At 66.7% G+C, this 57,671-nt stretch carries 45 protein-coding genes and 1 pseudogene (2 of these 46 cut by a window edge); 18 read left to right on the forward strand and 28 right to left on the reverse strand.

The window, feature by feature from the left end; translation table 11 throughout:
• The 3 genes from OU994_RS09020 to cysM form a co-directional block, all read left to right on the forward strand.
• Positions 1–3,685 carry the 3' portion of a GH36-type glycosyl hydrolase domain-containing protein gene (locus OU994_RS09020; RefSeq protein ID WP_281610482.1) on the forward strand. The gene continues 101 nt to the left of window position 1, outside the view, so only the last 3,685 of its 3,786 coding nucleotides appear in the window; the start codon falls outside the window, past its left edge; its stop codon occupies positions 3,683–3,685.
• A gap of 84 nt (positions 3,686–3,769) precedes the next feature.
• Positions 3,770–4,837, forward strand: a complete 1,068-nt coding sequence (locus tag OU994_RS09025; RefSeq protein ID WP_281610483.1) for an ABC transporter ATP-binding protein — start codon at positions 3,770–3,772, stop codon at positions 4,835–4,837.
• A 108-nt stretch (positions 4,838–4,945) separates the two neighbouring features.
• Positions 4,946–5,848, forward strand: coding sequence for a cysteine synthase CysM (cysM, locus tag OU994_RS09030; protein ID WP_131147185.1), 903 nt, complete (start codon positions 4,946–4,948; stop codon positions 5,846–5,848).
• Between the two features lie 32 nt (positions 5,849–5,880).
• On the opposite strand, the gene OU994_RS09035 is transcribed toward cysM, so the two are convergent.
• From OU994_RS09035 to OU994_RS09055, 5 genes are all read right to left on the reverse strand, one after another.
• Complete coding sequence (locus OU994_RS09035) at positions 5,881–6,237, reverse strand: hypothetical protein (protein ID WP_131147184.1); 357 nt, start codon at positions 6,235–6,237, stop codon at positions 5,881–5,883.
• A 492-nt stretch (positions 6,238–6,729) separates the two neighbouring features.
• On the reverse strand, positions 6,730–7,893 hold the full coding sequence (mltB, locus tag OU994_RS09040; RefSeq protein ID WP_281610484.1) for a lytic murein transglycosylase B: 1,164 nt from the start codon (positions 7,891–7,893) through the stop codon (positions 6,730–6,732).
• Entirely contained in the window at positions 7,890–9,878 is a 1,989-nt protein-coding gene (locus OU994_RS09045) for a DUF3488 and transglutaminase-like domain-containing protein (protein WP_281610485.1), read from the reverse strand. Before OU994_RS09045 ends, mltB begins: the two co-directional genes overlap by 4 nt.
• Positions 9,875–10,852: a DUF58 domain-containing protein gene (locus OU994_RS09050; protein WP_281610486.1), complete on the reverse strand. Its 978-nt coding sequence runs from the start codon at positions 10,850–10,852 to the stop codon at positions 9,875–9,877. Before OU994_RS09050 ends, OU994_RS09045 begins: the two co-directional genes overlap by 4 nt.
• Before the next feature lie 2 nt (positions 10,853–10,854).
• Positions 10,855–11,775, reverse strand: coding sequence for a MoxR family ATPase (locus OU994_RS09055; RefSeq protein ID WP_131147180.1), 921 nt, complete (start codon positions 11,773–11,775; stop codon positions 10,855–10,857).
• A 134-nt stretch (positions 11,776–11,909) separates the two neighbouring features.
• Here OU994_RS09055 and OU994_RS09060 point away from each other — a divergent pair, with 134 nt between their 5' ends.
• Positions 11,910–12,836, forward strand: a complete 927-nt coding sequence (locus OU994_RS09060; RefSeq protein ID WP_281610487.1) for a histone deacetylase family protein — start codon at positions 11,910–11,912, stop codon at positions 12,834–12,836.
• Positions 12,837–12,873: 37 nt separating this feature from the next.
• Here OU994_RS09060 and OU994_RS09065 read toward each other — a convergent pair whose 3' ends face one another.
• Positions 12,874–13,560: a hypothetical protein gene (locus OU994_RS09065; RefSeq protein ID WP_131147178.1), complete on the reverse strand. Its 687-nt coding sequence runs from the start codon at positions 13,558–13,560 to the stop codon at positions 12,874–12,876.
• Between the two features lie 121 nt (positions 13,561–13,681).
• Here OU994_RS09065 and ylqF point away from each other — a divergent pair, with 121 nt between their 5' ends.
• Positions 13,682–14,602: a ribosome biogenesis GTPase YlqF gene (ylqF, locus tag OU994_RS09070; protein WP_373922612.1), complete on the forward strand. Its 921-nt coding sequence runs from the start codon at positions 13,682–13,684 to the stop codon at positions 14,600–14,602.
• 343 nt (positions 14,603–14,945) lie between these two features.
• Here ylqF and OU994_RS09075 read toward each other — a convergent pair whose 3' ends face one another.
• The 3 genes from OU994_RS09075 to OU994_RS09085 all read right to left on the reverse strand — a co-directional run bounded on the left by OU994_RS09075 (position 14,946) and on the right by OU994_RS09085 (position 18,874).
• A complete protein-coding gene (locus OU994_RS09075) occupies positions 14,946–15,740 on the reverse strand; it encodes a class III extradiol ring-cleavage dioxygenase (protein WP_281610489.1) in 795 nt (264 codons plus the stop codon).
• Between the two features lie 136 nt (positions 15,741–15,876).
• Positions 15,877–16,362, reverse strand: coding sequence for a hypothetical protein (locus OU994_RS09080; RefSeq protein WP_281610490.1), 486 nt, complete (start codon positions 16,360–16,362; stop codon positions 15,877–15,879).
• Positions 16,363–16,756: 394 nt separating this feature from the next.
• Entirely contained in the window at positions 16,757–18,874 is a 2,118-nt protein-coding gene (locus OU994_RS09085; RefSeq protein WP_281610491.1) for a M1 family metallopeptidase, read from the reverse strand.
• Between the two features lie 174 nt (positions 18,875–19,048).
• Here OU994_RS09085 and OU994_RS09090 point away from each other — a divergent pair, with 174 nt between their 5' ends.
• Both OU994_RS09090 and OU994_RS09095 read left to right on the forward strand, forming a co-directional pair.
• Complete coding sequence (locus tag OU994_RS09090; protein WP_229420492.1) at positions 19,049–19,708, forward strand: thiol:disulfide interchange protein DsbA/DsbL; 660 nt, start codon at positions 19,049–19,051, stop codon at positions 19,706–19,708.
• A 136-nt stretch (positions 19,709–19,844) separates the two neighbouring features.
• Positions 19,845–20,156 carry a hypothetical protein gene (locus OU994_RS09095; RefSeq protein ID WP_281610492.1) on the forward strand — a complete coding sequence of 104 codons (312 nt, stop codon included), beginning with the start codon at positions 19,845–19,847 and terminating at the stop codon, positions 20,154–20,156.
• Between the two features lie 407 nt (positions 20,157–20,563).
• Here the strand turns inward: OU994_RS09095 and OU994_RS09100 are convergent, their stop codons facing one another.
• The 9 genes and pseudogenes from OU994_RS09100 to OU994_RS09140 form a co-directional block, all read right to left on the reverse strand.
• On the reverse strand, positions 20,564–22,957 hold the full coding sequence (locus OU994_RS09100; RefSeq protein ID WP_281610493.1) for a glycoside hydrolase family 3 N-terminal domain-containing protein: 2,394 nt from the start codon (positions 22,955–22,957) through the stop codon (positions 20,564–20,566).
• Between the two features lie 164 nt (positions 22,958–23,121).
• A pseudogene (locus tag OU994_RS09105) lies at positions 23,122–24,265 on the reverse strand (sugar ABC transporter permease).
• Between the two features lie 22 nt (positions 24,266–24,287).
• Positions 24,288–25,817 (reverse strand): D-xylose ABC transporter ATP-binding protein, encoded by a 1,530-nt coding sequence (xylG, locus tag OU994_RS09110; protein WP_281610494.1) that lies wholly within the window; start codon positions 25,815–25,817, stop codon positions 24,288–24,290.
• Between the two features lie 27 nt (positions 25,818–25,844).
• The gene (gene xylF, locus OU994_RS09115; protein ID WP_281610495.1) at positions 25,845–26,843 is read right to left on the reverse strand and encodes a D-xylose ABC transporter substrate-binding protein; all 999 of its coding nucleotides are present in this window, start codon (positions 26,841–26,843) and stop codon (positions 25,845–25,847) included.
• A gap of 214 nt (positions 26,844–27,057) precedes the next feature.
• Positions 27,058–28,824: an IlvD/Edd family dehydratase gene (locus OU994_RS09120; RefSeq protein ID WP_281610496.1), complete on the reverse strand. Its 1,767-nt coding sequence runs from the start codon at positions 28,822–28,824 to the stop codon at positions 27,058–27,060.
• A complete protein-coding gene (locus OU994_RS09125) occupies positions 28,821–29,714 on the reverse strand; it encodes an SMP-30/gluconolactonase/LRE family protein (protein WP_281610497.1) in 894 nt (297 codons plus the stop codon). The genes OU994_RS09120 and OU994_RS09125 overlap by 4 nt, the downstream gene beginning before the upstream one ends.
• Positions 29,711–30,523, reverse strand: a complete 813-nt coding sequence (locus tag OU994_RS09130; RefSeq protein ID WP_281610498.1) for an SDR family NAD(P)-dependent oxidoreductase — start codon at positions 30,521–30,523, stop codon at positions 29,711–29,713. Before OU994_RS09130 ends, OU994_RS09125 begins: the two co-directional genes overlap by 4 nt.
• Positions 30,520–31,737, reverse strand: a complete 1,218-nt coding sequence (locus OU994_RS09135; protein ID WP_281610499.1) for a fumarylacetoacetate hydrolase family protein — start codon at positions 31,735–31,737, stop codon at positions 30,520–30,522. The genes OU994_RS09130 and OU994_RS09135 overlap by 4 nt, the downstream gene beginning before the upstream one ends.
• Before the next feature lie 60 nt (positions 31,738–31,797).
• On the reverse strand, positions 31,798–33,222 hold the full coding sequence (locus tag OU994_RS09140; RefSeq protein ID WP_281610500.1) for an enolase C-terminal domain-like protein: 1,425 nt from the start codon (positions 33,220–33,222) through the stop codon (positions 31,798–31,800).
• Between the two features lie 198 nt (positions 33,223–33,420).
• Between OU994_RS09140 and OU994_RS09145 the strand changes: the two genes are divergently transcribed.
• The 5 genes from OU994_RS09145 to OU994_RS09165 are packed head-to-tail and all read left to right on the forward strand — an operon-like array spanning position 33,421 to position 39,872.
• Positions 33,421–34,671: an SGNH/GDSL hydrolase family protein gene (locus OU994_RS09145; RefSeq protein ID WP_281610501.1), complete on the forward strand. Its 1,251-nt coding sequence runs from the start codon at positions 33,421–33,423 to the stop codon at positions 34,669–34,671.
• The gene (locus OU994_RS09150) at positions 34,668–36,257 is read left to right on the forward strand and encodes a glycoside hydrolase family 43 protein (RefSeq protein ID WP_281610502.1); all 1,590 of its coding nucleotides are present in this window, start codon (positions 34,668–34,670) and stop codon (positions 36,255–36,257) included. Before OU994_RS09145 ends, OU994_RS09150 begins: the two co-directional genes overlap by 4 nt.
• Positions 36,258–36,272: 15 nt before the next feature.
• Complete coding sequence (locus OU994_RS09155; protein ID WP_281610503.1) at positions 36,273–39,140, forward strand: glycosyl hydrolase 115 family protein; 2,868 nt, start codon at positions 36,273–36,275, stop codon at positions 39,138–39,140.
• 31 nt (positions 39,141–39,171) lie between these two features.
• Positions 39,172–39,561, forward strand: coding sequence for a hypothetical protein (locus OU994_RS09160; protein ID WP_281610504.1), 390 nt, complete (start codon positions 39,172–39,174; stop codon positions 39,559–39,561).
• A 23-nt stretch (positions 39,562–39,584) separates the two neighbouring features.
• A complete protein-coding gene (locus OU994_RS09165) occupies positions 39,585–39,872 on the forward strand; it encodes a barstar family protein (RefSeq protein ID WP_281610505.1) in 288 nt (95 codons plus the stop codon).
• 66 nt (positions 39,873–39,938) lie between these two features.
• Here the strand turns inward: OU994_RS09165 and OU994_RS09170 are convergent, their stop codons facing one another.
• Positions 39,939–41,057: an endo-1,4-beta-xylanase gene (locus OU994_RS09170; protein WP_281610506.1), complete on the reverse strand. Its 1,119-nt coding sequence runs from the start codon at positions 41,055–41,057 to the stop codon at positions 39,939–39,941.
• 128 nt (positions 41,058–41,185) lie between these two features.
• On the opposite strand from OU994_RS09170, the gene OU994_RS09175 reads away from it, so the two are divergent.
• Together OU994_RS09175 and OU994_RS09180 are read left to right on the forward strand one after the other, a co-directional pair.
• Positions 41,186–43,402: an alpha-glucuronidase family glycosyl hydrolase gene (locus tag OU994_RS09175; RefSeq protein ID WP_281610507.1), complete on the forward strand. Its 2,217-nt coding sequence runs from the start codon at positions 41,186–41,188 to the stop codon at positions 43,400–43,402.
• A 148-nt stretch (positions 43,403–43,550) separates the two neighbouring features.
• The gene (locus tag OU994_RS09180) at positions 43,551–44,681 is read left to right on the forward strand and encodes a LacI family DNA-binding transcriptional regulator (protein WP_131147163.1); all 1,131 of its coding nucleotides are present in this window, start codon (positions 43,551–43,553) and stop codon (positions 44,679–44,681) included.
• A 197-nt stretch (positions 44,682–44,878) separates the two neighbouring features.
• On the opposite strand, the gene OU994_RS09185 is transcribed toward OU994_RS09180, so the two are convergent.
• Together OU994_RS09185 and OU994_RS09190 are read right to left on the reverse strand one after the other, a co-directional pair.
• Positions 44,879–45,373: a MarR family winged helix-turn-helix transcriptional regulator gene (locus OU994_RS09185; protein ID WP_281610508.1), complete on the reverse strand. Its 495-nt coding sequence runs from the start codon at positions 45,371–45,373 to the stop codon at positions 44,879–44,881.
• Between the two features lie 505 nt (positions 45,374–45,878).
• Positions 45,879–46,151, reverse strand: coding sequence for a DUF4148 domain-containing protein (locus tag OU994_RS09190; protein WP_281610509.1), 273 nt, complete (start codon positions 46,149–46,151; stop codon positions 45,879–45,881).
• Positions 46,152–46,428: 277 nt separating this feature from the next.
• Between OU994_RS09190 and OU994_RS09195 the strand changes: the two genes are divergently transcribed.
• A complete protein-coding gene (locus tag OU994_RS09195) occupies positions 46,429–46,827 on the forward strand; it encodes a hypothetical protein (RefSeq protein ID WP_131147161.1) in 399 nt (132 codons plus the stop codon).
• A gap of 163 nt (positions 46,828–46,990) precedes the next feature.
• Here the strand turns inward: OU994_RS09195 and OU994_RS09200 are convergent, their stop codons facing one another.
• From OU994_RS09200 to xseA, 7 genes are all read right to left on the reverse strand, one after another.
• Positions 46,991–48,349, reverse strand: coding sequence for an MFS transporter (locus OU994_RS09200; RefSeq protein ID WP_281610510.1), 1,359 nt, complete (start codon positions 48,347–48,349; stop codon positions 46,991–46,993).
• 208 nt (positions 48,350–48,557) lie between these two features.
• Complete coding sequence (locus tag OU994_RS09205; RefSeq protein WP_281610511.1) at positions 48,558–49,580, reverse strand: SDR family oxidoreductase; 1,023 nt, start codon at positions 49,578–49,580, stop codon at positions 48,558–48,560.
• A 154-nt stretch (positions 49,581–49,734) separates the two neighbouring features.
• The gene (gene mgrA / locus OU994_RS09210; protein WP_281610512.1) at positions 49,735–50,778 is read right to left on the reverse strand and encodes an L-glyceraldehyde 3-phosphate reductase; all 1,044 of its coding nucleotides are present in this window, start codon (positions 50,776–50,778) and stop codon (positions 49,735–49,737) included.
• Positions 50,779–50,934: 156 nt separating this feature from the next.
• Complete coding sequence (sodB, locus tag OU994_RS09215; protein WP_131147155.1) at positions 50,935–51,513, reverse strand: superoxide dismutase [Fe]; 579 nt, start codon at positions 51,511–51,513, stop codon at positions 50,935–50,937.
• A 129-nt stretch (positions 51,514–51,642) separates the two neighbouring features.
• The gene (locus OU994_RS09220) at positions 51,643–52,662 is read right to left on the reverse strand and encodes a LacI family DNA-binding transcriptional regulator (RefSeq protein WP_165497754.1); all 1,020 of its coding nucleotides are present in this window, start codon (positions 52,660–52,662) and stop codon (positions 51,643–51,645) included.
• An 81-nt stretch (positions 52,663–52,743) separates the two neighbouring features.
• Positions 52,744–53,286 carry a PEP-CTERM sorting domain-containing protein gene (locus tag OU994_RS09225; RefSeq protein ID WP_281610513.1) on the reverse strand — a complete coding sequence of 181 codons (543 nt, stop codon included), beginning with the start codon at positions 53,284–53,286 and terminating at the stop codon, positions 52,744–52,746.
• Between the two features lie 120 nt (positions 53,287–53,406).
• Entirely contained in the window at positions 53,407–54,771 is a 1,365-nt protein-coding gene (gene xseA, locus OU994_RS09230) for an exodeoxyribonuclease VII large subunit (RefSeq protein ID WP_281610514.1), read from the reverse strand.
• 995 nt (positions 54,772–55,766) lie between these two features.
• On the opposite strand from xseA, the gene OU994_RS09235 reads away from it, so the two are divergent.
• The 3 genes from OU994_RS09235 to lpxK form a co-directional block, all read left to right on the forward strand.
• Complete coding sequence (locus OU994_RS09235; RefSeq protein WP_281610515.1) at positions 55,767–56,372, forward strand: MotA/TolQ/ExbB proton channel family protein; 606 nt, start codon at positions 55,767–55,769, stop codon at positions 56,370–56,372.
• A 9-nt stretch (positions 56,373–56,381) separates the two neighbouring features.
• The gene (locus OU994_RS09240; protein ID WP_281610516.1) at positions 56,382–56,804 is read left to right on the forward strand and encodes a biopolymer transporter ExbD; all 423 of its coding nucleotides are present in this window, start codon (positions 56,382–56,384) and stop codon (positions 56,802–56,804) included.
• Positions 56,805–56,870: 66 nt separating this feature from the next.
• Positions 56,871–57,671, forward strand: partial view of a tetraacyldisaccharide 4'-kinase gene (gene lpxK / locus OU994_RS09245; RefSeq protein ID WP_281610517.1) — the 5' portion only. 225 nt of this gene lie beyond the right edge of the window; 801 of the gene's 1,026 nt are visible here — the first part of the coding sequence; the start codon lies at positions 56,871–56,873; its stop codon lies off the right edge, out of view.

The raw sequence follows: 57,671 nt of genomic DNA on the forward strand, positions 1-57,671 counted from the left end.
CACCGATGCCGAAGGCTGGTTCTTCTACCTGCGCGACGCCGAAACGCATGACCTGTGGTCGCTCGGCGCGCAGCCGTGCGCCGCCGCGCACGACCCGGACCTGCAGCGCGCCGCCGGGGCCGGCCTGGCGAGCATGTGGCTGGAAGTGTCGGCCCATGGCATCCTGGCCCACATGGAAGTGGTCGTCCACCCCGACAAGGACGTGGAACTGCGCAGCATCGTCGTCACCAACCTGTCGGGCCGTTCGCGGCTGATCGAGCTGACCGGCTACCTGGAGGTGGTGCTGGCGCGGCAGGCCGACGAGGCGGCCCATCCGGCGTTTTCCAAGCTGTTCGTGCAGACTGAACACGACGACGCCACGGGCGCCTTGCTGGCGCACCGCCGTCCCCGCGGCGCCAACGAACCGGGGCTGTGGATGGTCAATGCCGCGCTGGGCGGCAGCGAACCGCAGTTCGACACGGACCGCGCCAGCTTCCTGGGCCGTGGCCGCGGCCCCTGGCATCCGCAGGGCATCGACGGCACGGCCCTGGCGGGCACCGCCGGCAACGTGCTGGACCCGGCCATGGCCCTGCGCCGCACGCTGGCGCTGGGCACCGGGGAGCAGGCCAGGCTGGTCTTCATGCTCGGTACCGCGCCCACCCGGGCCGAGGCGCTGGCGCTGGCGGCCGCGCTGCCGGACATGAACGTGCCCGCCATCCTGGGCGATGCGCAACTGCGTGAGACGGTGCTGCTCGGGCAGGTCGGGTTGCCGGGCACGCAGGCCGAGTATTACCACCAGCTGGCCGCCGCCGTGCTGTATGGTCAATCGGCGGCGCACGCCGGCGCGGCAGGCGGCGCGAGCGCGCAAGCGCCGGCCGACGCCGGACAGTACGGCCTGCCGCAGGGCGAGCTGGCCATCGTGCATACCGCCGGGCCGGACGACCTGATGCTGCAGGCGCTGCTGTCGGCGCGGCGTTTGTGGCAGGCGAAAGGCTTGAACCTGAACATGCTGGTGCTGGACGAGCACGGCAACGGCACCGCCATCGAGCAGGGCTTGCTGGTGCGCCGGACGGCCGATTTCGCCGCTGGCCACCTGGCACAGTTCGAGCGCACCGCCCATCTCGTGGTGCGCGGCAAGCTGCCCGGGCTGTCGCGCCCCGATGGCCACGCCGCCATGCCGCCACGGCGGCGGGTACCAACGCTGCCGGCCGATGCCGCACCGCCGCGCCCGCGCGAGGCGCTGCAATGCTTCAACGGCTATGGCGGCTTCAACGCGGCCGGCGACGAATACGTGATCCGCATGGACTGGGACCGCCACGCGCACGGCCTGCGCCGCCCGCCGCTGGCATGGAGCAACGCGATCTCGAACGAGACCTTCGGCTGCCTGGTCAGCGACGGCGGCGCCGGCTATACATGGAGCCGCAACAGCCGCGTGCACCGGCTCACGCCATGGCACAACGACCCGGTCGCCGATCCGCACGGCGAGGCGCTGTACGTGCGCGACGAGGACACGGGCGAATTCTGGTCGCCGCTGCCCGGCCCGGTGCCGGCCGCCGAAGCCTACGAGGCGGCGCACGGTTTCGGCTACAGCCGCTTCGATCACGCCAGCCATGGCTTGCGGCAGGAAACCACGGTCTTCGTGCCGCGCCACGATCCGGTGAAGATCGTCCGGCTGGCGGTCAGCAACGAGGGCGACCGGCCACGCCGCGTGGCGCTGTATTCGTTCCAGCACCTCGTGCTGGGGGGAACGCCGGCCGACAGCAGCCGCCACGTCGTCACTGGCCATGAGCCCGGCCCCGACGCCACGGTACAGGCCATCCTGGCCACGAACGCGCAGGCCGGCGTGTTCGCCGATGGCGTCACGGTCGCGGCGGTGCTGGCGCCCGGTGCGCAGGTCACGCATTTCACCGCCGACCGCGCCGCGTTCCTGGGCCGGCACGGCGCCGCCAACCGGCCCGCCGGGCTGGCCGTGCCGGCGCTCGACCACGCCACCGGCGCCGGGCTCGATCCCTGTGCCGCGTTCCAGGCCGTGTACGACCTGGCGCCCGGCCAGACCGTCAGCTGCGTGTTCCTGCTGGGCGAGACGCTGTCGCGCGAGACGGCGCTGGAGCTGGTGCGGCGCTATCACGCGGAAGGCGCGGTGCCGGCCGCCCTGGAAGAGGTGACCGGCTTCTGGCGCGATACGGTGGGTGCGGTGCGCGTCGAGACGCCCGTGAAGGAACTGGACCTGGTGATGAACGGCTGGCTCATGTACCAGAACCTGTCGTGCCGGATCTGGGGCCGCTCGGCGTTCTACCAGTCCGGCGGCGCGTTCGGTTTCCGCGACCAGCTGCAGGATTCCTCCGCGCTGGTCTATGCGCGGCCGGACCTGGCGCGCAGCCAGATCCTGCTGCATGCGGCCCACCAGTTCGAGGAAGGCGACGTGCTGCACTGGTGGCACCCGGCGCCGATGGAGCAGGGCTTGCGCACGCGCTTCTCCGACGACCTGTGCTGGCTGCCGTACATCACGGCGTTCTATGTGAAGACCACCGGCGACCTGGCCGTGCTGGACGAGGTGGCGCCGTTCCTCACCGCGCGCCAGCTGGAGGAAGGCGAGGACGAGGAGTACCTGGCACCGATGCCGGCCGGCACGTCTGCCGACGTGTACGAGCACTGCTGCCGCGCGCTGGACCGTTCGCTGACGAAGGGCGAGCATGGCCTGCCGCTGATGGGCACCGGCGACTGGAACGACGGCATGAACCGCGTGGGCCGCGAAGGGCGCGGCGAGAGCGTGTGGATGGGCTTTTTCCTGATGCGCATCCTGCGCGACTTCATCCCGTTCTGCGAACAGCGGCGCGACGGTTCGCGCGTGAAGATGTACACCGACTACCTCGAGCACCTGGCGCAGGCGCTCAATGACGGCGGCTGGGATGGCGAATGGTACCGCCGCGCCTATTACGACAATGGCGCCGTGCTGGGATCGAGGGACAGCGACGAGTGCCAGATCGACGCGCTGGCGCAGGCCTGGGCGGTGATCTCCGAAGCAGCCCCGCCCGAGCGCGCGCGGCAGGCGCTCGATGCGATGGAAGCACGGCTCGTCGCCGAGGAAGACCAGCTGATCCGGCTGCTCGCGCCGCCGTTCGTCGACACGCCGCACGATCCCGGCTACATCAAGGGCTATGTCGCCGGCGTGCGCGAGAACGGCGGCCAGTACACCCACGCGGCCTGCTGGGCGGTGCGGGCACTGGCCGAAGCGGGGCGCCGCGACCGCGCCGCGCGGCTGCTGCGCATGCTGTCGCCCGTCAGCCATGCGCTCGACCAGGCGGCCGCCGACATCTACAAGGTGGAGCCTTATGTGGTGGCGGCCGACATCTACGGCGCCGCGCCCCATGTGGGCCGGGGTGGCTGGACGTGGTACACGGGATCGGCTGGCTGGCTGTTCCGCGTGGGCCTGGAATCCGTGCTGGGCTGCACGTTCGAGGATGGCGATACGCTGGTGGTGGCGCCGCGCATCCCGGACGACTGGCCGGAGTTCCACGTACACTACAGGCTGCCGGACGGCGAGGCATACCACGTCGCGGTGCGCAATCCGAACGGCAGCGCGGCGAAGGTGATCGGCGTGACGCTGGACGGCGTGCCGCTGAACCTCGCCGATGGCGCCGCCCGCATTCCGCTGATGCGCGACGGCGGATCGCACGCCGTCGACATCGTGCTGGGCAGCGCCTAGCGCCGGGACGCACTGATGAACGTGAAGCATGGAACCAACGACATGGAACCAATGACATGGAGCCGATGATATGGAGCCGATGACATGGCGGAGCTGAAGATTCGCGGCGTGCGCAAGCAGTTCGGGGAAACCACCATCCTGCACGGGATCGACCTGGATATCGCCGACGGTGAATTCATCGTCTTCGTCGGCCCGTCCGGCTGCGGCAAGTCGACGCTGCTGCGCACCATCTGCGGCCTCGAGGAACCGGACGACGGCACGATCGCGATCGGCGGGCGCGACATGACGAACGTGCCGCCGGCGCAGCGCGGCATCGCGATGGTGTTCCAGAGCTACGCGCTGTATCCGCACATGACCGTGTACGACAACATGGCGTTCGCGCTGAAGCTGGCCGGCACTCCGGCGGCCACCATCCGCGACAAGGTGCTGGCCGCCGCCGCCAGCCTGCGCATCGAGGCGCTGCTGGAGCGCAAGCCGAAGGAATTGTCCGGCGGGCAGCGCCAGCGCGTGGCGATCGGCCGCGCGATCGTGCGCCATCCGGAAGTATTCCTGTTCGACGAACCGCTGTCGAACCTGGACGCGGCGCTGCGCGTGCAGATGCGCATCGAGCTGAAGAACCTGCACCGCACGCTGAAAAGCACGATGGTCTACGTGACGCACGACCAGGTCGAGGCCATGACGCTGGCCGACCGGATCGTCGTGCTGCGCGGCGGGAAGGTGGAGCAGGTGGGCGCGCCGCTGGACTTGTACAACCGGCCCGACAACGTGTTCGTTGCCGGTTTCATGGGCTCCCCCGCGATGAATTTCCTGCGCGGCGCCGCCGATGGCAACGGCACCATCGCGCTGGCCGCCGGCGGCAGTGTCGCGTTGCCGGCCGCGGCCGGACTGGCGGCGGGCGCCCCCGTCACGCTGGGCCTGCGTTCCGAGCACGTCGCGCTGGACCAGGGCGGCCAGGGCATCGCCGCCGTGGTGCAGACGGTGGAGCTGCTGGGCGATTTCAGCTATGTCTACCTGCAGACGGCCAGCACCGGCGAAGCCCTGGTCGCCCGCGCCGACAGCAACAGCACCTGGCAGCCCGGCCAGCACGCCACCGTCGGCGCCGCCCCGCAGTGCTGGCACCTGTTCGACAGCGACGGCAAGGCGCGGCGCTGATTGCCGCTGGCGAGCACGCCGTCCCCGGCCGAACCGCGGGCCGGCGGCGAGCGGCGAGCCGGCAACCGGGCTAGAATGGCTGTTTTGGTGAAGAAAAGAAGCTAACGCATGGCATACAAAACTATTGCCGATACCATCGGCAACACGCCGCTGGTCCAGCTGGTGCGCCTGCCCGGCGCCGAAGCGGCGGCGCGCAACAATATCATCCTGGGCAAGCTGGAAGGCGACAATCCGGCCGGCTCCGTGAAAGACCGGGCGGCGATGTCGATGCTGCGCCGTGCCGAAGAGCGTGGCGACATCAAGCCCGGCGATACGCTGATCGAAGCCACCAGCGGCAACACCGGCATCGCGCTGGCGATGGCGGCGGCGATCCGCGGCTACAAGATGCTGCTGCTGATGCCGGAAAACCTGTCCGAGGAGCGCCGCCAGAGCATGGCCGCGTACGGCGCGCAGATCGTGCTGACGCCGAAGACGGGCGGCATGGAATACGCCCGCGACCTGGCCGAGCAGATGCAGCGCGACGGCAAGGGCATCATCCTCGACCAGTTCGCCAATGGCGACAATCCGCGCGCCCACTATGAATCGACCGGGCCGGAAATCTGGCGCGACACGGAAGGGAAGATCACGCACTTCGTGTCTGCGATGGGCACCACCGGCACGATCATGGGCGTGTCGCAATACCTGAAGGAGCAGAACGACAGCGTGCGCATCATCGGCGCGCAGCCGGAAGACGGGTCGTCGATCCCCGGCATCCGCAAATGGCCGGAAGCCTACCTGCCGAAAATCTTCGACAAGGCCCGGGTCGACCAGATCGAATCCGTGTCGCAGGCGGCGGCCGAGCGCATGGCGCGCCGGCTCGCCGCGGAAGAGGGCATCTTCTGCGGCATTTCCGCGGCCGGCGCGTGCGAAATCGCGCTGCGCGTCTCGCAAACGGTGGAGAACGCGACGATCGTGTTCATCGTCTGCGACCGCGGCGACCGCTACCTGTCGACCGGGGTGTTCCCCGCATAAGAAAAAAGCCGGGGTGACCCGGCTTTTTTACATCAGCTGTTGCTGTTGTTATTGTTGTTCGCCGCAGGCGTTTCGCCTTCTTTCGGCTTGAACTGCTTGTCGCTGATGCGGAACTTGTTGCGGCGGTCGCCCATCAGGTAGCGCAGGTCACGGATCGACAGGTCGCTCACCTCGTGCATGCGGATCAGCAGCGAAGCGCCGACCGGCAGGCGGTGGTGACGGATCTTGCTGATGACCGGCGGTGCAACCTCGAGTGCGCGGGACAGCGCGGCGTCGTTTTTCAAGCGCAGGTTTTCGATCAGCGTATCCAGCAGACGGTTCGGGTTGTACTGCAGCAGATCATCGCCGTCCGAATCGTTGTTCATATCAATGCCGACTTGGTTTGTCATGATGCGTCTGTTCCTTCTGTAAAGTTTGTCCTGCAAAGTGAATCACTCGGAGCTCATGCTGGGCGTTGAAGTTTCTCTTCACCGAGGAACGATCGACACACGATTCCGGGATAACAAGTTTCATAATATATACACAATTGTACAACATCATGCAATCTAATACTCAAGAGCAATAAAAAAATATTACTCAATGATGACGCCGTTGTCGTATCGCAACAATTGGAGAGAATTCTACCGTAGTTTGTGTGCTAGATAGAAGCCACGAGCAGGCGCGGCTTTGTCAATCGTACAATTTTAAGTGTAATATAAAACTTATCATCAATACTGCCAAGTAAGCAACTGTGTTAGCGCGACCGCCGGATGTTACATTCCGGCGCCCTGCGACTCAAGTTTCCTTGCGCATCTTTACAGTCCGATGTCCCGCATCGGCCGCTTTTTCGTCGGCTTGTTCGTCCGCTTGTTCGTCCGCTTGTTCGTCCGCTTTTTGTCTACTTATTGCCGCGACAGGCGGATGGCGCGGCCCAGTTCCACGACGGACATCGCATAGAAATAGCTGCGGTTGTACTGCGTGATCGTGTAGAAGTTGTTGCTGGCTACCCAGTATTCAGTCGGCTCCGAGCCGTTCTGCAAATCCACCAGACCATAGAGCATTCCTGGCGGTAATGTCGATGTGGTGACGACGCCGGCCGCGATCAAGTCCTCGGGCGCGAATTTCGCCGCCAGGCCGCCATCGGCATAGCGTTCCCACTCGCGCGCCGGCGATACCGTGGCGGGGTAGACGATGGGGCCCGGCTGGTCGCGCTGCCAGCCATGGCCGACCAGGAACGATGCCACGCTGCCAATCGCGTCCGCCGGCGAATTGCGCAGGTCGATGTGGCCGTCGCCATCGAAATCGACTCCGTATTTCAGGATATTGCTGGGCATGAACTGCGGCAGGCCGACGGCGCCGGCGAACGAGCCCTGCAGCGTCAGCGGATCGATGCCCGTCTGGCGCGCATACAGCAGCGTGGCTTCCAGCTCGCTGCGGAAGAAGGCCATGCGCGCATCGCGGTTCGGCGCCAGCGGATAGGCGAAGGCCAGCGTCGTCAGCGTGTCGACGACGCGGAAGCGCCCCGTGTCGCGGCCATAGATGGTTTCCACGCCGATCACGCCGGCCAGGATCTCGGCGGGCACCCCGTACAGCGCTTCGGCGCGTGCCAGCGTGTCGGCGTGCTCATTCCAGAAACGCACCCCGGCGCCGATGCGGATCGGTTCGACGAAGCGGCTGCTGTACACGCTCCAGTTCTTCGGCTTGCCCGGTGGTGCCGGCTTGACCAGCTGCACCACCGAGTCGAGGTAGCGCACATTGCCCATCAGGGCATCCAGTTCGGCGCGGGTGAAGCCGTGCCTGGCCACCATGTCGTCCAGGAACGCCTGCACTTCCTTCCATTGGCCGAAGTTGACGTACTCGCCCGTGTAGTAATCGCTGGCCGGCGCCACGGCGACCTTTTTCTTGCCTTTCTTGGCGGCCTTGGCTTTCTTTGCCTTGGCGAACTTGGTGGCGGACTTGGTGGATCTGGCGGATTCGCCGGGAGCGGCCAGTAATTCGGCCGGGAGCAGGGAGGTGGCGGCAACGGTTGCCGCGAGCAGCAGGGTGACCAGGGTCTTGGGTTTCATCGTGACAGGCTCAGCAGTTTGGCCAGCCGGCGGGCCGACCGGTGTCGTTCATCGTCGTCGAGCGCGCGGTAGCGCAGCGCGGCATACAGTTCCAGGAATTCGGCCATCGCGGCCTTTTTTTCTTCCGGCAGCGCCAGTGCCGCCACGCGGCGGGCCAGGCTGTGCGGGCCTTCGTCGGGCGTGCGCACGATGCCGCGGCGCGCCAGCAGCACGCCGAAGCGATCCCACGCAGTCTGCACGGGATCGCGCCGCCGCCGCGCACGCAGCCGGCGCCACAGCCAGCCCAGCGCCAGCAACGCCGGCAGGGCGGCCAGCACGCGCCAGTCGCTCGCCAGGCTGGATAGTTCCGCAAGGAAATTGCGCTGCCGTTCGGGATTGTAATCCAGCACCCATTGATTCCAGGCGTTGTTTGCCGCATTGACATGGAATCGGAGGCGCGCAAGCCACGAATCCTTGTTGTTCTGGAAAGCGGAGAGGCCGAACGGCGCTTCGCGCGGCAGCGCGCCGCCGATCCCGAGCCGCACCCGCTCCGGCGCCACGGCGGCCGTGGGATCGATCCGCAGCCAGCCGTGGCCTGCCAGCCAGACTTCGGCCCAGGCATGGGCGTCGGACTGGCGCACCGTCATGTAGCCGTCCACCGGGTTCAGTTCGCCGCCCTGGTAGCCCGTCACGACCCGCGCGGGAATGCCGGCGGCCCGCATCAGGAACACGAACGCGCCAGAATAATGTTCGCAAAAGCCTTGCCGGGAGACCCACAGGAACTCGTCGATCGAGTGGCGGCCCAGCAGCGGCGGCTGCAGCGTGTAGGTGAAGTGCTGGGTGCGGAAGTGCGCCAGCACCTTTGCCACGATGCCCGCGTCGGTGGCGCCGGGCTCGGCGCGCAGCAAGCGCCCCAGTTCGCGCGTGCGCGGGTTGAAGCCGGCCGGCAGTTGCAGCCATTTTCCCGTCAGCGCCGGGTCCAGCCCGGCCTGCACCGCGTAGTCGGCGAAGGCGGCGGCCCGGTAGCGCACGCGCTGGTGGATCGGCTGTACCGTGAAACTTTCCAGTTCGTCGGAAACGCCCACGCGCTCGCCCGCCACGTCGAGCGCCGGCGGCGTCAGTTCCAGCGTGAACAGCCAGCGCCGCTGGCTCGGTTCCAGCGTCACCTCGTAGGGCAGGGGCTTTCCGTCCACCCGCAGCGTCATCGCATCGCCGTCGCGGCGGTACAGGCGTCCGCCGATGCGGGTCCAGGTGCGGCCGTCGTAGTGGCTGAGCACCACGCCGCGCCAGTACAGGCGGTCCTGCGGCGGCGGCGCGCCATCGAAGCGCACCCGCATCGCCACCTCTTCCGACAGCGCCAGGTTGGTCATCGTGCCGGGCGCCATGGTGTCCGACAGGCCGCTGCGCGGACCCTGGGCATCGCCCGGCATGCCCCACAGCGGCCCGTCGAAGCGGGGGAACAGCACGAACAGCGCGGCCGCCAGCGGCGTGGCCAGCGCGAACATCTTGCCGGCCAGCCGCAGCCGCCGGCCCAGCGACGGCACGGTGCCGGTGTACTGGAACGTGATCTGGACGGTCAGCAGCACGACCAGCGTGGCGGCCATCGCCAGCCCCGTCAGCATGCTTTGCGAATAAAAGAAATTCGTCAGCATCAGGAAGAAGCCGAGGAACAGCACCACGTACAGGTCGCGCTTGGCATGCATTTCCAGCAGCTTGAAGGCGAGCAGCAGCGCCAGCATCGCCACGCCGGGATCGCGGCCCAGCAGCGTGCCATATGACTGGAACACGCCGCCCATCGCGATCAGCGCGATCGGCAGCAGCAGCCAGATGGGCGGCAGGCGCCGGCCGCGCAGCGTGAGCAGCACGCGCCACAGCAGGGTGACGCAGACGGTCCCGGTGATCCACCAGGGCAGGTGGCCGAAGTGCGGCGCGACGACCAGCAGCGCGGCGGCCACCAGCAGCAGGGTGTCCTGCTTGTCGCGCGTGAGGGGACCGAGGAACTTCATGGCGCCGCCTCCCGCCCGTACAGCGCCAGCGCCTGCAGGCACGCGGCGCGGTGCGCATCGCCCAGGCCGGCCGCGTAGGTATGGCCGCCGAGCCGGAACGAATATGGCAGCGCGCGCTGTTCCGCCTCCAGCACCCAGCGCGTCATGCGCGCCAGGCGCACTTCCACGTCCAGGTGCTGTGGCAGCAGGGCGAAATCGAGCGCCAGTTCGGCCACCGCGCCGCCCTCGAAATGCTTGGTGACGAGCTGGCCGCCATCTTCCGGCGCCAGGCGGGCGATCTGGCGCCACGCCAGGTGCCGCATCGGGTCGCCCGGCTGGTAGCTGCGGATCCCGGCGAAATTGTCCAGGCCCACTTCGCCATGGCCCTCCTCGCTGGCGGCGCCGCGCATCGGCAGCGGCTGCGCCGGCGTTTCGGGATGCGGGTAGACCAGCACGCGCAGGTCGGGCTGCCACCAGCTCCAGGCGCGGAACAGGCCGAGCGGGAAACGTGTTTCAAGGTGGATGCGCGGTGCGCGCAGCCAGCCCCGCTCGCGGGCGGGCAGGGCCAGCGCCACGGCGGCGCTGCCGCGCGCCGGCACGTCGGCCGCATGCTCGGCGGCGGCATCGGTACCGAAGCCCACGCGGATCGCGTAGCGGTCGGCATTGCCGGCGTTGTGCAGGTGGATCTCGAACTGCGCCGCATCGCCGGCGAACACCGGCGCGGCGCGGCCGCCGGCCAGCCGCAACCCCGCCAGGTTCTTCACGGTGAGCAGCATGTCGGCCATGGCGCACGAGGCGGCCAGGAAGGTCAGCGCGAAGCCCAGGCCCAGCGTGTAGTTGGTGGCGCCGACCAGCATCAGCAGCAGCAGGACGGTGAACGCCAGGCCGGCGCGGGCCGGCAGGATGTAGACCCGGCGCAGCGTCAGCACCACTTCGCCGTCGCGCGCCTTGCGGCGTTCGAAGCGGAACACGCGGCGCCAGAACGCTTCCAGCATCGCTAGACCGGCACCGATTTCTGCAGTTGCAGCACCAGCTCGCGGCTGGCCAGCGCCACGCCCTGGCTCGACTTCACCGGCCGCAGCCGGTGCGCGCACACGGGCACCAGCACGGCCTGCACGTCCTCGGGCACCACGTGGTCGCGCCCCTCCAGCGCGGCCCAGGCGCGCGCGGCCTGCACCAGCGCCAGCGCGGCGCGCGGGCTCAGGCCTTCGGCGAACGAACCGTTGCCGCGCGAGGCCAGCACCAGCGCATGCACGTAGTCGACCAGCGCGGCCGACGTGTGGATCGCGCGCAGGCCCCGCTGCGCCGCCGCAAGTTCGGCCGGGGTCATGGCCGGCGCGAGCGACTTGAGCATGCTGCGCCGGTCTTCGCCCATCAGCAGCGCGCGCTCGGCGGCCGGGTCCGGGTAGCCCAGCGAGATGCACATCAGGAAGCGGTCCAGCTGCGATTCGGGCAGCGGGAACGTGCCGATCTGGTGGGTGGGATTTTGCGTGGCGATCACGAAGAATGGCTCGGGCAGGGCGCGCGTGACGCCGTCGGCCGTGACTTGCCGTTCTTCCATCGCTTCGAGCAGCCCGGACTGGGTTTTCGGCGTGGCGCGGTTGATCTCGTCCGCCAGCAGGACCTGGGTGAAGATGGGGCCGGGATGAAAGGCAAAGCCGTTCTTTTCGCGCTCGTAGACGGAAATGCCGGCCACGTCGGCGGGCAGCAGGTCGCTGGTGAATTGCACGCGGTTGAATTGCAGGCCGAGCGACAGCGCCAGCGCATGCGACAGCGTGGTCTTGCCGACACCGGGCACGTCTTCCAGCAGCAGGTGGCCGTTGGCCAGCAGGCAAGCCAGCGATTGCCGGATCTGCACGTCCTTGCCCACGATGAGGCTGCCCACCTGCCGCGCGACGGCGTGCAATTTCGTATACATGGTCTGTTATAGTTGGCCCTGATGCGGGTCATTCTACCCTGCATGGAAAACGATGTGATACAGACGATGCGTCAGAGAAATATCGAACGATGCATCCAGAGACGATATGCCAAGAATGATGCGGTAAAGAAACTGTGACCACAGCCATCTACAGCCATCCCGATTGCCTGCGGCATGAAATGGGCGAATGGCATCCCGAGTGCCCCGCGCGGCTGCAAGCCATCGCGGACCAGCTGATCAACGCCCATATCGACGGCCTGCTCGACCACCGCGTAGCGCCGCTGGCGGACCTGGCCGCGATCGCGCGCAACCACACGCCGAATGCGATCGCCATCGCGCAGAGCCAGCCGCACGAAGGCGACGATTACTACCCGATCGATGGCGACACTTCGCTGAACCGCCACAGTTACACGGCCGCGCTGCGCGCCGCCGGCGCGGCGGTGGCGGCCACCGATGCCGTCATCGACGGCGCCATCGACAACGCGTTCTGCGCGGTGCGCCCGCCCGGCCACCATGCGCGGCCGTCGGTGCCGATGGGTTTTTGCCTGTTCAACAACGTGGCCGTGGCCGCGCGCCATGCGCTCGATGCGCGCGGCCTGCGGCGCGTGGCGATCATCGATTTCGATGTCCACCACGGCAACGGCACCGAGGAAGCGTTCCGCGACGACCCGCGCGTGCTGATGGCCAGCTTCTTCCAGCACCCGCTGTATCCCTACACCGAGCCGCTGCCGGTCACGCCGAACCGGATCAACGTGCCGGTGCCGGCCGGCACCCGGGGCGACGTGGTGCGCCAGCTGGTGCAGGACCAGTGGCTGCCGGCGCTGCACGCGTTCAAGCCGGAGATGATCTTCATCTCGGCCGGCTTCGACGCGCACCGCGAAGACGACCTGGCCGGCATGGGGCTGGTCGAGGCCGATTACGCTTGGATGACGGAACAGATCATGGACATCGCCCGGCGCCATGCGCGGGGCCGCATCGTCAGCTGCCTGGAAGGCGGCTACAACCTGTCGGCGCTGGGGCGCAGCGTGGTGGCCCACGTGAAGGCGCTGGCCGAGATCTGAAGGACGCAGGGCGGGAGCCGGCGCGCCGCCATGCGGCTCAGCGCGCGTACTCGAAGCGCACCAGCGTGTCGTCGCTCCACGAACGGTCGGCCAGCGGCGGATTGAACACGCGGCGGTAATGGCGGCTGACGGGGATGGCTTCGCGGCGCGCGCCGTCCTGCAGCCACGCCGCGCGCAGCGGCGCCGGCGCATCGAAGCCCATGTGCATCGTCATCGACCGGCAGGGACCGCCGCCGGCCGCCAGCGCGCCCCGTGCCGCCGGCGCCAGGTCGGCCTGGTCGATCGCCCATTGCACCGCGCATTGCACCCGCAGGTCGCCCAGCCGCCGCGCATCGGCCGGCACGCCCGGGCTGCGCACGTCCGGCCGCCAGCGGAACGAATGCTTCTTCTTGTTGAGCACCAGCGCGGCGTTGTCGGCCAGCGCCGCCGGGCTGCGCGGCAGCGTGAAGCCGCCATCCGGATCGAGCCGCACCGGCAGCGTGACGGTGTCGCCGACGATCTTCAGTTCCAGCCCTTCCAGGCTGTCTTCACGCGTCGCGGGGCGCAGCAGGAAGCGCAGGGTTCCTTGCGGCGCCTGGGCGCGGCTGGCGTCGAACGCATCGAGCCCCCTGGCCATCGTGGCATAGGCTTTCAGTTCCGGATCGCGCGCGGTGCTCACTTCGACGACCGGCTGGGCCGATGCCGAAAGCACCACGAAGGCGAGGGAGAGGAGGGGGAATTTCATGGAAGAGACAACGGTCGGGCAAAACGCCGATGGTAACAGCACCGGCAGTGCCGGTAAAATAGCGGATTGTTCGACATATTCAGAAGGTAACAGCATGGCCATCCAATGGTTCCCCGGGCACATGAACGCCGCCAAGAAAAAGGCGGCCGAACAGATGGCGGACGTCGACGTCGTCATCGAAGTCGTCGATGCCCGCCTGCCGCAGGCCAGCACCAATCCGCTGGTCGAGGAACTGCGCAAGTTCCGCTCCAAGCCGTGCCTGAAGGTGCTGAACAAGATCGACCTGGCCGATCCGGACGCCACCAGCGCGTGGATCCGCCATTTCGAGCAGGACCAGACGGTGACCGCGTATGCGATGACGACCAAGAAGCCGTCCGACGTGGCGAAGGTGATCGACAAGGCGCGCGCGCTGGCGCCGCACCGCGGCGTGCCGACCAAGCCGCTGCGGATGATGATCATGGGGATCCCGAACGTGGGCAAGTCCACGCTGATGAACGCGCTGCTGAAACGCCGCGTGGCGAAGGTGGGCGACGAGCCGGCCGTGACGAAGACCCAGCAGAAGATCTACCTGGACATGAACACGGCCATCATCGATACCCCGGGCCTGCTGTGGCCGAAGATCGAGATGCCCAGCGACGGCCTGGCGCTGGCCGCCAGCCATGCGATCGGCGCCAACGCGCTGATCGAGGAAGAAGTGGCCGAATGGCTGGCCGGCGAGCTGCTGGTGCGCTACCCGCAGCTGCTCGCCGCCCGCTACGGCTTCAGGACGGAAGGGATGGACGCCATCGCCATCGTCGAAGGCATCGCGCAGAAACGCGGCTTCCGCATCCGCGGCGGCGACTGGGACTATGAAAAGGCGTCGCACATGCTGCTGCAGGATTACCGCAGCGGCGCGCTCGGGCGCATCTCGCTGGAAACGCCGGAAACCCGCGCCGCCGCGCTGGCCGTGTTTGCCGAGCAGGAGCGCATCAAGGCCGAAGCCGCCGCCGCGAAGGCCGCCGCGAAGGAAGCCGAGCGGATGCGGGGCAAGCGGGGTACATAAGCAGGTACATAGCGGCGGGGTTTGGGGAAACCGGTGGCTTGACACTGATGCCGTTCAGGCAAGCCAGACCCGGAGGCAGATTCCGGGGTCAGACCCCCATCGCCGCTATCGACAGGGCTTGCTACCAGCGGTAACGGGGGTCTGACCCCAGCCCTTCCAACGCCGTTGAAATACCGGCAAGAACCGGGGTCAGTCCCCTGACGACGCCAATGGCAAGCGCGTTGACAGCTACTTATCGGGGACAGACCCCTGCTGCTCTACCGCTATTTGCGACCTCTCTAACCTTTTCTGGGCGGCATGAGGCGCAGACACCAGGCTTCGTCGGACACCGGTGTCGGCATGCTCAGCCGCCAAACCGGAAACTGCTGACCGCCAGCGCCCCCATGAACGCTTCCTCGTGGTACACCACGCTGGCGGCGGCGTCCTCGGCGGCGCCGAGCGCCACCATCAGCGGCAGCAGGTGCTCTTCGCGCGGATGGGCGGCGCGGGCGGCCGGGGCGCGTTCCCAGTTCACCAGCGCGATGCCGCGCTCCTTCGGCGGCAGCGCCATCGCCTGCCGCAGCCAGGCGTCGAACTGGTGCGAGGCGGCGGCGCCGGTGCCGTTGAAGGCGCGCAGGTTGTGGTAACTGAGCCCGCTGCCGACGATCAGCACTCCTTCGTCGCGCAAGGGCCGCAGCGCGCGGCCCGCCTCCAGGTGCGCCAGCGGATCGAGCCCCCGTTGCAGCGACAGTTGCACGATCGGCACGTCGGCGTCGGGAAAGACCGGGTACAGCGCCGAGAACGTGCCATGGTCGAAGCCGCGCTGCGCATCCAGCCCGGCCGCGATGCCCGCAGCCTCCAGCAGCGCCTGCGCGCGGGCCGCCAGCTCCGGTGAGCCCGGCGCGTCATAGCGGATCTGGTACGTGTGCGGCGGGAAGCCGCCGTAATCGTAGATCATGCCGGGCCGGGCGCCGGCCGACAACTGGAACGCCGGCGTCTCCCAGTGCGCCGTCACCGCCAGCACGGCCTTCGGCTTGCCGCCGATCTGCCGCGGCAGGTCGCGCAGCGATGCGTCCAGCACGTCGTACGCGCCGCCGAACTCGGTTTTCATCCACGGCCACGGGCCGCCGCCGTGCGACAGGAAATAGGTGGGCAACATGCCAGGCTCCATCGTTTCAACCCGACGACTATACGGTCGCCCGAGGTCCATCGCAACCGGCAAAAAATCGATACTGACGTTCGACTCGTTCGACCCGTCCGGCGCCTTCGACCCGCTCGGCGGCTAGCGAGGCGGTTCAATGCAGGTGCGGCGGGCCGGCCTGGTCCTGCGCCAGCGCCACCAGCGCGAACAGCCGCGCCATGCGCATCCAGGCCAGCGCCAGCACGATCGCCTGCGCCAGCAGCAGCGCACCCACCGTGCCGGCCAGGCCGATGGCTGGCACGTGCATCCGGCACCACCCCAGCACGGCGGCCAGCGCGAGGCCGGCCACGGTCGGCAAGGCCCACGCCAGCAGCGCGCCGCCGGGGCGCCGCCACAGCAGCACCACGCCGTCGCCCCAGGCCCGGATGGCGCCGCTGCGCCGGCGGTCGGCCGCCAGCATGGCGCGGCCCGCATCGAGCGTGAGGTTGGCCAGCAGCACCAGCAGCACGGCCGCGCCGGCCGCGGCGAGTTGCCACGGTTGCGTGTCGGCGTAGGTGATCGCCCGATCGGCATGCTGCCGCGCGGCGTCGGCCAGCTCACCCCCAGCGCGGCGGCCGCGCCGAGCGGTACCGCGGCCCACGCCAGCATGCGGAACATGCGCGGATACTGTTCACCGGCGCCGGCCAGCAGTTCGCGCAGGCGCGGTGGCTGCGGCGCACGGGCAGCCGTGACGACGGCGCCGGTCAGCAGGGGCGACAGCAGCAGCGTCACGAGCAGCGCGCCGGTGCCGGCTGCCGCCAGCGCATCGCGGTCGCGCTCGAAGGCCGTGCCCAGGTCCGTGATCGCCACCATGTCGAGTGCCCGGGCCAGCGCCGGCGCATGGGTCGAGAAGTCGAGTTCGCGCGCCAGCAGCAGCCAGACCGGCAGCGACACCAGCACGGCGGGCAGCAGCAGGCCGGCAAGCCACAGCAGCAGCAGGCGCCATTGCAGCGCCGCGCGGCCGGCAGCAAGGAGGCGGAGGATGGCGGGGCGCGTCATAGCGCCACCACCAGCGCCAGCACGGCCTGCACGGCAGCGGCAAGGTCGAGCGTCCAGCGGCGCGCGGCGACCGCGTCCGGCTCGGCCGTGCGCGTATCGTCGAGCTTGTTCGTGTCGAGCAGGTGGCGGCGCTGCGGGTCCAGTTCCGCGCTCACGGCCCGCACCGGCTTCACCCATTGGTAGCGCCGCCACGATTCGCCGCCGAGCCACTGCACGGTTTCCCTGCGGCCGTCGGCAAACGTCACCACCAGCGTCTGCGGCACGGCCGCGCCGCGCCGGCGCACCACGACCGTGGTCTTGTACGCCGCCTTGCCGTCTTCTTCGGCGGCCACGGCCGCCGCGGTCCGCTCCACCAGCTTGCCTTGCCGCTCCGCGTAGCCGGGTTGCGGCGTGACTTCCTCGCTATCCAGCGAGACGATGCGGTCATCCACCTTCTGCGCGGCATAGACCTGCTGGGCAAACACGGCCTCCACCAGCGCGCGCTGGCCGCTGACCTCGGCGATGGTCTCGCGCAGGTCCGCCACGCCCGGGTGCCGGAAGCGCCAGCGGCGGTAGTATTCGCGGAAGGCGCGGTCCAGCGTTTCCGTGCCCAGCTGCGCCTGCAGGTCGTGCAGCATCACGGCCGTGCGCGAGTACACCGCGCCGACACTCTCGAGCCGGTCGTAGGCATTCGCACCGAGCGGGTCGGCCGGTTCCTCGCGCGGCGCATCGAAACGCTCGCCCGGGAAACCGCCGAACGCGAATGCGCCCCGGCCTTGCAGCATCGTGGCCAGCACGGACAGCGAGGCGGGCCGCTGGCCCAGCATGCGGGCGTTCCAGTATTCATTCAGGCCTTCGTCCAGCATGGGTTCCTCGAACTCGTTGCTGGCGAGGATGCCCTGCATGTACTGGTGCGCGAATTCATGCACGGTGACGAAATCGAGGTCGTAGCGGTCGCGCGTGCCGGGCGCCGGATCGTGCACGCTGTCCGTGGTGAAGAAGGTCGGGTATTCCATGCTGCCCGCGTGCGCGGCATTGAAGGGGGGAATCACGACGGTCAGCGTGTCGTAGGGGTAGGGCCCCAGCTTGCCGGCGAAGTACGCCAGCGATTGCTTGGTGACCTCCAGCACCGGCGCCGCGTTCGATGCATAGTCGGGCGGGTACAGCACCGTGATGTCGACCTTCCGGCCATCCTCCCCGGTCCACGTGTCGCGCAGCGGGGGCGCGGTGCGGCTGTCCGCCGTCCACGCGAAATCGTGCACGTCGCCCTGCACGTAATGATGGGTGACCAGGCCGCCGTCCGCCACGGGCTTGCCCTGCAGGGCGCCGGTGGCCCCCACCGTATAACCCCGCGGGACGGTGATCTTCACGTCGTAGTGGCCGAAGTCGGCGTAGTACTCGGAATCGGTGTGGTACTCGTGCACGTTCCAGCGCAGCGCCGGCGCGCCGCGCTCGCCCGGCAGTTCCAGCACGCCGATCTTCGGGAACCACTGCGCCACCAGGTGGAACGTGCCGAAATGGCCGGTGCGAGCCGTCACGCGCGGCAACTGGTCGAAGAAGCCGATGTCGAGCGTGGTGCTGGCGCCGGGCGGCACGCCGGCCGGAAGGTCGAGGCGCACCACGGTGCGGTCGGTTGCCGGGCCGCCATCCGGTTGCACGAAGGTCCAGTGGACGTCGGCGCCGCCCTGGCGCACGTGGCGCAGTTCCATGTAGCCCCATTCGCCATCGCCCATGCCGTCGGTCAGGCCCTGCGCGCGCAACTCCGTATTGAACGTGCTGTCGCCGTTGCGGAACGCGTTCAGGTACAGGTGCAGGTAGACGCTGTTGACCGTGCGGTCGCTGCGGTTGCGCCAGGTGAGCTGCTGCCGCCCGGCGACCGTGTGCCGGACGGGATCGAGCGTGGCCTCGATCCGGTAGTTCGCCACGCGGTCCGACAGCGTGGCTTCGCGGCCGGTACGGATGCCGCCCCAGGCGTCCGGGCTGCTGGGCGTGGCCGCCGCTGCGGCGTGCGGCGGCGCGAATGGAATCTCCTGTGCGGCGGCGGCGGGGCGGGCCCCCTGCGCCAGCGGCGCCGGCGGCACCAGCAGGACGATGGCCGCCATGGTGGCGGCCGCGAGGCAGTGCAGAACGCGCATGCTGCTCCTTGTGCGATGACGATGTGCCCACTATAGCGAGGCCCATGCATGGATGGCAACGCCTGCCGCTCCTTAAACCACCCTTAATGCAATACACCGTTACTTACGTTCGCGCAAAAAATGGTAATCTCGCGGCGTTTGTCTTTTCATGCGACCCAACCGAGAAGGAAGATCATGCGTCCAATGCGCCGCCTCATGCTTGCCGCCACCGCCATGCTGGCCGTATCCGCCACGTTGCCCGCCATGTCCCAGGCTGCCGGACCAGGCTACACGACCCTGAGCACGCCCGTTGCCGCGACCGCGCCGGGCAAGAAGGTGGAAGTCATCGAATTCTTCATGTACACCTGCCCGCACTGCTATTCGCTCGATCCGCTGCTGGAAGAATGGGTCAAGAAGCAGGGCGACCGTATCGTGTTCAAGCGGCTGCACTTCGCGCAGGGCCCCACCGATCCGCTGGCGCATGCCTACGTGACGCTGGAAGCGATGGGCCAGACCGAGCTGGTGCACAGCAAGATCCTGCGTGCCATCCATGGCGAGCGCCAGCGCATCTACCGCAGCGACGAGCAGATGAAGGAATTCCTGGTCAAGAACGGCGTCGACAAGACACGCTACGAACAGCTCTTTAATTCCTTCAGCGTGCAGACTAAGATGAAATCCCTGGCCAGCACGATTTCCAAGTACCAGGTCAGCTCGGCACCCACGCTGGTCGTGGACGGCCGCTACATGACGTCGCCGTCGATCGCCGGCACCGGCATGTCGGAAACCCAGGCCGGCCGCCAGACGATGGCCGTGCTGGACCAGCTGGTGGCCAAGGCTGCGGCCGAGAAGAAGTAAGAGAGAAATAGGAGAGAAGCAAGAGCGGAACTGCAGCGGAATCACAGCCTGCGGGTGGCATCGCTGCGACACCGGCCGGCTGTAAATCGTAAGCGGACGTAAAAATGGTAAGCGGGCAGTGAATGAGGATGTGGTTATGACCGATCGTGAAAAAGGCATCATGGAAGCGTTCGAAGCGCTGGAGCCCGATGAAAAGCGGCTCTTCAATGTCAGCAATGTCAACCACCTGGCCTGGAGCCTGGTGATCTTGCTGGCGATCCTGGCCTGCTGGCTGGCGGCCGCGCTCGTCAACGCCGAGAACCAGCGCCACGCGCTGATGACCAAGCAATGCCAGGACCGCGTGTTCAAGGAGGAAGTCGACAAGACCTGCCTGCTGAGCGTGCGCTCGCGCGAGCACTGGTGGCAGCATCTCGGCTACGGGCTGGGGCACCTGACGCCGGAAAAGTAGGACGAAGCCAGCAAGGAAAAAGCCCGCGACCGCGGGCTTTTCTTTGTTTACTGTTGACTGCTCACTGGTGCCCGAAAAATGGCACGTACTCCAGTTCCGCTTGGTCAAGCATTTTCCGACGCATTGCAAGCATGCGTTCACCCCCAACAGCGAAGGGCTGGGGTCAGGGATGAGTGCTGGCATGCATGCCAGCACCGTTGCGCAGGCGCGAAGCATGCTTCGCGAAACCCCTGCTTCACCCCGCCGGGGCGTAGTCGGGGTTTCAAGGAGCATCGCTCCTTGCCGACGTAGCGATACTGGCCTGCAAGCCAGTATTCCTCCCTGACCCCGGAATTTGCACTTGGGGTGGGCTTATCTGAGCGCCATCGGGACGTACCCCATTCTCCGGGAAAGATTGCAGCGAGGCATCAGCTCACCGTCAGCTTCGCCGACTTCAGCCGCACGCTGTCCGGCCCCGCATGGATGGTGAAACTGCCCGGTTCGACCACGCGCTTCATGTCGACGTTGTAGAACGCCAGGTCGGCGGGCTTGATGTCGAACACCACCGTCTTCTTTTCGCCCGGCTGCAGGGTCACGCGGCGGAAAGCCTTCAGCTCCAGCACGGGACGCGTCACGGACGAGATATCGTCGCGGATGTAGAGCTGCACCACCTCGTCGCCCGCCACCGCACCGGTGTTGGCCACGTCGACCTCCACCTGCGTGGTCTCGTTCGGCCGGATGGTGGCCTTGCGCAGGCGCGGCGCCGAGATGTCGAAGGTGGTGTACGACAGCCCGAAGCCGAACGGATACAGCGGCTTCGTGCTGCCGTCGATGTAGCCGCGCCGCGCCGAGGGCTTGTGGTTGTAGAAAATCGGCAGCTGGCCCACGTTGCGCGCGACCGACACGGGCAGCTTGCCGCCCGGGTTGACGCGGCCGAACAGCACGTCGGCCGCCGCGTTGCCCGTTTCCTGGCCCAGGTACCAGCCTTCGATGATCGCGTCGGCCCGCTCGGCCAGCAGGTTGATCGACATGGGCCGGCCGTTCAGCAGGAACACCACGGTGGGCTTGCCCAGGTCGAAGATGGCTTTCGCCAGGTCGTTCTGCTGGCCCATCAGGTCCAGCGTGGCGCGGTCACCCAGGTGCTGGTCGGCCCATGCCTCGCGGCTGGTCTGCTCGTTATCGCCCAGCACCATCACGATGGTATCGGCCGTCTTCGCCGCCGCCACCGCTTCGGCGATCAGGCGCGCGTTGACTTCCGGCGCGGTGAAGCGGATCTCGTCCTTGCCCCAGATGCGTTCCTCGGTGATGCGCACGCCTTCGCGGTAGTCGAAGGCGAAGCCCTGCGCCGCGGCCTCGGCACGCAGCGCGTCGTGGATCGACACGACCTTGCGGGGAATGTCGGAGTAGCCGCCGATCGGCGTGTCCTTCGCGTGCGTGCCGAGCAGCAGCAGCTTGCCGGTCTTCTTCGCCTGCAGGGGCAGCACGCCCTTGTCGTTCTTCAGCAGGACCACCGAGCGGCCGGCGGCTTCGCGCGCCAGCGCCACGTCGGCCGCCGTCGCGGTCTGCGCGTCGGCGCTGGCTGCATCGGCGTACGGGTTCTCGAACAGGCCGGCCAGGAACTTCAGTTCCAGGATGCGGCGCACGATGGTGTCGATTTCCTTTTCGGCGACCTTGCCTTCCTTGACCAGCTCGGCGAGGTGGCGGTAGCCGTGGCCGTCGGGCGTCTCGATATCCACGCCGGCTTTCACCGCGTAGTAGCCGGCTTCCTTCGGCGTGGCAGCCATCTTGTGGCGCGTGACCAGTTCGCGGATGCCCATGTAGTCCGACACCATCACGCCCTTGAAGCCCCATTCCTTGCGGGCCACGTCGTCCAGCATCCAGCGGTTGGCATGCGAGGGCACGCCGCCGATCTCGTTATACGACGGCATGATCGCTGCCACCGTGGTTTCCTTCACCAGGCGCTCGAACGGCGGGAAGAATTCCTCGCGGAGCGTGCGTTCGGACACCTCGGCCGGGCCGATGTTGGTACCCGATTCCGGCTGGCCATGGCCGGTCATGTGCTTCAGCGTGGTCAGTACCTTGTCCTTCGCCAGCTGGCGAGACGTGCCGGAAAAGCCGATCACGGCGGCCTTGCCGATTTCCGTGCACAGGTGCGGGTCTTCGCCGAAGGTTTCCTCGATGCGGCCCCAGCGCGGCTCGCGTGCCACGTCCACCACGGGCGCCAGCGCGAAGTTGGCGCCGCGTGCGCGCATCTCGCGGGCGGCCACCGAGAACACCTTCGTCACCAGGTCCGTGTCGAACGACGACGCCAGGCCGATCGCCTGCGGGAACGAAGTGGCATCGCGCGCCGCATAGCCGTGCAGCGCTTCCTCGTGCATGAACAGCGGGATGCCCAGGCGGGTCTGCTCGAGCGCCCATTTCTGCGCCGCGTTCACGTAATTGGCCGTTTCCTGCGCGCCGCGGTTCGGGCGCGCGCCATCGTCACCCGCCGCGGCGGCCGCGCCGGCCTCGGACTTGCCCTGCCGGTCGGACGGCCGCGCGATCATGCCGATGCCATGCGGATAGACCGTGGCGGCCTTGGCGGCCGAGAAGGCGCCGTTGTCCTCGATCTTGCCCTTCTCGATCCATACGCACAGCATCTGCGCGATCTTTTCCTCCAGCGTCATCCGCTTCAGCAGATCCGCGACGCGCTTCGGCACCGGCGCCGCCGGGTCCTTGTACAGCGGGCGTGCCGTGGCAGCCATGGAAAGCGCGGGGGCCGCGCCAGCGGCGGCCATCGTGGCCAGGAAGCGGCGGCGGCCATTGTTCGATTCGTGTTGCATGAGTCTCCTTTGTTATCTGTTCAGCTTGCAACTTGCTGCTGCCGAGTTCGTGTCATGGTGCCTGGGAGGAGTGACGCCAAGTAAGGCATCACCGCTTTGCAGGCAAAGAGCAGTGCTCTTTGAAACCCCTGCAAAGCCCCCCTGACACGGGCTCATCCATGCTGTCAGCGCTTGCCCGTCCGCGTCGCCACGTCGACCCACACGGCCAGCGTGAGGATGCCGCCCTTGACGATCATCTGCCAGTAGGTGTCCACGTCCAGCATCGACATGCCGTTGTCCAGGCTGGCCATCACGAGCGCGCCGATCAGCGCGCCGTACACGGTGCCGGAACCGCCGCGCATCGACGTGCCGCCGATGAAGCAGGCCGCGATCGCGTCCAGTTCGGCGGACGTACCGGCCGACGGGGCGCCGGCGGCCAGGCGGGCCGTGTTGATCAGTCCGGCGCGGGCCGCACATCAGCCCCATGATCCCGAAGATCCACAGCTTGACGGCTTTCACGTTGATGCCGGAAAGGCGCGTCGCTTCCATGTTCGAGCCCACCGCGTAGATGCGGCGGCCGAACACGGTCTGCGTGGTCATGTAGGTGAAGATGCCCAGCAGGGCGAGCAGCAGCAGCACGGGCAGCGGGATGCCTTCATAGCTGTTCAGCGTGGTCACGAAGCCGAACAGCACGGCGGCGATGATGCCCAGGCGCAGGCCGTCGCGCCATGGCGGTGCCTGTTCCAGGCCGTGGTGCGCGCGGCTCTTGCGCTGCCGGAACGTCAGCGCGATGGCGATCACGAACAGCGTCACGCCCAGCACGACGCCCCATTGCGGCGGCAGGTAGCCCTGGCCGATGTAGACGAATTCCTCGGACACGGGCGCGATCGTCACGCCATCGGTCACGCCCAGCAAGATGCCGCGGTAGGCCAGCATGCCGCCCAGGCCGACGATGAACGAGGGGATGTGCAGGTAGGCCGTCAGGTAGCCGTTGAACAGGCCGATGAACAGGCCGACCGCCAGTACCGCGATCATGTTGACGGGCAGCCCCATGCCATGCGTGACGTCCAGCACGGCCGCCACGCCGCCCAGCAGGCCAAGCAGCGAGCCCACCGACAGGTCGATCTCGCCGGCGATGATCACCAGCGACATGCCGCAGGCCAGGATGCCCGTGACAGCCATCTGCCGCATCAGGTTCGACATGTTGCGCGGCGTGAGGAAGCCGCCCTCCGTCATCCATGTGAAGAAGCCCCAGATCAGCACGATCGCGACCAGCAGGGCCAGCATCTTGTACTGCGTGAACAGTTTTTTGAATTGATTGCTTTTCATCGGTCTCACTCTAGTGAAGCGTTCAGTGCAGCGGTTGCGCCAGGGCGGCGGCCAGCAGGGTCTCCTGCGTGAGGTTGTCGTTGACGAAATCGCCGCGCAACTGTCCCTCGCCGATCACCAGCACGCGGTCGGAAACGCCCAGCACTTCCTGCAGTTCGGACGACACCATGATGATCGGGATACCCTCGCTGGCCAGGTTCAGCATCAGCTGGTAGATCTCGAACTTGGCGCCCACGTCCACGCCGCGCGTGGGTTCGTCGAGGATCAGCACCTTCGGCTTCGTCAGCAGCAGTTTCGACAGCACGGCCTTCTGCTGGTTGCCGCCGGACAGCCCGGTGATCGGCAGGAACGGGCTGGCCGTCTTCAGCTTCAGCCGGCCGATCTCTTCCCGGATCACTTTCAGCTCTTCGTCCTGGTCGATGCGCGTGCCATGCGAGAACTGCTGCAGCACGGCCATCGTCATGTTCTGGCCCACCGACAGGTCGGGCACGATGCCATGGTGCTTGCGGTCTTCCGGCACCATCGCCAGCCCGGCGCGGATCGATTTCAGCGGCGAGCCGGTATCCCAGCGCCTGCCCTGGTACCACACCTCGGCCTCGTACTGGCCTTCATACGAGCCGAAGATCGCCGACACGAGTTCCGTGCGCCCGGCGCCCACCAGGCCGGCGATGCCGAGGATCTCGCCGCTGCGCAAGGTGAACGACACGTCGTCCACGCGCTTTCGCTGTGGGTTGTCCGGGTCCCAGCACGTCACGTGCTTCGCCTCGAACACCACCTCGCCCGGCGTGTGGCGCCGCTGCGGGTAAAGCTGGTTCATCTCGCGCCCGACCATCTGCGCGATGATCTTCTCCACGCTCATGTCGACCATCGGCGTGGTGGCGATGTGCTGGCCGTCGCGGATCGTCACGATGGTGTCGCAGATCGCCGCGATCTCGTCGAGCTTGTGCGAGATGTAGATGCAGGTGACACCCTTGGCTTTCAGCTGATGGATGATGTCGAGCAGGATGCGGATCTCCGACGTCGTCAGCGACGACGACGGTTCATCCAGGATCAGCAGCCGGGCATTCTTGTTCAGGGCCTTGGCGATCTCGATCAGCTGCTGGTGGCCGCCGCCGTACTGCTTCACGGGCAGCACCACGTTCACGTCGCGGATGTTCAGCTCGGCCAGCAGTTCGTTGGCGCGGCGGTTCATCGTGTCGTAGTCGAGGCGCCCGCCGGGCAGGGTGATCTCGTTGCCGAGGAAGATATTTTCCGTCACCGACAGTTCCGGCACGAGCATCAGTTCCTGGTGGATGATGACGATGCCGGCGGCTTCCGTTTCACGGATCGAGGTGGCTTGCAAAGGTGCGCCGTCCCAGTAGATCCCGCCGTCGTAGGTACCGTGCGGGTAGACCCCGGACAGCACCTTCATCAGCGTGGATTTACCGGCGCCATTTTCTCCGCACAGGCCGACGCATTCGCCGGCCTTCACCTTGATGTCGATGCCATTCAGTGCGCGCACACCGTCGAACTGCTTGACGATGCCGCGCATCTCGAGAAGGTAATCGCTCATGCGCTCACTTAGGGGTAAGGTGCGGTATCAGTTGGCGGTCAGCTGGGCCTTCGAGTAGAAGCCGTCGTCGGCCAGCACCTGCACGTTGGCCTTGGTCAGCGGGATGGGTTTCAGCAGCAGGGTGGGCACCTGCTTGGCGCCGTTGTTGTACTGCGAGTTGAAGCCGGGCTTCTCGTTGCGTACCAGCTGCACGGACAGTTTCGCCGCTTCGGTGGCGATCAGTTTCAGCGGCTTGTACACCGTCATGGCCTGCGTGCCGGCGATCACGCGCTTCACCGCGGCGAGGTCGGCATCCTGGCCCGAGACGGGCACCTTGCCCTGCAGCTTCTGCGAGGTCAGCGCCTGGATCGCGCCGCCGGCCGTGGCATCGTTCGAGGCCACGATGGCGTCGATCTTGTTGTTGTTGGCGGTCAGCGCGTTCTCGACGATGGCCATCGCCTCGGAAGCGCTCCAGTCCTTCACCCACTGCTTGCCGACCACCTTGATGTCGCCCTTGTCGATCAGCGGCTGCAGCACCTTCAGCTGGCCTTCGCGCAGCATCTTGGCGTTGTTGTCGGTCGGCGCGCCACCCAGCAGGTAGTAGTTGCCCTTCGGCTTGATCGCCTTGATGGCCTCGGCCTGCAGTTCGCCCACCTTCTGGTTGTCGAACGAGATGTAGGCATCCACGTCGGAGTTGAGGATCAGGCGGTCGTACGACACCACCTTGATCTTGGCCTTCTTGGCTTCGCGGATCGCGTTGTTCAGCACCGTGGCGTTGTAGGGCACGATCACGAGCACGTCCACGCCGCGCGAGATCAGGTTCTCGATCTGCGAGATCTGGCGCTGCTCGCTGGCATCGGCCGACTGCACGTAGACCTTGGCGCCCAGGCGCTCGGCTTCCTTGACGAAGTAATCGCGGTCGCGCGTCCAGCGCTCGAGGCGCAGGTCGTCGATGCAGAAGCCGATCTTCGGATTTTTCGCATCCGCCAGGGCGGCGGTGGAGGTGAGGGCGAGCAGCACGCTCGCGATGGCGATCTTCAACTTCATGGTGTGTCTCCTAAGATGGGTGGCCGGTGGCCTGTTGTTGTTATCTTGGAACGTTCAAGTATGGGTTATTTCATCGTCAAAGTTCTGGTAAAGCTGTTTGAACCCAAGTGCAGACCTGGGGTCAGACCCGGCGGGTCTGACCCCGGCATTTGCCGGTGGGTCTGGTCTGCGCCTTCAACGTGCAGACCGCCATTACGGTGTCAGACACCAAACATCAGTGGTTATGCCGCGGCACCACGTCCCGCAGGTTCCGGTACTCCAGCGCCATCTCCATGCACGCGCCGCTTTGCATCTGGCCCACCGTCGAACGGTAGATCTGCTGCCATGGCGTCTGGCTGGCCGGGAAGGCGGGGATGCCGTCGCCCTTGCGCCGCTCGATCTCGGCATCGTCGACCAGCATGTTGGCGGTGCCGTTGTTCAGGTCGATGCGCACGGTGTCGCCGGTGCGGATCCACGCCAGGCCGCCGCCCACCGCCGATTCCGGCGAAGCATTCAGGATCGACGGGCTGTCCGAGGTGCCGGACTGGCGGCCGTCGCCCAGCGTCGGCAGGTTCTTCACGCCACGCTTGATCAGCGCATCGGGCGGTTGCATGTTGACGACTTCGGCCGAACCGGGCCAGCCGATCGGGCCGGCGCCGCGAATGACCAGGATGCAGTCTTCGTCGATGTTCAGCGAAGGGTCGTTGATGCGCTTGTGGTAGTCGTCCGAACCGTCGAACACGATGGCGCGGGCTTCGAACACGCCTTCATTGCCGGGCTGGCTCAGGTAGCGGGCGCGGAACTCGTCCGAGATCACGGAGGTCTTCATGATCGCGAAGTCGAACAGGTTGCCCGACAGGACGAAGAAGCCCGCCTTTTCCTTCAGCGGCGCCGCGAACGGCCAGATCATCTCGCGGTCGTTGGTTTCCTTGCCGGCCAGGTTGTCCTTCATGCTCTTGCCGGTGACCGTCAAGCGGTCCGAGCGCAGCAGGCCATTCTGTTCCAGCTCCCACATCACGGCCGGCACGCCGCCGGCGCGGTGGAAGCGCTCGCCCAGGTACTTGCCGGAAGGCTGCATGTTCAGCAGCAGCGGCACGTCGTGGCCATACTTCATCCAGTCTTCCGTGTGGATTTCCACGCCGGCGTGGCGCGCCATCGCCATGATGTGCTGCTGCGCGTTGGTGGAACCGCCGATCGCCGCGTTGGTGACGATCGCATCGAGGAACGCTTCGCGCGTCAGGATCGACGATGGACGGATGTCCTGCTCGGCCAGCGCCACGATGCGGCGGCCCGTCTCGTAGGCCATCTGGCCGCGTTCGCGGTACGGTGCCGGAATGGCCGAGCAGCCGGTCAGCGACATGCCCAGCGCCTCGGCGATGGCGTTCATCGTCGACGCGGTACCCATCGTGTTGCAGTGGCCGGCGGACGGCGCGGAAGCGGCGGCGATCTCGAGGAATTTCTCGTTGTCGATTTCGCCGGCGGCCAGGCGGCGGCGGCCTTTCCAGATCGCCGCGCCGGAACCGACCAGCTCACCATCGAGCCAGCCGTCGAGCATCGGGCCGCCGGACAGCACGATCGCCGGCAGGTCCATCGTGGCGGCGGCCATCAGCTGCGACGGCGTGGTCTTGTCGCAGCCGGTGGTCAGCACCACCGCGTCGATCGGATAGCCGTGCAGGATCTCCACCAGGCCCATGTAGGCCAGGTTGCGGTCGATCGCGGCGGTGGGGCGGCGGCAGTTCTCGAAGATCGGGTGCAGCGGGAATTCCATCGGAATGCCGCCGGCGTCGCGGATGCCGTCGCGCACGCGCTTGGCGAGGTCCAGGTGGATGCGGTTGCACGGGCTGATATCGCTGCCCGACTGCGCGATGCCGATGATCGGCTTGCCGCTGCGCAGCTCGTCGGGAGTGATCCCGTAATTCATGAAGCGCTCCAGGTAGAGCGCGGTCATGTCGATGTGGTCCGGATTGTCGAACCAGTCCTGGGAACGGTAACGGCGGGTCATTTTACAAATCCAATCATGTGCTGCGGCAGGCCGGGCACGTCGACGGGGAAGGCGAACACGCCGCCCGCGAGCGGGGCGGCGGCGCGTTCCTCGGCCGTGAGGCCTTTCGTGGCGGTCGTGGCAAAGGCGGTTTTCAGGTCCGGACCACCGAAGGCGATCTTGGTGATGTTCGGTACCGGGAAGGCGATGGTTTCCAGCAGTTCGCCGGCCGGCGAATAGCGCAGCACGCGGGCGCCGCGGAACACGGCCACCCACACGTTGCCGGCGGCATCGACGGCGCTGCCGTCGGGCCAGCCGGGTTCGGCGATCGGGGCGAACACGCGCTTGTTGGCCAGCGTACCCTCGGCGGTCACGTCGAAGGCGTACACCGTCTTGCCGAAGGTATCGGTGTGGTAGAAGGTCTTGCGGTCCGGCGAGAACGCCGGGCCGTTGGTGATGATGATGCCGTCGTCGTGCTTCGTCAGCCCGCTGCCGAGCGCACCGTCATAGCGGTACAGGGCGCCGCTGGCCGCGGTTTCGGCATTGTCCATCGAACCGAACCACAGGGCGCCGTCATGCGCGACGTGACCGTCGTTCAGGCGGTTGCCCGGGCGGTCCGCTTCGAATTCCGTGATCGGCGCGAACGTGCCGGTGGCCGGATCGAAGTGCACCAGCTTGCCCGCCAGGCCGCAGACGAAGCCGCCGCTCTCGGCTGGCAGCGCAAAGCCGGTCTCGCCCGGCATGTCCCACGTCTGGCGCTGTCCACCGTGCGCGTCGCAGCGGTGCAGCTTGTGCTGCTTGATGTCGACGAAGTACAGCATCTGCTCGACCGGATGCCACACCGGGCCTTCGCCCAGCGTGGCTTCCAGCGGCCAGATGCACTCGGGCGTCGTGCTGGTCGGCGTGCTCACTTGCCGTCTCCATACCAGCCGGCATCGACGAAGTAGTCGCGGCCGGTGCAGCGCGACGCCTGGTTCGACGACAGGAACAGCGTCAGTGCGGCCACGTCTTCCGGCTCGATGCGCTCCTTCAGCAGCTGCGAGGCCATGATCTGCGCTTCGCCTTCCGGCGTGTACCACAGCGCCATCTGCTTCGGGGTCTTGACCGAGCCGGGGATCACGGTATTGACGCGGATGCCATCGTTGCCCAGGTCGCGGGCCAGGCCGCGCGTCAAGCCTTCGATGGCCGCCTTGGCCGTCATGTACAGCGTCAGCTGGGGCAGGGCCAGGTACCACGAGATCGAACCGAAGTTCAGGATCACGCCGCCGCCATTCTTCTTCATGCCCGGCGCCACGGCCTGCGCGCAGAAGAACTGGTGGCGCAGGTTGACGGCCAGGCTGTCGTCCCAGTACTGCGGCGTGACGTCGGCCACGGCGTGGCGGTGGTCGTTGGCCGCATTGTTGATCAGGATGTCGACGCCGCCGATATCGCGCTCGATGTCTGCAAACGTTTTCTTCAGCTCTTCAATATTCGTCATGTCGCAGTGGAGGTAGCGCGGCTGGTGCGCCGCGCCAGGGTAGCTGGCGGCCAGCTGCTGCGACGGTTCGTCGGCGATGTCCAGGAACACCACCTGCGAGCCTTGCTTGACGTACGCATCGACGATTCCCGCGCCGATGCCGGTGCCGCCGCCGGTGACGACGACACGCTTGTTCTTCAGATCCGGATAGGTGGCATATTCAAACGGTGGCCGTTGATCTTGGTTCGTGTTGCCAGCCATCATTTTTCTCCAGTTGCTTTGGTTGCTTCAGTTACATTGCCCAGCAGGCCGCGGCGCGCCAGGTTGTTGTACAGGGCGCGAACGCCGAAGGTCCATGGCGCGATTTCATCGCTGCGGTGGACGTGGTTGATCAAGGCCCCCAGCGCCGGGCTCGCGATGGTGACGCGGTCGCCCTTGTGGTGCGTGAACCCGCCGCCCTTGGCGTCGCGGTCCTTGATGGGGGAGAACATGGTGCCGAGGAACAGCATGAAGCCGTCCGGGTACTGGTGGTGCGCGCCGCAGGTCTGGCCGACCAGGTCGAGCGGGTCGCGGCTGATCTGCTTCATCAGGCTCACGCCGTCCAGCACGAAGTCGTCGTCCACGCCTTCGATGGTCAGGCGCACTTCGGCATTGCGTACCGTGTCGAGCGAGAACCGGTCGTCGAACAGGCGGATGAACGGGCCGATCGAGCAGGAACCGTTGTTGTCCTTGGCCTTGCCGAGCAGCAGCGCGCTGCGCCCTTCGATATCGCGCAGGTTCACGTCGTTGCCCAGCGTGGCGCCGACCGGCTTGCCCTGGCTCGTCACGGCCAGCACGATTTCCGGTTCCGGGTTGTTCCACTTCGATTCCGGGTGCAGGCCCACGTCGGCGCCGAAGCCCACCGCCGACATCGGCTGCGACTTCGAGAACACTTCCGCATACGGGCCGATGCCCACTTCCATGTACTGCGACCAGGCACCGCGGCTGATGAATTCCTGCTTCAGCTGCTCGGCCTGCGGCGAACCGGGCTTGATGCTGGACAGGTCGGCACCGATCGATGCCAGCAGCTCGCCGCGCAGCTGTTCGGCACGGGCCGGATCGCCGTTGGCCTGTTCCTCGATCACGCGTTCCAGCAGGCTGACGGCGAACGTCACGCCGCAGGCCTTGATGGCCTGCAGGTCGTTCGGGGCCAGCAGGCGCGGCACGTCCGCCGCCGGGTTGGCCGACAGCGCGTTCTCGATCAGGGCTTCGACGCGGCCCAGCGATTCGCCTGCTGCCGAACGCACGATGGCCACGACGTCGTCGCGTTCCAGCAGTTCGGCGACGGTCGAGGCATGCCGGGTGATGTCGAACACTTCGCCGTTACGCACGGCCACCACGGCGGGGCCGTCGATGTCGCCGGTCCGCCAAACGCGGCCCACGAGCAAAGCCTGCGGCAGGTCGGCAGGCAACAAAGACAAGGCTGGCGCTTCCTTCATGTGAGTCTCCTCTTGTTCTGGTTATGGATGAAAAGTCTGAATGTGCTCAGTGACCATCGTTCAGCGGCCAAGGCTTGGCAGCTTCGGCGAATAGGTCCATCCGGGGATCAAATACTGCATGGCCATCGCATCGTCGCGCGCGCCGGTGCCGACTTTCCTGTACAGCTCGTGCGCGGCGGCGATGCGGTCCAGGTCCGGTTCGATGCCCAGGCCGGGGCGATCGGGTACCGCCACTTCGCCGCCGACGATCTGCAGCGGCTCGCGGGTCAGGCGTTCCTGCCCTTCCTGCCAGATCCAGTGCGTGTCGATCGCCGTGATGCGGCCCGGCGCGGCGGCGGCCGCGTGCGTGAACATCGCCAGCGACACATCGAAGTGATTGTTGGAGTGGGAACCCCAGGTCATGCCCCATTCCTGGCACAGCTGGGCAAGGCGCACGGAACCCTGCATGGTCCAGAAATGCGGATCGGCCAGCGGGATGTCGACGGCGCCCAGCAAGTGCGAATGGGCCATCTGCCGCCAGTCGGTGGCGATCATGTTGGTGGCCGTCGGCAGGCCGGTGGCGCGCTTGAACTCGGCCATGGTCTCGCGGCCCGAGTAGCCGTTCTCGGGGCCGCAGGGATCTTCGGCATAGGCCAGCACGTGGCCCTGGCCGCGGCACAGGCGGATCGCCTCGTCGAGCGACCAGGCGCCGTTCGGATCGAGCGTCACGCGGGCATCGGGGAAGCGTTTCTTGATGGCGGTGACGGCCGCGATTTCGTCTTCGCCGCGCATCACGCCGCCCTTCAGCTTGAAGTCGCGGAAGCCGTAGCGGGCCACCGTGGCCTCGGCCTGTTCGACGATGGCTTGTACCGTGACGGCTTCCTGGTGGCGCATCGTGTACCAGTCGTCCTTGTTGCCCGAGCCTTCAAGGTAGGGCAGGTCGGTGCGCGTGCGGTCGCCGATGTAGAACAGGTAGGCCAGCATCGGCACCCGGTCGCGCTGCTGGCCGCTGCCGAGCAGTTCGCAGACAGGCACGCCCAGGTGCTGGCCCAGCAGGTCGAGCAGCGCGGCCTCGATCGCCGTGACGACGTTCTCGAGGCGCAGGTTGATTTCATGGGGCTGCTGCAGCACGGCCGCCTCGGCGGCCGAGGTGACCTGGTGCTGCAGCGTCTGCGGCCCGCGCATTTCTCCCGGCCTTTTTCCGGCGATGCCTTCGCGCACCGCGTTCAGCGTGCGGTTGAAGCGTCCGATCGGCGTGCCGACCACGCGGGGAATCGCATTTTCCAGCGCCTTCGTGATGCCCGCGCCGCCCGGCACTTCGCCCATGCCGGTATGGCCGGCACTGTCGGTCAGCAGCACGAGGGTGCGCAGGAAATACGGGCCGTGCGCGCCGCACAGGTTGAATAACATGCTGTCGTGGCCGGCCACCGGAATCACCCGCATCGCGGTGATCACGGGCGTTTTTGTCTCCACATTCGTCTCGTTATTATATGTTGCCTGTACCATCGGCTTAACCTAAAATGAATAGCGCTAACATTTTGCAGTGTGCGGCATTTGGGATGGCAAGTCAACATATCCGCGGTGTAAAGATCGGCAAAGCGGAGGGTGAAGATAGCGCTACAACATGCGGCGTGGACTGCGACTCGATCGATGCAGACAAAGTGCCGGAAATCCGCTTCCAGGCACGATAAGAACGGAGACAACATGCAAAAAACGCATATGGCCGCGCTTGCGGCCGGCCTGCTGCTGGCCGCAAGCGCGGCGACGGCCGCCGATTCGCCGAAAAAATGGCACTGGGTCGCCTCGTGGGGCGCGGCCCAGATGACCCCGGAACCCCAGAACGAACTGCCGCAGGAGCACTGGCGCGATGCCACGCTGCGCCAGATCGTGCACGTGGCGCTGGGTGGCGAAAAACTGCGGGTGCGCATCAGCAATGTGTTCGGCACCACGCCGCTGACGGTGGAAGCGGCCGGCATCGGCCTGGCGAAGGCGCCCGGCAATCCGGATATCGATCCGCAATCGGCCAGGGCGCTGACCTTCGGCGGCCGTGCTTCCGTGATGATCCCGGCCGGCGCGGAATACTACAGCGACGTGGTGGCCCTGCCGCACAAGGCCGGCGCCGATATCGCCGTGTCGCTGTACTTCAATGGCGCGCCGTCGAAGCAGACCGGCCATCCGGGTTCACGCGCCACCAGCTTCGTGGCCAAGGGCCAGCGCACGCTGGACGCGGCATGGAGCGGCGCCGAGAAAATCCCGCGCTGGTACCTGCTGGCCGACGTGGAAGTGCAGGCGCCGCGCGACGTGGGCGCGGTGGTGGCGGTCGGCGACTCGATCACCGATGGCTACGGCACCACGACGGATGGCAACGACCGCTGGCCGGACGTGCTGGCTGGCCGCATCGCCCAGGGCGGCAAGCCGATGGGCGTGGTCAACGTGGGCATCGGCGGCGGCCGCATGCTGCGCGACGGCCTCGGACCGAACCTGGCCTCGCGCTTCGACCGTGACGTGATCGCCCGCGCCGGCGTGACGCACGCCGTGGTGATGATCGGCGTGAACGACCTGGGCGGGCAGCACCGCAACGGCGAGGACATCCCGGCGGCGCGCGCCAAGCTGGTCGAGGACCTGCAGCAGGCGCACCGCCAGCTCGTCGAACGCGCGCACGCGCACGGCATCTGCGTGATCGGCGGGACCGTCACGCCGTATGCCGGCAGCGACTATTACCGCCCGGCGGCGACCAACGAGGCGGATCGCCAGCAGCTGAACGAGTGGATCCGCAAGTCCGGCGTGTTCGACGCGGTGGCCGATTTCGACGCGGCGCTGCGCGACCCGCAGCAGCCGGACAAGCTGCGCAAGGAGTACGACAACGATGGCCTGCATCCCTCCATCGCCGGCCTGCGGGCGATGGCCGAAGCGGTGCCGCTGAAGGCGCTGGGTAACCGTTGCGGAGCGAAATGATGAGGAAAACCATGCTGATGGCCGCATCGTTCGCGGGCGCACTCCTGCTCGCCGGCGGAGCGCAGGCGGCCGCGACGTACCGCAATCCCGTCATCACCGGCTTCCACCCGGACCCCAGCATCTGCCGCGTGGGCAAGGATTACTACCTGGCCAACAGTACCTTCGAGTATTTCCCCGGCGTGCCGATCTTCCACAGCCGCGACCTGGTGAACTGGAAGCTGATCGGCCATGCGCTGACGCGCGAATCGCAGCTGCCGCTGAAGGGCCAGCGCGCCTCGCGCGGCATCTACGCGCCGACCTTGCGCTGCGTGGGCGACACGTTCTACATGATCACCACCAACGTCGAAACCGGCGGCAATTTCATCGTCCACACCAAGGATCCGGCCGGCGAATGGTCGGAACCCGTGTGGCTGAAGGAGAAGACGCCATGGATCGATCCGTCGCTGTTCTTCGATGACGATGGCACGGTGTACTACACGCGGCACGACGGCGGAGAAAAGGGCGGCATCGTGCAGTCGCGCATCGACGTCAAGACCGGCAAGCTGCTCGATGAACCGAAGCGGATCTGGAACGGCACCGGCGGCGTGTGGCCGGAAGGGCCGCACCTGTACAAGGTCGATGGCTGGTACTACCTGATGATCGCCGAAGGCGGCACGTCGTACGACCACATGATCACGGTGGCACGCTCGAAGTCGCCGTTCGGGCCGTTCGAGGCGCACAAGGGCAATCCGATCCTGTCGCATCGCGATCATCCCGCATCGCCGTTGCAGGCCACCGGCCACGGCGACCTGGTGCAGACCGACGAAGGCAAGTGGTGGATGGTGCTGCTGGGCGTGCGGCCTACAAGGCATGACGGAAAAAACAAGCATCACCTGGGCCGCGAAACGCTGCTGGCGCCGGTCACCTGGCAGGACGGCTGGCCCGTCGTCAATGGTGGCAAGCCGCTCGCACTGGAGATGAGCGCGGCTGGCCTGCCGCCGTTGTCGCCGCTGCCGAAGGCCCCGGTGCGCACCGGGTTCGACCAGCCCGAGCTGGACCTGCACTGGACCTTCGTGCGCGGCCCGTCCACTGGCCTGTACTCGCTGGCGGCGCGGCCCGGCTTCCTGCGCCTGAACGGCAACCAGGCCAGCCTGGACGACGTGGCGACTCCCGCCTTCGTGGCCCGGCGCCAGCAGCACCTGAACGCGCGCATCGCCGCATGCGTGGACTTCAAGCCGGCCGGCGCGGGCCAGTATGCCGGCCTCGCGCTGCGCATGAACGAAGCCAATCACTATCAGTTGCGGATCGCTGGCAGCCAGGCGGCACGGCGCATCGAGCTCGTCACGCGCGTGAAGGGAACAAGCACTGTGGTAGCCTCGACCGCGGTGCGTCCCGGGCCGGTGGACCTGCAGGTCCGCGCCTGGCCCGAGCGCTACGAGTTCAGCTACGTGCAGGATGGTGGCAAGCCGGTGGTGCTGGGTTCCGCGCCGACCGCCGCCTTGTCGTCCGAAGACGCGGGCGGCTTCACCGGCGTGTTTGCCGGCGTGGTGGCGACGGGGGCGCCGGCCGACGTGGACTGGTTCGACTACGAACCGCTGGGAGACTGATCGATGGTGTTACCGATGTTGTTACCGATGTTGCTACGTTCGATTCTGCTGGCGCTGTTGCTCCAGCTGTCCGGCGCCGCGCAGGCGCTGGGCCAGAAGCCGTTCGTCGCGTTCGAACGCGATAACGCCGATGCGGTGGAGCTGCTGGCCAGCGGCAGGGCGGCGCCGATCTTTGTCGACGCGGGCGACCACAAGGGCGTGCTGCGCGCGGCCGGCGACCTGCAGGCCGACCTGGCCCGGGTCGGCGGCGTGAAGCCGGTCCTGCGCCAGGTGCGCAACGCCGAGGCGCCGATCGGCATCGATATCGTCATCGCCGGCACCCTCGGCAAGAGCGCGCTGATCGATGGCCTCGTAAAGTCCGGCATGCTCGACGTGGCACCGATCCGCGGCAAGTGGGAAGGCTATCTCGTGCGCACCGTGCGCAACCCGATGCCCGGCGTGCAGCGCGCGCTGGTGATCGCCGGCAGCGACAAGCGCGGCACGATCTACGGCATCTACGAAGTTTCCGAACAGATCGGCGTGTCGCCATGGTACTGGTGGGCCGATGTGCCGCCCGTGAAGCGCAAGGCGCTGTATGCGCAGGCCGGCACGGCCGTGCAGGATGCGCCGGTGGTGCAATACCGCGGCATCTTCCTGAACGACGAGGCACCGGCGCTGACCGGCTGGGCGAAGGAACGCTACGGCGGCTACAACAGCAAGTTCTACAAGGGAGTGTTCGAGCTGATCCTGCGCCTGCGCGGCAACTACCTGTGGCCGGCGATGTGGGATGCCGCGTTCTTCGACGACGATCCGGAGAATGGCCGCCTGGCCGATGAATACGGCATCGTGATGGGCACCTCGCACCATGAGCCGATGATGCGCGCCCACAAGGAGTGGTCGCGCTACGGCAAGGGGCCGTGGGACTACAGCCGCAACGAGGCCGTGCTGAAGGACTTCTGGCGCGATGGCCTGAAAAAGACGCGCGGCTACGAGAAAGTGGTCACGCTCGGCATGCGCGGCGATGGCGACGAGCCGATGTCGCAGGATGCCAACGTGGCCCTGCTGGAGAAGATCGTGGCCGACCAGCGCAGGATGATCGGCGAGGAACTCGACCCCGACATGGCCAAGGTGCCGCAGGCGTGGGCGCTGTACAAGGAAGTGCAGGATTACTACGAGCAGGGCATGCGCGTGCCGGACGACGTGCTGCTGCTGTGGTGCGACGACAACTGGGGCAATATCCGCCGGTTGCCGACTGCGCAGGAACGCAAGCGCGCCGGCGGCGCCGGCGTGTACTACCACTTCGACTACGTGGGCGGCCCGCGCAACTACAAATGGCTGAACGTGACGCCGCTGCCGAAGGTGTGGGAACAGATGCACCTGGCCTGGAAGCACGAGGCGACGCGCATGTGGATCGTCAACGTGGGCGACCTGAAGCCGATGGAAGTGCCGATGGAATTTTTCCTGACGTATGCGTGGAATCCGGCGGCGTGGCCGGCCGACCGCCTGCAGGAATACCTGCGGCTGTGGGCGGCGCGCGAGTTCGGCGCCCGCGATGCGGCGGACATCGCCGACATCGTGGCGAAGTACGCCAAGTACAACGGCAGGCGCCGCCCGGAGATGCTGGAGCCGGCCACGTACAGCCACGTGAACTACGGCGAGTCGGCCCGCATCGTGGCCGAGTACCGCGAGCTCGAGGCGCGTGCCGGGAAGATCGCAGCCAGCCTGCCGAAGGAACGCCGCGATGCGTTCTACCAGCTGGTGCTGCACCCGGTGAAGGCGGGCGCCGTCGTCAACGAGCTGTACGTGGTGGCGGGCCTGAACCGGCTGTACGCGAAGCAGGGCAGGGCGGCGGCGAACGACATGGCCGAACGTGCCCGCGCCCTGTTCCGCGACGACGCCGCGCTGACGCGCCGCTACCATGCGATCAACGGCGGCAAGTGGAACCACATGATGGCGCAGACCCACCTGGGCTACACCTACTGGCAGCAGCCGCCGGTCAACGTGATGCCGGCCGTCAGCGAAGTGCAGGTGCCGAAAGCGGGCGCGCTGGGCATCGCCGTCGAAGGTGGCGAAGGAGCCTGGCCGGACGCGCATGGCCTGAAGCTGCCGGCGCTCGATGCGTTCGAGCGCAAGCCGCGCATGGTGGAACTGTTCAACCGGGGCGGCACGCCGTTCCGGTACTCGGTGCGCGCCAGCGAACCGTGGATCGTGCTCGACAGGACGTCCGGCACGGTGGACAAGGTGCAGCGGGTCGCCGTCGACGTGCGCTGGGACCAGGTGCCGGCCGGCGCGACGGGGGCCACGCTGTTCGTCACCGGCCCGAACGGCGAAGCGAAGATCGAGGTGCCGGTGCACAAGCCCGCCGGCGCCGCTCCGGTGCGCGGTTTCGTGGAAACCCATGGCGTGGTGTCGATCGAGGCCGAGCACTACGCCCGCGCGGTGGCCGCGCCGGGCCGCGACTGGCTGAACGTGCCGGATCACGGCCGCACGCTGTCCGGCATGACGACCTTGCCGGTCGACGCGCCGGCGCTGGCCCCGGCCGACGGCATGCGGCTGGAGTACGACATGCACCTGTTCAGCAGCGGCGATGTCAAGGTCCACGTGACCGTCGCGCCGACCCTGAAGTTCCAGCCCGGCCAGGGGCTGCGCTATGCGATCGCCTTCGACGACGAAGCGCCGCAGGTGGTCAACCTGCATGCCGACGCGTCCGAGAAGCACTGGGAAAAGATCGTCGGCGACGGTGCCGCCGTGTTCACGTCGCGCCATGCGATCGGCAAGCCGGGCGCGCACGTGCTGAAGATCTGGGCGCTCGACCCGGCTGTGGTGCTGCAGAAAGTGGTGGTGGATGCGGGCGGCATGAAGGCCAGTTACCTGGGGCCGCCGGAAAGCCCGCGGGTGAAGTGATCATGGGTGACGTAATCATGGGGGCATGCCGATGAACCGGACGCAGATCGTCGAACGGCTCAGGCTGGGCAGGCATCTGGAAGCCGAGGTCACGGCCGCCGGTGAACAGCGGCGCACGTTCATCGAAGTACGCCCCATGGTGGACGACGCTTTAGCCAGCGTTGTCCACCGCGGTACTGGAATCGAGCATGTGCTGTCACGGAGCACGGCCAATGCCGATGCCATCGCCGCCTACCGGGTGCGCCGCTGCACGCTGTCGCCCGGGTGGGAAGCGTATCCGGACGACTGGGACCATTACGTTCATGCGCAGGACTGGCATGCCTGCCCGACACTTCAGGAACTGGAGCAGCACCTGACCGCCGCGTTCGGCATCGGCATCGAGGCGCTGCGCCTGCCGGGAACGACGGATTCGCCGCTATGATGCGGTCTCGATGAAAGGTGCAGATGGAACTTGAACTCGACGGCCAGGCCATCCGGTCCGAGGCTGACTTTCACGCGGCGATCATGGCGGCGCTGCCATTTCCGCATTACTACGGCAGGAATCTGGACGCGCTGTGGGACGTGCTCTCGACCGGCGTGGAACGGCCGGTGCGTATGCTCTGGCGCCATTCGGCCTTTTCACGCGAGGCCATGGGTGAGCGTTTCGATACCATCGTGTCCATCCTGCGCGATGTGGAGCGGCAGGATGTGGAGTTGAACTTTTCCGGACGGTTTTCGCTGGTGCTGGGCTGAACGACACGTTACCGGCAGCCTTCGCCGGGCGCTGCCGGTCCATCATGATCCGTCCGTGGCGGGGCGCTAGGCGGCGCGTTGCGGCATCGCGCGCAGCGAGGCGGCGATGGCTTCGCGCAGCGGCTTGGCGCGCAGCTGGGCGTCGTAGGGGCAGGGGCGCTGCGGCAGCTTGTCCTTGCGCGGCGCCTCGTCCCAGGTCTGCAGCCAGCTGACGTTGTCCGATAGGCCCCACAGCAGGAAGTCCTTCAGCTGAGGGTAGGACAGCGTGATGTCGAGGTAATCCTTGGCCAGCGCCGCCACGCCGGCGTCGCGCATCGCGAAGTCGGCCGGCAGCATGCGGTCGTTGACGTCGAACTCGGTGATCAGCAGGTCGTAGCCCATGCCGGTGACTTCGTCGAGGAAGGCGCGCCAGTCGCGTTCCGGATTGGTTTTCTGCTTGACGTCGTCCCACGAACCGATGTGGCTCTGGATGCCCAGCGCCTGCACGGGCGTGCCGCGCTTCTTCAGTTCCGCCAGCATCTTCAATACGCCGGCGCGGTGTTTCGCGCTGCCGGCATCTTCGCGCATGTAGTCGTTGTAGACCAGTTGCGCATGCGGCGCCTGTTCGCGCGCCACGCGGAAGGCGAAGTCGATCTGCTCGATCGCGCCCATCCGCTGCGTGAACGCGTTGGCGCGCATCTCGCCGGTTTCCGGCTCGACCGCCTCGTTGACCACGTCCCAGCTGTAGATGCCGGTACCGTAGTGCTTGCAGACGGTGGTGATGTGCTCGCGCAGCAGGCGCTCGGCTTCGGCGCTCCCTTGGCCGAAGTCGTGCTTGTTGACCCAGGCCGGCAGCCATTTCGCCGGCTGCCACACCAGCGTATGGCCGCGCACCTGCATGCCTTCCTTGCGGGCCCACGCGAACATCTCGTCGGCCGGGCCGAAGTTGTGCCGGCCGCGCTGCGGTTCGAGCGCCGGCCACTTGGTTTCGTTTTCCGCCACGATGACGCCGCATTCGCGCGCCATCAGCGCGCGGTGCGCCGGGTCCTTGAAGTACTTGTAGCCGAGCGCGTTACCGAAGCGCAGGCCCTTGGCGGCGGCGATCGCCTTCAGCGGCTCGGGCGCGGCGGCGAACAGCGGGGGCAGGGTGGTGGCGCAGGCGGTGCCGGCCAGCAGGCGCAGCATGTCGCGGCGGGTGGTGGTCATCTTGTCTCCTGTGCGGCGCGGTGGCCGTCATTATTGATATGGCTTATTTAGGTAGCCTAATGCCAAAGGTTACGCTAACATCGATAACAGTGCAAACGGTTGCGCTACCAAAAAACAACGGAGACAAGATGCGAATTCTGAACCGGAGTGCCGGCGGGGGCCCGCGCGGCGGGCGAATCAACGGGCGGGCCCTCGGTGGCGCGCTGGCGGTGGTGGTCGGGCTGGCGTTGTCCTTGACCGTGCTGGCTCCCGCGCAGGCGGTCGAAGAAGATGGTTACGAACTGTGGTTGCGGTACCGTCCGGTGCCGCAGGCCGCCCAGCTGCAACAGCAGGCGCGCACGATCAGCCATGCCGGCAAAGCCTCCCCTACCGTGCAGGCGGCCATCGATGAACTGCGCCGCGGGCTGCAGGGCATGGCCGGCAAGGCGCCGGCCTCGGGCACCTCGGCCGCCGACGGCGCCATCGTGCTGGCGAAGGCGGGCGCGCTGCCGCAGGGGTTCAAGGCCGATGGGCTGGCGGAACTGGGCCCCGAAGGCTACCTGCTGAAAAGCGCCAGCGTGAACGGCAAGCGCGTGACGGTGATCGCCGCCAACGAGGACATCGGCCTGCTGTATGGCGCCTTCGGCCTGTTGCGCGCGCTCGGCACCGGCAAGACCCTGGCCGCGCTGGACGAGCGCGCCGCGCCGAAGCTGCAGCTGCGCGTGCTGAACCACTGGGACAATCTCGACCGCACGGTGGAGCGCGGCTATTCCGGCCAGTCGATCTGGAACTGGTGGGAGCTGCCCGACATCCGCGAGCGGCAGTACGTGGATTACGCGCGCGCCAATGCGTCGCTGGGCATCAATGGCACGGTGCTGAACAACGTCAACTCCAAGGCCGAGATCCTGACCGCGCCGTGGATCGCCAAGGTGGCCGCGCTGGCCGACGTGCTGCGGCCGTACGGCATCAAGGTCTACCTGTCGGCGCGCTGGTCCACGCCGCTGGAACTGAAGGAAACGAAGACGGCCGATCCGCTGGCGCCCGAGGTGGCGGCATGGTGGCGCGCCAAGGCGGACGAGATCTACCGCGCCATCCCCGATTTCGGCGGCTTCCTGGTCAAGGCCAATTCGGAAGGGCAGCCGGGCCCGCAGGATTACCACCGCAGCCATGCCGATGGCGCCAACATGCTGGCCGCCGCGCTGGCGCCGCACAAGGGCATCGTGATGTGGCGCGCGTTCGTGTACGCGGCCGAGAAGCCGGACGACCGCGCCAAGCAGGCCTACGACGAGTTCAAGCCGCTGGACGGCAAGTTCGCGCCGAACGTGATGGTGCAGGTGAAGAACGGCGCGATCGACTTCCAGCCGCGCGAGCCGTTCCACCCGCTGTTCGGCGCCATGCCGAAGACGCCGCTGATGATGGAATTCCAGATCACCAAGGAATACCTGGGCTTCGCGATGCACATGGCTTACCTCGGCCCGCTGTTCGAGGAAGTGCTGAAGGCGGACACGATGCAGCGCCCGGACGGCTTCACGGTGGCGCAGGTGCTGGAAGACGCCGATCACGGCAGGCGCCCGACCGGCATGGCCGGCGTGGCCAATATCGGCAGCTCGCGCACCTGGAGTGGTTCGCACTTCGACCAGGCCAACTGGTATGCGTACGGGCGCTTTGCCTGGGACCCACAGGGCGACTCGCGTGCCTTCGCGCGGGAATGGGCGATGCAGACGTTCAGCCGCGAGCCGCAAGCCGTCACGCAGATCGTCGACATGATGATGCGCTCGCGCGAAGCCGTGGTCGACTACATGACGCCGCTCGGCCTGCACCACCTGATGGACACCGGCCACCACCACGGGCCGGGGCCATGGGTCGACAACCTGGGCCGCCCGGACTGGAACCCGACCTATTACCACAAGGCCGACAAGCAGGGCATCGGCTTCGACCGCACGGCCAGCGGCTCGAATGCGCTGGCGCAGTACGCGCCGGGCGTGGCGAAGCGCTGGGCCGACCCGCGCAGCACGCCGGAAGAGCTGCTGCTGTGGTTCCACCACCTGCCATGGAATTACGCGATGCCGTCCGGCCGCACGCTGTGGACCGAACTGGTGGCGCGCTACGATCGCGGGGTCACGGAGGCGGAAGGCTTGCGCGCGCGCTGGGAGAAGCTGAAACCGCTGGTGGACCAGCGCCGCTACGGTGAAGTGGCGCAGCGCCTCGACACGCAGGTGAAGGAAGCGCGCTGGTGGCGTGACGCGTCGGTGGCGTACTTCCAGTCGGTCTCCGGGCTGCCGCTGCCGCCGGGCGTGCGCAAGCCGGAGCGCACGCTGGAGCAGTACAAGGCCATCAAGTTTCCGTACGCGGCGGGGCACCATTGAGACGGTCGGGGCCGATGGGTGCGCTAACATCGGTCCCGCCGCGGGATGTTAGAATGATCAATTCGGGACAGCTGCGCCGCGCGTGGAAAAACCATGGCATGCGCGTATGTTAGAGTCCGCAAAATAATTATTCGATAAGACCAGTCCGATGACGAAAATACAGGCGAAAGCGTACGGCGCGCCGGGGGAAAAGGCGCCGCAGGCGTCGGGGCGCGGCGACCGGCCGGGCGTGCCGACGATGTCCGATGTCGCCAAGCTGGCCGGCGTCTCGCCGATGACCGTGTCGCGCGTGATGAACGGCGACCCGAACGTTCGCCCGGCCACGCGGCGCAAGGTGGACGAGGCCGTGGCGGCGCTGAACTATGTGCCGAACCAGGCCGCGCGGCGCCTCGCCGGCGCGCGCGCGATCCGCATCGGCTTCCTGTATTCGAACCCGTCGGCCGGCTACCTGAGCGAATTCCTGGTCGGCCTGCTGAACCAGGCCAGCATCCACAACGTGCAGCTGGTCGTCGAGAACTGCGAAGACGGGCATACGTGGGAAGCGCATTCGCGCCGGCTGATCGAGAATGGCGTCGACGGCATCATCCTGCCGCCGCCGCTGTGCGATACCCCGGAACTGATCGAGCTGATCGCGCTGGCCGACATGCCGGCGGCCACGGTCGCCTGCGGCCAGCCCGACCCGCGCGTGGGCGCCGTGTCGATCGACGACTACCAGGCCGCCTACGACATGACGAGCCACCTGATCTCGCTGGGCCACCACCGCATCGGGTTCGTCATCGGCCACCCGAACCAGACCGCCTCGGCGCGCCGCCTGGAGGGCTACAAGGCCGCCATCGCGGACAAGGGCGGCGACGCGTCGCCCGAACTGGTGGCCCAGGGCATGTTCACGTACCGCTCCGGGCTCGACGCGGCGGAAATCCTGCTGGGCCTGGAACACCGGCCCACCGCCGTGTTTGCCAGCAACGACGACATGGCCGCGGCCACCGTCGCCATCGCCCACCGGCTGGGCCTGGACGTGCCGGGCGACCTCACCGTGGCCGGCTTCGACGATACCGCGCTGGCCACCACCATCTGGCCCGAGCTGACCACCGTGCGCCAGCCCATCGCGCAGATGGCGGAAATGGCCGTGCAATTCCTGGTACGCCAGATCCGCGCCCAGCGCGACGGCGCCGTGCAGGCGCCGGAACACATCGTGATGGATTTCTCGCTGATCCGGCGGCAATCCGACGCCGCCCCGCGGCGGCGGCCCAAGCTGGCCGGCAAGACTGTCGAGGCCTGACTGGGCCGTGGACAGGGACGTGAAAAATGGGGACGTACCCCATTTTCACGGCAATATTTCCTGGAAAATAGGGTCCGTCCCCATTTTTGAAGCAATCTTTCCTTGAAAACAGGGTCCGTCCCCATTTGTTAGGGAAGGGCGGCGCTGCGGCGTCGGAACGTCGGCGAGCCCGCCGAACGCGCCGCAGCGAGGGAAGGTCAGATGTTGTCCAGGTTTTCCAGCTGGCGGGCAAACAGCCGTTCCTGCAGCCGCAGCTCTTCCGCCGTCAGGCCTTCATAGGCGCGGGTGGTGCGCCCCCAGACTTCCGGCATCACCTGTTCGATCAGGCTGCGGCCCTGGTCGGTGAGCGAGATCATCACGCAGCGGCGGTCGCCGGGCCGGTTGCCCCGCGTGATCAGGCCCTGTGCTTCCAGGTCGTTGCATACGCGGGTGAGGTTGGCGGGCTTTTCCATGCAGGCCTCGCCCAGGGTGGATGCCGTCGACGTCTCGTTTTCCGAGCCGTACAGCACGGCCAGCACCATGTAGCTGGCGTCGACCAGGTCGTATTTGCGCAGCACCGCGTTCGACAGGTCCTTCATGCGCTTCTGCACGTGGTACGTCATGCGGAGCAGGCGCATCAGGTCTTCCGGGAAAGCGGGGATGCGTTCCCGGATGGTCTTCAAGCGCTTGTTCGTTGCGTCAAAACTGCTCATCGGCGCACTCCTGTGCAATAGGTCGGTCAATACATGGATTGTACTAGTGGTTGCACAAAGGTAAATTGTTTTTAGCTGCCCGGCGCTCGCCGCTAGCGCTATCTGCCGCGGCTGCTCCGGCCGGAGAGCGGACCCCAACCGTTCGCGGTCGCACGCGGCAACCGCCCCCGTGCACCCGGCAAACGGCTGTGCTGAAGGGCGTCGCTTGCATCCAGGATGCCGGTCCGTCGCGCGCCGGACAGCGCGTGTGGCGAGCTGGACCATGGGCAAGCCTGACCCTCATGGCGTTCCTGCGGGGCTGAAGAGTGTATCTTTGCTACAACATTTTCGGTTCGGACAAGGCGGGCAACCGTGCGGCAGGGCAAGCAACCGGTGATGCGCTCAGCCGGCACCGCCCGCTTCGGCGGTCCGTGTGCCGGATGAAGCCTGGCGGGCAGGCCCAGGTACCGGAAAGCGGGGACAGGCGGCCGACCGCACGCCAGCGAGAGCGGCCGGCTTCAGGCGATTACTGCGCGTAGTGCTTGCGGGTCTGGGCGACGTCCATGTCGGCTTCGCTTTCGATCAGCGTGCCGTTCTTGCGGGCGGCGATCACTTGCGCCTGCACTTCGGCGCGGGTCAGCCCGTGGCGCTGCGGCGCCTGTTGCGTGACAGCGGCGCTGGCAGCGGTCGCGGTGCTCGCCGTGGCCGCTGCCGTCGCGGCTTCGGTGTTTTCCGCGCCGATGGCGGCACCGGTGGTTGCGAGGGCGAGGGCGGCGATGAGGTAGTAAGCGGTTTTCATGATGATTCCTCCAGTGAATACACGTATTATATATATGAATTGTACATTAGTGAAATAATGCGTCGTGATGGAGGTAATTCACGGCGGCAATGACATCCTGGCTGGGCCTGGTCGGGAACGGCGCAGCCCGAGCACCGGGGCGAGCAGCCGAACAGGTGGCAACATCGTTCAACGTTGCGCCAAACCCGGGCAAACACCTCGGGTGCGACGCCGTTCGGTACGGGCTGTTACAGTCCTGGCAATGCCGCATGCCGGCGATGCAATCACAGGAGGCACTATGTCAGGTACCAGCACACTCGATCCCGATAACTTTCCGTCCGCGCCCGACCGCGTGCTTGGCCGCGGCCATGGCACCGGCGCGCTGGGCCCCAGCGACACGTCCGATTCGGGCAGCGATATCCAGGGCGGCTCCGGGCTTGCCCAGCAAATCGAGGAAAACAACCTCGATGGCGGCACCAACGAGGATCTCGATGAAAACACGGCGGGTGGCACGGCCGGCCCGGATGTCGGCGATGCCGACCTGGACAGCGATACGGACGCCGGTGGCACTGGCGAGCGGGCAACCGTGGGGCGCGACACGACGGCGCCCGATGGCGCCGATATCAATGTCGACCATATCGAATCGGTACCGCTGACCGGCGAACGGGACGTGGACGATATCGAAAGAGGCGCCTGAAGCGGCGCAGCGAAAGAGGCGCCTGAAGCGGCGCAGTGAACGAGGCGCCTGAACGGCGCAGCAGGCCTGGCACGCGGCACCACGCGGACCGGAAACACAACGGGGCCGCCAGACCCCGTTGTTACATCACACTCCATCATGTCCCATCACATCGCCCGGAGCGCTACGCCGCGGCAGCCGTCTTCACCACTGGTTCCGTGAATTCAAAGCGCTTGATTTCGCCCACCAGGAACAGGTAGCACAGCACCGTCACCAGGGCATTGGCGCCGACGAACACGAGCGCGCCGTAGAACGAACCGGTGGCCTGCAGGATGATGCCGATGACGATCGGCGTCGTGATGCCGGCGGTGTTGCCGAACATATTGAACAGCGATCCGCTCATGCCGCCAGCCTGGCTTGGCGACGTATCGCCAACGACGGCCCAGCCCAGCGCGCCGATGCCCTTGCCGAAGAACGCCAGCGCCATCACGGCAACCACCACCCAGTCCTGCTCGACGAAATTGCACAGTACCATCGTGGTGGCGAGTAGCATGCCGCCGATGATCGGCGTCTTGCGCGCCACCGACGTGCTGTAGCCGCGTTTGATCATCCGGTCCGAGATCACGCCCCCGAGCACGCCGCCGAGGAAACCGGCGATCGCCGGCAGCGCGGCGACGAAGCCCGCCTTCAGGATCGTCATGTGGCGTTCCTTGACCAGGTAGATCGGAAACCACGTCAGGAAGAAATAGGTCAGCGTGTTGATGCAGTACTGGCCGATATAGATTCCCAGCAGCATGCGCGAGGACAGCAATTGCTTCAGGCATGACCAGGTATCGATCTGCGGCCGCGCGGCGGCCGGCACGCCGGTCGTTTCCAGGTCGACCAGCGCGCCGCCCCGTTCGATGTGCAGCAGCTCCGCCGCGTTGGCGCTGGGATGCTGGCGCGGACCATGCACGAACTTCAGCCATGCCAGCGACATCGCGATACCCAGCCCGCCCATCACGAAGAACACGCTTTCCCAGCCCAGCGAGTGAACCAGCCAGCCCATGATCGGCGCGAACAGCACGGTGGCGAAGTATTGGGCCGAGTTGAAGATGGCGGCGGCCGTGCCCCGTTCGGCGGTCGGGAACCACGAAGTCGTCAGACGACTGTTGCCTGGAAAGGAGGGTGCCTCGGCTGCGCCGACGATCAGGCGGAGCGTGAACAGCATGGCGACGGCGGCGCCGCCGCTGAAGAAACCGACCCATCCCTGGAGCAGCGTGAACAGGGACCACAGGAAGATGGAAAAGAAATAGACGATCTTGGTGCCGAAGCGGTCCAGCAGCCAGCCGCCGGGCAACTGGCATAGTACGTAGGACCAGGAGAAGGCCGAGAAGATCAGGCCCATCTGGACGGGCGTCAGCCCCAGTTGCCGGCTCAGCTCGGGGCCGGCGATCGAGATCGTGGCGCGGTCGGCGTAGTTGATCGTGGTGACAATGAACAGGATTGCGAGAATGGTCCAGCGTACGCGGGTGGCCTGGATGGCCGGCAGGTGTTTACCCATGGTGTCTCCGGTGAACTGTGGCTTTGGTCGTCAGTCGTCATACAACATGAGTGAGTATAACGACCACATTCGAGCCGGAGCAAGCCATTTGTTAATGAAATTTACCGAGCCCGCCGATGGCATTCGCCGGCCGGGCCGGCCATGAAGTAAAAGGGCCGGCCTGGAATGTCCAGGCCGGCCCCCAGTGCGCCCTGCGCGGGGATCGTGATCAGCCGGTATTGCGCTGGCCGGCGTCACCGGCCGGCCGGGTCAGCATCCATGCAGCAACCAGCGCGCCGCCGCCCAGCAGCGCCAGTTTCAGGGGCGAGCGGGTGACGGGGCGATAGCTCGTTTCGCCCGTGGTCTGGATGCCGAGCCGCTGCTGCAGTTCCTGTTCCGGGTCGGGCGAGTGCAGGGCATCGTTGCGGAACCAGCGCGACGGCTTGCTGGTGCGCTGCTGGTTCCACATCGCCGTCTCGCCCAGCTTGTCGAACAGGCGCGGCAGCGTGAAGCCGCCCACCGCGTTGGCTTTTGCCGCATTGCCGACGAACACGTCGCGCTTCGGATGCTGGGCCGCGTCGAGGATCGCCTCGGCCACCATTTCCGGCGGGTAGACGGGGGCCGGCAGCGTCGGTTCCACGCTCATGTAGTTCTTGGCGTGCACCGGGAACATGGTGTCGATCGCCGCCGGCTTGACCAGCGTGACGGAGATCGGCAGCCTGTCGTGCTCCAGTTCCATGCGCAGCGCATCCGTATAGCCTTTCACGGCGTGCTTCGATGCCGCGTACATGCCCTGCAGTGGCACCGCCACTTCCGACAGTTCGCTGCCCAGGTTGATCAGCGCGCCGCCATCCTTCTTCAGGTGCTTGACCGCTTCCAGCGAGCCGTTGACCACGCCCCAGAAATTGGTCTGGAACAGGCGGTGGTTGTCTTCTTCGCTGACTTCCTCGGCGCGGCCGAAGATCGACACGCCGGCATTGTTGATCCACGTGTCGATGCGGCCGAAGCGCTTGAGCGCGGCCTGCGCCAGCGCATGCACCTCGTCCTTCCTGCCCACATCGGTGGGCACGGCCAGCGCTTCCGCGCCGCGCTGGCGCAGTTGCTGCTCGAGTTGTTCCAGGGCTTCCTCGCCCCGTGCCGCCAGCACCACCTTGGCGCCACGTGCGGCGGCCATCCGGGCCCTGGGCAGGCCGATGCCGCTGGTGGCGCCGGTGATGACGATGACCTGGTCCGACAGTCGTTTCAAACGCATGTTGTGCTCCTTTGCAGATTTGTACGATACCAATTGTTCCCGCGATATCGTACCCGGCGGCACCCTGCATGGAGCACACCATTCCGGCAGTCAAGACTTCGCCCGGCGGCGCCTGCCCGGCAGCCGCCACTGTGCCAGGAACGGTGTTCGACAATCAGCCGGCGCTGCCGGACGAGCCGGCCCACAGGTTGATGCCGCCTTCCTGGGCCAGCGCATCGATGGCGCGCAGCTCGTCGTCGCTGAAGGCGAGTTGGTCCAGCGCAGCGATGTTCTCGCGGATCTGCGCGCTGTTCGAGGCGCCGATCAGCGTGGAGGTGATGCGCGGGTCGCGCAATACCCACGCCAGCGCCATCTGCGCCAGCGACTGGCCGCGTGCCCGCGCGAGGTCGTTCAGGCCCCGCACCCGCCGCAGGTTGTCCTCGGACAGGTGCGCCGCCTGCAGCGAGCCGCCGCCGGGGCGGTTGATGCGCGCGTCCTGGGGAATGCCGTCCAGGTACTTGTCGGTGAGGATGCCCTGCGCCAGCGCGGTGAAGGTGATGCAGCCGATGCCCTGTTTCCCCAGCGTGTCGAGCAGCCCTTCGCTTTCGATCCACCGGTTCAGCATGTTGTACGACGGCTGGTGGATCAGGCACGGCACGTTCCACTGCGCCAGCAGGCGCTGCGCTTCCACGGTCTTTTCCGCCGAATAGGAGGAAATGCCCACGTACAGCGCCTTGCCCTGCTGGACCGCATGCGCCAGCGCGCCCATGGTTTCCTCGAGCGGCGTGTCGGGGTCGAAGCGGTGCGAATAAAAGATGTCCACGTAGTCCAGGCCCATGCGCCGCAGGCTCTGGTCCAGGCTGGCAAGCACGTACTTGCGCGAGCCGCCGCCCTGGCCGTACGGGCCCGGCCACATGTCCCAGCCCGCCTTGGTCGAGATGATCAGTTCATCGCGGTAAGGCTGGAAATCGTCGCGGAAGATGCGGCCGAAGTTGGTTTCGGCGCTGCCGTAGGGCGGGCCGTAGTTGTTGGCCAGGTCGAAGTGCGTGATGCCGTGGTCGAACGCGGTGCGCAGCATGTCGCGCTGGGTGGCCGCGCTCGTGGTGTCGCCGAAGTTGTGCCACAGGCCCAGTGACAGCACCGGCAGTTTCAGGCCGCTGCGCCCGCACGTGCGGTACTGCATGGTTTCATAACGGTGGCGGGAAGCCGTGTAAGTCATGCGTGTCTCCTGCAAAGAAATGCGCTGCGCACCTTGCCGGCGAAACGACTACGGACCGGCGAGGGAAGCGCCAATGAAAACGGCCCGCGGAGGGCGGGCCGTGCCGGACTTGCCGGCCTGCTCCGTGCCAGGGCACAGGGCAGGCGAGCGTCACATTCAGGCGAAGTTCTGGTTCACGAATTCCCAGTTGACCAGGTTCCACCACGATTCCACGAATTTCGGACGTGCGTTGCGGTAGTCGATGTAGTACGCGTGTTCCCACACGTCGACCGTCAGCAGCGGCTTGTTTTCGGTGGTCAGCGGGGTGGCCGCGTTGGACGTGTTGACGATATCCACGGTGCCGTCCGTCTTCTTCACCAGCCAGGTCCAGCCGGAACCGAAGTTGCCGACGGCCGACTTGCTGAACTCTTCCTTGAACTTGTCGAACGAACCCCACTTGGCGTTGATCGCTTCGGCCACCGGGCCGGTCGGCGCGCCGCCAGCGTTCGGCGCCATGCAGTGCCAGAAGAACGTGTGGTTCCAGACCTGTGCGGAGTTGTTGAACACGCCGCCGGAGGATTTCTTGATGATTTCTTCCAGGGACAGGTTCTCGAACTCGGTGCCCTTGATCAGGTTGTTCAGGTTCGTGACATAAGCCTGGTGGTGCTTGCCGTAGTGGTATTCCAGCGTTTCAGCCGAGATGTGCGGTTGCAGGGCATCTTTCGCGTACGGCAGTGGCGGCAGGGTATGTTCCATGTGCATTTCCTTATGAGGGGACTGAAGAATCAACTTTTACAAAACGTCCATCATTGTAATGCGTTGCCCGGCAGTCTGCCGAAATCCCACGTAAATAGTGAGGCTACAGGAAAGCACATAGCGTGCACGTCACTGCCGGGGCAGCGTGGTTTCACGCACCACCAGTTCGACCGGCGGCACCCGCGTGGGCACGCGGTCGCCGCTGATCAGGCGCAGCAGCGCCGTGATCGCCGTCAGGCCGATGTCGTACAGCGGCTGGCGCACGGTGGTCAGCGGCGGCGTGGTGAAGGCCGAGCCGGGCAGGTCGTCGAAGCCCACCAGCGACACGTCTTCCGGCACGCGCACGCCCTTGCGGTAGAGCGCGAGGCGCACGCCGTAGGCGCTCTGGTCGTTGGCGGCGAACACGGCGGAAAATTCCTGGCGCGTCTCGAACAGGTGATTGATCGCGATGAGGCCGCTGTTTTCATGGAAGTTGCCTTCCACCACGAGCGCCGGGTCGACCGGGATGCCGGCCCCTTCCAGCGCCTTGCGGTAGCCGCGCAGGCGGCTCGACGCGTCGGCATGGCTGGGCGGGCCGGACACGAAGGCGATGCGGCGATGTCCCAGTTCGATCAGGTGCTGCACGCCCAGGTAGGCGCCGTGCTCGTTGTCCATCGTGAAGCCCAGCGCGTTCGGCGCATCGAGCGCGCGGCCGGTGACGACGATCGGGCGCTGCGTGGCAAAGTGCAGCAATTCTTCGTCCGGCAGGTTGCCCGACAGCAGGATGATGCCGTCCACCTTGCGCGCCAGCAGCAGCCGGATCCGGTCTGCCTCTTCCAGCGCGCTCCAGTGGCCGGTGACGATCACGGAGGCGTAGCCGGTGCCTTTCAGGCCATCGTCGACGCCATGCAGCGTTTCATCGAAGAACGGCGATGAAATGTCCTGCACGATGATGCCGATCGTGTGCGTGCGGCCTTTCTTCAAGCCCTGCGCCATCAGGTTCGGCGCGAAATTGGTGCGCGCGATCGCCTTCATTACGGCTTGCCGCTTGTCGTCGGACACGCGCGCCGTGCCGTTCAGGATGCGCGAGACGGTCGAGGGGGAGACGCCGGCCTCCCGGGCGACGTCGAGCAGGGTCGAGGGCCCGGCTGCCACAGTTGGTTTTGTCAATTGTTTTTGTTCCACTAGTATCGGACCGGGGCAAGGTTACCATACTGCCCCGGTCGCCGGCGGGGCCGCCGGCCATCGCCTTCAAGTGCGGCGGCGGGCGGCGATGCCGGCGGCAAGAAGGCCGGTGCCGAGCATCAGCCAGGCGGAGGGCTCGGGAACGGCGGATACCTCGACGGTCAACACCGTTCCGTCGAACCACCAGGATTCCGTCACCGGGTATTCATGTTCGATCGTGGCGCCGACGGGGATGTTCCATTGCTCGATGGTGTAATACTCCCACCCCGGCAGGATATAGCTGTAATACCCGTGGTACTCGACGTTACCGCCGATGACGTACTGCTGGAAACTCGCGCCGCAACTCGAATATTCGCCGGCGCACCGCGGTCCCGAAAAATTATAGGAGACGAATTCGCTGATTTCGGTATTGTCGATCGTGTTGTCGCCATTGACGTCTTCGCCACGGAAATAGCCGCCCCACGTCGCTTCGGGCACCCAGCGCGGAGCGGAGTTGAGGGAACTCTGGTACCAGCCTCCCTTGTATTCGAACTCGTAGTGCATGGGGGCTGCGCGGGCGGACAGCGCGGCACTTGCAAGAATCATAAAAGCCAGGCATTTCAATCGCATGACAATCTCCTCGCAATCGTTGATGGTCGGGAGCCGACCGGATTGTCAGCGTAGCACGCAGGGACGAATGGGCCGGACCCGATGTTTTACCAGCGCGACACTGTCACGGTGCAAGCCATGCTACTGGTCCAGGTGCGCCTGGACACCGGACACGGTGAGGTCGGCGCTGCCTTCGGCCAGCCGCACGGTCAGCTTGCGGCGCGGTTGCAGCTGGCCCGGCGAGCGCAGGATCGCTCCCCTGCTGTCGGTGATGATGGCGTAGCCGCGCTCCAGCGTGCGCTGCGGGTTCAGCAGTTCCAGCTGGGCCGCCAATGCACCCAGTCCCTCCCGGTTGCGTTGCAGGCGCGCGGCCACGTTCACCGTGCAGCGTTGCTGCAGCGCCGCCAGGTGGGCGCGCACGGCGCGGGTATCGGGGCGCTGCGCGGCCAGCCGGCCGGCCAGGCGCTCCAGCGTGTGGCGCGCCTGGTTCAGGGGCGTGCGGTTGGCATGCATCATCGCGGTGGACAACGCCAGCAGTTCCAGGCGCTGCTGGCGGATGCGCGCGGTGGGGCTGAGCAGGCGCCGGCCCTGGTGGTCGAGGGTCTGGGCGGCATCGTCCAGCAGGCGCCGCATGGCGCGGCGCAGGTCCGCCGCATCGGCGCGCAGGGAGGCCAGCCAGTCGCCGCGCGGCGTGGCGGCCAGTTCGGCGGCGGCGGTCGGCGTGGCCGCGCGCAGGTCGGCGGCGAAATCGGCGATCGTGAAATCGGTCTCGTGGCCGACCCCGGAGATCACCGGCATGGCGCATTCGGCGATCGCGTACGCCACCGCCTCGTCATTGAAGCACCACAGGTCCTCGATGCTGCCGCCGCCACGGCAGACGATCAGTACGTCGCACTCGGCACGCGCCGACGCCGTGCGGATCGCGCGGGCGATCTGCTCGGCCGCCAGCTGGCCCTGCACCAGCGTGGGATACAGCACCACGTTCACGTGCGGCGCACGGCGGCGCAGCGCGATCAGCACGTCGCGCAGCGCCGCCGCCTGCGGGCTCGTGACGATGCCGATGGTGCGCGCGAACAGGGGCGGGGCGCGCTTGCGTTCCTCGTCGAACAGGCCGGCCGCGGACAGCTTTTCCTTCAGCCGCATGAACGCCTCGAACAGTGCGCCCACGCCGGCGCGGCGGATCGCTTCCACGTTGATCTGGTAATCGCCGCGCGGCCCGTACAGCGTGACGAGGGCGCGCACCTCGACTTTGTCGCCTTCGCGCGGCACGAAGCCGGCATATTGGGCACGCCCGCGGAACATCACCGCGCGCACCTGGGCCGCATCGTCCTTCAGCGTGAAGTACCAGTGGCCGGAACTGGCGCGCGTGAAGTTGGAGATTTCCCCAGCGATCCAGGTCAGCGGGAACGAGCGCTCGAGCAGGCGTGAAACGGCCTGGTTCAGGGCGCTGACGGTGATCACGGCGGCCTGGCCGGGGGTGGAATCGGGGCGGTCGAAGGTCGGCATCGGTAAGACTGTCCACAGAGTCATCAAGCGGTCATGCTTATGTCATATCTCGCCTAAAATCGCAAGGTGTATTTCCAAGCTACTGATTTATAAAGAGAAAAACGTATGCCGCATTCGTGGGCAGCGTAAGAATATTCTTACAAATCAAGGACTTCACTGTCGCGCTCCATTCTTACACACAAAGATATCCACAGAAATTGTGGGGAACCTCGCTCCGGCGGGCATGCCCTGCTGGAAATTTCCGCAGAACAATTTAACGCTTGTAAATCAGCTACTTGGGTACGAAAGCTCATGCTTCCCCACAATTTTATCCACAGAAGCTGTGCAGAAGCGCGCCGCCCGGCACCCCTGCCGGGACCGTGCCGGGGACGGCGCGGGCCGCGGCGCAGCTTGCCTATTTTTTGTGCGCAATCGATTTTCCCTTATAAATCAATGCCATGGGGTAGTCGACGGCGCCTTGCGCACAATATTGTCCACAGATTATGTGCAGAAGGGCCGTACAGCACGCCGCAGCGGCCCGGAAGAGCCTCGAGAGCGGCTTTGCATGCTTTTTCAGCAGTCTTATTTTATCCTTATGAATCAAATGCTTGAAGAGAAGCGGAGGGCATTGCCAACAATCTTATCAACAGTTACTGTGCAGAAGCACGCCGTCCCGCATCGCCGCCCGATACCCCAGTGCAAGTTTTTTGTGCATGACCATAATATTGTGCAAGATCAATGACTTGCGGAGCGAAAGGGACCGTTGCCAACAATATTGTCCACAGAAATTGTTGAGAACGATGTCGGTCCGGCCGGGCAGCGATACTGCCTAAAAAACAGGCTTTGCGAAAATTCCATTCAGAATCAATGGCTTGCGCTGTGGATTGCACATTGCGCACAATCTTTTCCACAGAATTTGTGCAGAACACGGCGCTCGCGCACGGCGCCTGTCCACACTTGCCGTTGGCACGGCAACACGCTACATTGCGCGTCTGCGCTATCTCAAGGAGTAAGACTTGCTCGCCATCTTTCAAGCTGCCGGCTGGCCGATCTGGCTGCTGCTGATCGCCTCCATCGTGGCCACCGCGTTGATCATCGAACGGCTGATGGCGCTGCGCCGCGCCCGGATCATTCCGCCCAACCTGCTCGATGAAGTGGTGCGGGTGTATCGGAGCGGCAATATCACGCCGGAGATCACCGGCAAGCTGGAGAGCAGTTCGCCGCTGGGCGTGGTCCTGTCGGCCGCGCTGCGCAACGTCAACGCGCCGCGCGAAGTCATGAAGGAATCGATCGAAGAGGCGGGCAACGGCGTGGCCCACACGCTGGAGCGCTTCCTGACCACGCTGGGCACGATCGCCACGCTGGCACCGCTGATGGGCCTGTTCGGTACCGTGGTCGGCATGATCGAGATCTTCGGTGCGCAGAATCCGGCCGGCACCAACCCGGCGCAACTGGCGCACGGCATCTCGGTGGCGCTGTACAACACCGGTTTCGGCCTGGCCATTGCGATGCCCGCGCTGGTGGCCTACCGCCACTTCCGCGCGCTGGTGGACGGCTTCGTGATCCAGATGGAGCAGCAGGCCGTGCGCTTCGTCGACATCGTCCACAACGAGCGAAAGTAAGGACGCCGCATGAATTTCCGCAAGGGCCGGCGCCGGGAAGACCCGGAGATCAACCTGATCCCGTTCATCGACGTGCTGCTGGTGATCCTGATCTTCCTGATGGTGACCACCACCTACAGCAAGTTCACCGAACTGCAGATCACGCTGCCCACGGCCGATGCGCAAAAGGCCATCGAGCAGCCGGACCAGATCGACGTGACCGTCGATGCCAAGGGCAACTACACGATCAATGGCGAACCGGTGTCGTTCCGCGACGTGGCCGGACTGGCCTCGGTGCTGAAGGCGGCCGCCAGGCCGGGCAGCGATCCGGTGGTGGTGGTCAATGCCGACCAGTTCGCGATGCACCAGATGGTGGTCAACGTGATGGAGGCGGCGCGGCTGGCCGGCTTCGGCAAGCTGACGTTCGCGGCGCAGACGGGCAGCGGGAAATAGCGTTGTCCCGAGTGCTGACGACCCGGCGTGCCCGGGCATGACAAGACGTACTACACGACGCACGACATGAGCCTCGAATCCACGCTCACCCGCGCCTGGCTGCGACGCGGCCCGCTGGCCTGCGCGCTGTATCCCGTATCGCTGCTGTTCCGGGCGCTGGCCGGCCTGCGCGGCCTGCTGTACCGCGCCGGCGTGCTGAAGTCCAGCCGCCTGCCGGTGCCGGTCATCGTGGTCGGCAACATCTTCATCGGCGGCACGGGCAAGACGCCACTGACGATCTGGCTGGTCGAACAGCTGCGCGCACGGGGCTTGCGGCCGGGCGTGGTGTCGCGCGGCTTCGGCGGCAAGGGCGATGGCCCGCGCCCCGTCACCGCGCTGTCGACGCCGGCCCAGGTCGGCGACGAGCCGGTGCTGATCGCCACCCGCGCCGCGTGCCCGGTGTTCGTCTGCCGCGACCGCGTGGCGGCGGGCCGGGCGCTGCTGGCGGCGCATCCGGAAGTGGACGTGATCGTCACCGACGACGGACTGCAGCACTATGCCTTGCAGCGCGACGTGGAGGTGGTGCTGTTCGACGGCCGCGGGGTGGGCAACGGCTGGACCTTGCCGGCCGGGCCGCTGCGCGAGCCGCCCTCGCGCCGGCGCGACGTCACCGTCGTCAACGTGCCGGTGCTGGCGCCGCAGCTGGCGGCCAGCGTGGGCGGCACGCCATTCCAGATGACCCTTGCCGGCACCGTTGCCGAACGCCTGGCGGACCGCCGCGACCGCGTGCCCCTGGCCCGGATGGGTGGCAAGGGCCGGCTGGTCGCCGCCGCCGGCATCGGCAATCCGCAACGCTTCTTCCGCATGCTGGCCGATGCCGGGCTGGCG

The organism is Pseudoduganella sp. SL102, from assembly GCF_027856995.1.
GTDB lineage: Bacteria > Pseudomonadota > Gammaproteobacteria > Burkholderiales > Burkholderiaceae_D > Rugamonas > Rugamonas albidiflava.

Excerpts from the sequence above, each read along its gene's own strand:
- OU994_RS09025 (WP_281610483.1), top strand. The coding sequence starts at position 3,770 with ATGGCGGAGCTGAAGATTCGCGGCGTGCGCAAGCAGTTCGGGGAAACC.
- cysM (WP_131147185.1), top strand. The coding sequence starts at position 4,946 with ATGGCATACAAAACTATTGCCGATACCATCGGCAACACGCCGCTGGTC.
- OU994_RS09035 (WP_131147184.1), bottom strand. The coding sequence starts at position 6,237 with ATGACAAACCAAGTCGGCATTGATATGAACAACGATTCGGACGGCGAT.
- mltB (WP_281610484.1), bottom strand. The coding sequence starts at position 7,893 with ATGAAACCCAAGACCCTGGTCACCCTGCTGCTCGCGGCAACCGTTGCC.
- OU994_RS09045 (WP_281610485.1), bottom strand. The coding sequence starts at position 9,878 with ATGAAGTTCCTCGGTCCCCTCACGCGCGACAAGCAGGACACCCTGCTG.
- OU994_RS09050 (WP_281610486.1), bottom strand. The coding sequence starts at position 10,852 with ATGCTGGAAGCGTTCTGGCGCCGCGTGTTCCGCTTCGAACGCCGCAAG.
- OU994_RS09055 (WP_131147180.1), bottom strand. The coding sequence starts at position 11,775 with ATGTATACGAAATTGCACGCCGTCGCGCGGCAGGTGGGCAGCCTCATC.
- OU994_RS09065 (WP_131147178.1), bottom strand. The coding sequence starts at position 13,560 with ATGAAATTCCCCCTCCTCTCCCTCGCCTTCGTGGTGCTTTCGGCATCG.
- ylqF (WP_373922612.1), top strand. The coding sequence starts at position 13,682 with ATGAACGCCGCCAAGAAAAAGGCGGCCGAACAGATGGCGGACGTCGAC.
- OU994_RS09075 (WP_281610489.1), bottom strand. The coding sequence starts at position 15,740 with ATGTTGCCCACCTATTTCCTGTCGCACGGCGGCGGCCCGTGGCCGTGG.
- OU994_RS09085 (WP_281610491.1), bottom strand. The coding sequence starts at position 18,874 with ATGCGCGTTCTGCACTGCCTCGCGGCCGCCACCATGGCGGCCATCGTC.
- OU994_RS09090 (WP_229420492.1), top strand. The coding sequence starts at position 19,049 with ATGCGTCCAATGCGCCGCCTCATGCTTGCCGCCACCGCCATGCTGGCC.
- OU994_RS09095 (WP_281610492.1), top strand. The coding sequence starts at position 19,845 with ATGACCGATCGTGAAAAAGGCATCATGGAAGCGTTCGAAGCGCTGGAG.
- OU994_RS09100 (WP_281610493.1), bottom strand. The coding sequence starts at position 22,957 with ATGCAACACGAATCGAACAATGGCCGCCGCCGCTTCCTGGCCACGATG.
- xylG (WP_281610494.1), bottom strand. The coding sequence starts at position 25,817 with ATGAGCGATTACCTTCTCGAGATGCGCGGCATCGTCAAGCAGTTCGAC.
- xylF (WP_281610495.1), bottom strand. The coding sequence starts at position 26,843 with ATGAAGTTGAAGATCGCCATCGCGAGCGTGCTGCTCGCCCTCACCTCC.
- OU994_RS09120 (WP_281610496.1), bottom strand. The coding sequence starts at position 28,824 with ATGACCCGCCGTTACCGTTCCCAGGACTGGTTCGACAATCCGGACCAC.
- OU994_RS09130 (WP_281610498.1), bottom strand. The coding sequence starts at position 30,523 with ATGATGGCTGGCAACACGAACCAAGATCAACGGCCACCGTTTGAATAT.
- OU994_RS09135 (WP_281610499.1), bottom strand. The coding sequence starts at position 31,737 with ATGAAGGAAGCGCCAGCCTTGTCTTTGTTGCCTGCCGACCTGCCGCAG.
- OU994_RS09140 (WP_281610500.1), bottom strand. The coding sequence starts at position 33,222 with ATGGTACAGGCAACATATAATAACGAGACGAATGTGGAGACAAAAACG.
- OU994_RS09145 (WP_281610501.1), top strand. The coding sequence starts at position 33,421 with ATGCAAAAAACGCATATGGCCGCGCTTGCGGCCGGCCTGCTGCTGGCC.
- OU994_RS09150 (WP_281610502.1), top strand. The coding sequence starts at position 34,668 with ATGATGAGGAAAACCATGCTGATGGCCGCATCGTTCGCGGGCGCACTC.
- OU994_RS09155 (WP_281610503.1), top strand. The coding sequence starts at position 36,273 with ATGTTGTTACCGATGTTGCTACGTTCGATTCTGCTGGCGCTGTTGCTC.
- OU994_RS09160 (WP_281610504.1), top strand. The coding sequence starts at position 39,172 with ATGAACCGGACGCAGATCGTCGAACGGCTCAGGCTGGGCAGGCATCTG.
- OU994_RS09165 (WP_281610505.1), top strand. The coding sequence starts at position 39,585 with ATGGAACTTGAACTCGACGGCCAGGCCATCCGGTCCGAGGCTGACTTT.
- OU994_RS09170 (WP_281610506.1), bottom strand. The coding sequence starts at position 41,057 with ATGACCACCACCCGCCGCGACATGCTGCGCCTGCTGGCCGGCACCGCC.
- OU994_RS09175 (WP_281610507.1), top strand. The coding sequence starts at position 41,186 with ATGCGAATTCTGAACCGGAGTGCCGGCGGGGGCCCGCGCGGCGGGCGA.
- OU994_RS09180 (WP_131147163.1), top strand. The coding sequence starts at position 43,551 with ATGACGAAAATACAGGCGAAAGCGTACGGCGCGCCGGGGGAAAAGGCG.
- OU994_RS09185 (WP_281610508.1), bottom strand. The coding sequence starts at position 45,373 with ATGAGCAGTTTTGACGCAACGAACAAGCGCTTGAAGACCATCCGGGAA.
- OU994_RS09190 (WP_281610509.1), bottom strand. The coding sequence starts at position 46,151 with ATGAAAACCGCTTACTACCTCATCGCCGCCCTCGCCCTCGCAACCACC.
- OU994_RS09195 (WP_131147161.1), top strand. The coding sequence starts at position 46,429 with ATGTCAGGTACCAGCACACTCGATCCCGATAACTTTCCGTCCGCGCCC.
- OU994_RS09200 (WP_281610510.1), bottom strand. The coding sequence starts at position 48,349 with ATGGGTAAACACCTGCCGGCCATCCAGGCCACCCGCGTACGCTGGACC.
- OU994_RS09205 (WP_281610511.1), bottom strand. The coding sequence starts at position 49,580 with ATGCGTTTGAAACGACTGTCGGACCAGGTCATCGTCATCACCGGCGCC.
- mgrA (WP_281610512.1), bottom strand. The coding sequence starts at position 50,778 with ATGACTTACACGGCTTCCCGCCACCGTTATGAAACCATGCAGTACCGC.
- sodB (WP_131147155.1), bottom strand. The coding sequence starts at position 51,513 with ATGGAACATACCCTGCCGCCACTGCCGTACGCGAAAGATGCCCTGCAA.
- OU994_RS09225 (WP_281610513.1), bottom strand. The coding sequence starts at position 53,286 with ATGCGATTGAAATGCCTGGCTTTTATGATTCTTGCAAGTGCCGCGCTG.
- xseA (WP_281610514.1), bottom strand. The coding sequence starts at position 54,771 with ATGCCGACCTTCGACCGCCCCGATTCCACCCCCGGCCAGGCCGCCGTG.
- OU994_RS09240 (WP_281610516.1), top strand. The coding sequence starts at position 56,382 with ATGAATTTCCGCAAGGGCCGGCGCCGGGAAGACCCGGAGATCAACCTG.